Here is a 57,671-nt window from a genome sequence, read left to right on the forward strand (position 1 = left end):
TAAGCTGGGCGGGTCAATTTGATATGATCTGTGTCAGCGGTAGCTTACCGGCAGGCGTCGCATTAAATGACTTCACTCAATGGATGGAACGCCTACGCAACGAGTGCATGTGTGTTATTTTTGATAGCAGCCGCGACGCACTGGTTGCCGGCTTGAAAGCTTCACCATGGCTAGTTAAACCGAATCACCGTGAATTAGAAATTTGGGCAGGCAAACCTCTGCCAACCCTGAAAGATGTGGTTGCAGCGGCGAATCAACTGCGTAATCAAGGTATTGCGCACGTGGTTATCTCATTAGGTGAAAAAGGCGCAATGTGGGTTAACTCCTCCGGTGCATGGTTAGCCAAACCACCAAAATGTGAAGTAGTCAGCACTGTAGGTGCCGGCGACTCAATGGTGGGAGGATTGATTTACGGCTTGATGATGCGTCAAACCAGTGAACATACCTTACGTTTAGCCACCGCAGTTGCTGCGTTGGCCGTTTCACAACCGAATGTGGGTTTCTCTGATCGCGAACAGCTAGCCAAAATGATGGCGCGAGTTGATCTTCAACCTTTCAACGCAGAAGCCGAATAAGGAAAGGACCTATGAAAACATTTATTATCGCCAATAGCGCACAAGGCCCTGCTGCGGCCATGATGGCTAGTCAGGCATTAAAAAGTGTCGCCGCTGATAATGGGCTGGTAGTCGTCGATGATATTAATCAAGCCGAGTTAGTGATAGTTGCCGGTAATCATGCACCTAGTGGCATCGATTTAAACGGAAAAAATGTCTATTTTGCGGCTATCGAAGAGGCAATCCGTACCCCTGCGGCAATGATTGCCCATGCTAAAACGCAAGCTGCTGTTTATCACCCTGAAAATAATAGCACCAATGCTCAAGCGCCAGAAAACAGCGCAAATTCAGGCAAAATGTCGGTATTAGCGGTTACAGCTTGCCCAACAGGTGTTGCCCATACTTACATGTCTGCCGAGGCGTTAGAAGCCGAAGCCAAAAAACGCGGCTGGCAAATTAAAGTCGAAACCCGCGGCTCTGTCGGTGTAGGGAACGAAATCAGTGCCGAAGAAATTGCTCAGGCAGATTTGGTGATCGTGGCTGCCGATATTGAAGTTAATGTGGATAAATTTGCCGGCAAACGTATGTATCGTACGTCAACCAGTGCGGCATTGAAGAAAACCGCGCAAGAAATGGATAAAGCGCTGAAAGAGGCTCGTGTGTTCCAAGCCTCCGGTGGCTCCTCTTCTGAGGCATCGAGCAGCAAGGGAGAAAAACGCGGTGTTTATCGCCATCTGCTAACCGGGGTGTCTTATATGCTGCCGATGGTAGTTGCCGGTGGTCTGTGTATGGCACTGTCTTTTGCTTTCGGGCTAGATGCAGCCAATGTGGAGGGTTCATTAGCTTGGGCGTTGAAACTCATCGGTGGTGGCACAGCGCTAGCATTAATGGTGCCGGTACTCTCGGGGTATATTGCTTATTCGATTGCAGATCGTACCGGGATCACCCCGGGGTTAGTAGGCGGTGTGTTAGCCACAACCTTAGGTGCCGGTTTCCTCGGTGGTATTATTTCGGGTTTCTTAGCCGGTTACTGTGCGCACTTTGTCAGCACCAAGTTGAAACTGCCTCAAACCATGGAAGCCCTAAAACCTATCTTGATCGTACCATTGATTTCGACCTTGGTGACAGGTTTGGCGATGATTTATGTCATCGGTAGCCCAGTCGCATGGTTAATGGATTGGTTAACTCACTGGCTGAATACCATGGGAACCACCAATGCAGTCATTCTTGGCGCAGTATTGGGGGCGATGATGTGTACCGATATGGGTGGCCCATTAAATAAAGCCGCGTATGCTTTTGGTGTTGGTTTGCTGAGTTCACAAACCTATGCGCCTATGGCTGCAATTATGGCGGCCGGTATGGTTCCACCACTGGCGATGGGCGTTGCCACCTTAATAGCTCGCCATAAATTTGTGCCCGCAGAGCGCGAAGCCGGTAAAGCTTCTTTTGTTCTCGGTCTGTGCTTTATCTCTGAAGGGGCAATCCCGTTTGCCGCGAAAGATCCTATCCGTGTATTACCAAGTTGTATTATCGGTGGCGCGTTAACTGGCGCACTGTCTATGTACTTTGGTATTCAGTTAATGGCACCTCACGGTGGTCTGTTCGTGCTATTAATTCCGGGCGCTATCAACCACGTGTTGATGTATCTGCTAGCAATTATTGCGGGTACAGCGGTCAGCGGTATTCTGTATGCGGTTATTAAAAAACGCAGTTCTCAGGAAGCGCAAAAAGAAATGGCTAGCATGGCTTAATCTTTCTAACCGTTAACCTGTCAATATTAATCGACGGTATTTAATTCAATTTAAATGCCGTCGATTTTTTTCAATATTATATTTTTAGTTTTTGATACTGATCAGCTGCTGATTTTTTCTTTTAAGCAAAGAATAACCGTTGTTATGCCCCAAGCCATTCCCCTCTATTTTTAACTAACGCCATTAATGCTAGCGCTTTTTATCCATTCTTTTTCAGTGGTTTTCAGGGATATTCTCAGTTTTTTGCTTCGTTTTATTATACACTCTGGCCATTAACCCGAAGCCGTATTTACAGCATCCTTGGCGGCTTATCTTAGTGTCTGAATACAGTGTCTGAATACAGTGTCTAAATCGATAGATTAAGATAAATCGCCGTTAAAAATAAAGGTAACTCACCATGAGCACAATAACTGATAAAGATTTTGTTTGGCTAAACAGAATATTAACCAAATATGGTAATAAAGACTCTGTGCTAGATGTGTCTGAACTTGATGGCATGTTAACGGCGATTATTACCGGCCCGACAATTTTGCCCCCTAACGAATGGATGCCTGCAATCTGGGGCGGTAAAGAGCATACGCCGGATTGGCAATCTGATGCAGAATTAAAACGTTTTATCACCTTAATTCTCGAATTAGGCAATATTATTGAAGAAACGCTGATCGATTATCCTGACCAATTCGAACCCATGTTTAATTACCGCGAAGATCAAGAAAAAGAATATCTGATCGTTGAAGAGTGGTGTTTTGGCTTTATGCGCGGTGCCGCCTTACAAGATTGGTCAGGATTACCGAGTGAACGACAAGCTGATTTTGACGCCATCGCCCTGCACGGCCGGGAAGAAAACTTTCCTTTGCTGAGCGAAATGAACGAAGAACAACTGCTCGAAAGCATTCATGCCATCCAACCCGCCATTGTTAAATTGCACCAATTTTATCAACCACAGCGAGTTATAGCACACCAAGAGGCGCTCAATGTGCCGGTAGTCGTGGCTGAAAAAATAGGTCGTAATGACCCTTGCCCATGCGGCAGTGGCAAAAAATATAAGCAATGCTGCTTGAGTAAATAATTGGCCATCAGCCAAGCATTTAACCATAAAGCAGCCTAACTGCCCGATAAAATAAGCGTTTTAAAGCCAATCAAATAAAAAAGGGGGCAACAAAATAGCCCCCTTAAATCAAAAGAAATCCGCGAGTAAGGATTATTTACGGCGCCAAGTCGTACCTTGTGGCCCATCCTCTAGCACAATTCCCATGTCAGTTAATTGGTCACGGGCGGAATCAGCTAATGCCCACTGTTTATTGGCACGAGCATCGTTACGTTGTTTAATTAACCCTTCAATTTTAGCCACATCTTCATCACTTTCAGTCTGTGCACCACTTTGCAAGAATTGCTCAGGATCTTGTTCTAATAATCCTAAAACTCCCGCTAAAATACGTAATTCCGCGGCTAAACCATGAGCTAATGAGCTATCTTCTGTTTTTAAGCGATTGATTTCACGCGCCATATCGAACAGTACAGAATAGGCTTCTGGCGTATTAAAATCATCGTTCATCGCTTCAATAAAACGCGCTTTAAAGGCTTCGCCACCTTCAGGTTGCGCCGTTTTATCGGTGCCACGTAATGCGGTGTATAAACGCTCTAATGCCGTTCGTGCCTGTTTTAAATTATCTTCGGTATAATTCAATTGGCTACGATAATGGCCAGAAAGTAAGAAATAACGGATAGTCTCGGCGTCGTAATATTCCAAAACATCGCGAATAGTAAAGAAATTGTTCAATGATTTAGACATTTTTTCTTTATCAATCATCACCATGCCAGAGTGCATCCAGTAATTAACATAAGGACCGTCATGGGCACAGGTTGATTGCGCGATTTCATTTTCATGGTGTGGGAACATTAAATCTGAACCACCGCCATGAATATCAAAATGGTGACCAAGCTGTTTGCCATTCATTGCAGAACACTCGATATGCCATCCTGGACGACCTAATCCCCACGGGGATGGCCAACTTGGTTCGCCCGGCTTAGACATTTTCCATAACACAAAATCCATTGGGTTACGTTTTGCGTTAGCGATTTCAACTCGCGCACCTGCTTGTAATTGCTCTAAATCTTGGCGTGAAAGTACACCGTAATCCGCATCGGTACTGACTTCAAACATAACATCGCCATTATCGGCAACATAGGCATGGCCACGTTCGATCAATTGCTCGGTTAACTCGATAATTTCCGCGATATGCTCTGTAGCTTTAGGCTCATGGTCTGGGCGCAGAATGTTTAATGCATCAAAATCTTTGTGCATCTCTGCCAGCATACGGGTGGTTAATTCACTGACGGATTCATTATTTTCAGCGGCGCGTTTAATAATTTTATCGTCAATATCGGTTACATTGCGAATGTAGGTTAAATCATAACCTAAATAACGTAAATAGCGGCTGATGGCGTCGAATGCAACAAAGGTACGCCCATGCCCAATATGACATAAGTCGTAAATTGTAATACCACACACGTACATCCCTATTTTTCCCGGATGGATAGGTTTAAATTGTTCTTTTTGACGACTGAGTGTATTAAAAATTTGTAGCATCGACATTATTCCGTTTATTTAGCTGTACACATAATATATATGCCCAAAATAATTCGGTGGACAGGAAAGTAATAATTAAAGGTAGACAAACTCAGTTAACAATAACCGAAGTTGCCACCTGCCAACAACCTGAAGTATGACGGGTATTAAAATGAATTATAAGTTAAGTTGGCGTGGTTTAATACCGGCTTAGGTCTATCACGCTGGATTAAATGCTAACTCAGTGGGTATTGAAGCTTTATCTTATACAGATTGCAACGGGTGTTATTCTTATATAGATGCCTGCCTGAACACCGACCGCACTGCCGGTATTTGCTCCCGCGCTATCTGCATATGAGCCATGTCGCTCACAGTATCATCAATTAATGCCTCCCTTTTAAGCAATAAACTTAATCGCCAAACATATTCCGATGATCAAATGGATTGCGCATAAGCTGGCACTAAAAATAGACGGAATAAACATTGATAAATAATCGTTAATATCACAGCTATGTTTGCAGAATAGCTGACGCCAAGCTTCATCTATGATATAAACTTTGTGATCTTAATGCCCATTAAAGGGCAAATAAATAACAATTATTCAGGAATGCTATTATGGTTACTTTTCATACCAATCACGGTGATATCGTTATTAAAACTTTTGATGACAAAGCACCAGTGACTGTAGAGAACTTTTTAAACTACTGCCGTGAAGGCTTCTACAATAATACTATTTTCCACCGTGTTATTAACGGTTTCATGATCCAAGGCGGTGGTTTTGAACCAGGCATGAAACAAAAAGAAACCAAGGCTGAGATTAAAAATGAAGCCAATAATGGCTTAAAAAACAGCCGTGGTACGCTGGCAATGGCGCGTACTAACGATCCTCATTCTGCAACTGCTCAGTTTTTTATCAACGTGGTTGATAATGACTTCCTGAACTTCCGTTCAGAGCGCCCAGATGGTTGGGGCTACTGTGTATTTGCTGAAGTGGTTGAAGGCATGGATGTGGTAGATAAAATCAAATCTGTTTCAACCGGTCGCAGTGGTTTACACCAAGATGTGCCACGCGAAGACGTTATTATCACTAACGTAACTATCAGCGAATAATTCAGACAATTTATGTCGACACTGATTATTGCAGATTTGCACTTAAGTGAAGATGAACCGGCGATCACCGCCGGTTTTATTAATTTTATTTATCAGCAAGCGGTTCATGCTGAGCAGCTGTATATTCTGGGTGATTTCTTTAATTATTGGATTGGCGATGATGATCCCAATCCGTTGCATACCCAAATTGCTGAGGCGCTAAACTACCTTCAACAGCAAGGGGTTAAATGCTATTTTATGCACGGTAATCGTGATTTTTTGCTCGGCCAACGCTATGCCAAGCAATGCGGAATGACTATTTTAGCCCAATCGCATCTGATCGAATTGTACGGTCAAAAAATACTTTTACTGCATGGCGATACGCTATGTATTGATGATCAAGCCTACCAAAATTACCGCAAAAAAGTGCATACACCGTGGATCCAGCGTTTATTTTTGGCCTTACCACTGTTTATTCGCCGCCGTATCGCACAAAAAATGCGTCAAAATAGCCGACAAGCCAGCCGTATGAAAGCGGAGTCGATTATGGATGTTAATCCACAAGCGGTGATTGAGCAATTAGAGCACTATCACGCCGATTGGATGATCCACGGCCATACTCATCGCCCTGCAATTCATGAAATTATCCATCATGATCAACGTTATTTTCGCGGTGTACTCGGGGCATGGCACCACGAAGGCTCTGCATTTGTGATTAATTCACAAGGAATTACCTTAATTTCGTTTCCTTTTTAACTGCTAGGCGGCTGCTAATCCCCCCACCCTGTTCAGCGGTCAGCTTAACCATATCCCCAACGATATTTCCAAAACCTGTCCACAGTTTGACTGGCGATTCAGCAATGTATTTTTCATGCTGATTATCCAGTGCCGTGCTTGCCGTACTCGTAGCATAAAATGCTGGCGATAAAAGGTTTGGCATAAAATATTGAGCGGCAATAAACAATAAAAATTGGCATAATTTGGCTAAATCAGCCTCACGCAAACGTTTTCCTTACTGTTATACCGTGATATCATCGGCGTTATAAATTATTTGATTAAATATGCCAGAGATCAATAAAGGAGCCTCTCCCCAATGACCACCCACGCCGTACCCCCAGCAGCAAAAATTGCTATCGTCATGGGATCTAAAAGTGACTGGTCCACCATGCAACATGCCGCTGATATTCTGACCGAGTTAGATTTACCTTTTCATGTTGAAATCGTCTCGGCCCACCGGACGCCAGATAAACTATTTTCTTTTGCTGAACAGGCCAAACAACGAGGTTTTGAGGTTATTATTGCTGGGGCGGGGGGAGCCGCGCATTTACCCGGTATGATCGCTGCCAAAACATTGGTTCCGGTATTAGGCGTGCCGGTCCAAAGCGCTGCCTTAAGTGGCGTCGATAGCTTATATTCGATAGTTCAAATGCCTAAAGGGATCCCGGTCGGTACCTTGGCAATTGGTAAAGCTGGCGCGGGCAATGCCGCATTATTAGCCGCACAAATTCTCGCTATCCATGACGCTTCGCTATTTAGTCGTCTGTCGCTGTGGCGTGAAAAGCAAACTAACGATGTTCTCGATAATCCAGATCCGCGGGAGGCATAATGAAACCAGTCTGTGTCTTAGGTAATGGTCAATTAGGACGAATGCTGCGCCAAGCAGGTGAACCGCTGGGAATAGCCGTTTATCCGATTGGTATCGATGCCGAGCCGGAGTCAGTTCCTTATCAGCAAAGCGTGATTACGGCTGAAATTGAACGCTGGCCAGAAACCCCGTTAACTCGAGAGTTGGCGGGCCATAATGCGTTTATTAATCGCGATATTTTCCCACGGTTAGCCGACCGATTACCGCAAAAACAGTTATTAGATTCGCTATCGCTCGCGACTTCGCCTTGGGTCGCGCTTGAATCGCCAGATCAATGGCCTGAGCTGTTTGCCTCGCTAGGAAATTTTTTGATTGTTAAACGCAGAACTGGCGGTTATGACGGCCGCGGCCAGTGGCGGATTAAACCCGGTGATGAAGCCGCTTTACCTCCAGAGATCTACGGCCAAGCTATTGTCGAACAAGGGATCCCTTTCGATGGCGAGGTGTCGATTATTGGCGCTCGGAATGCCAGCGGAAAAACCGTGTTTTATCCGATGACTCATAATCTGCATCAAGACGGTATTTTACGCACCAGTGTCGCCTTCCCGAAACATCTCTCCCACCGTCAACAGCAAGCTGAATCTATGCTGACGGCGGTAATGAATAATTTAGACTATGTCGGCGTAATGGCGATGGAATGCTTTATTGTCGGTGATCAGTTACTGATTAATGAGTTAGCACCTCGGGTCCACAATAGCGGTCATTGGACCCAAAATGGCGCCACTATCAGTCAATTTGAACTGCATCTGCGGGCGATTTTAAATCTGCCTCTGCCGGAGCCCGAAGTCTATTGCCCGGCCGTTATGGTCAATTTAATCGGTACCGAGGTTAATCTGCAATGGCTTGATTTATCATTAGTTCATCTGCATTGGTATCAAAAAGAGGTGCGCCCAGCGCGTAAAGTTGGCCATCTTAATCTCTCGCATCCAGACAATGATACCCTCACCGCTACGTTGGATGTCTTGGTGACATTATTGCCGCCAGAGTATCAAAGCGGCATTGAGTGGGCAAAAATAAAATTAAGCTAGTAGTCTGCGCCATAAACAGCCAAAATAGCGCCATATCTTAATGGCCAATCCCCATTTTGAACCAACTTTGCCCGAGCTGCACTCTCGGGCATTAAGCTATTTTTTATCGTTATTCTATTCTTGAAGGGATCGCGTTTTCTTGGTCAATATTGCGGCCAACAATAAAGATTTCTGCGGCAATGAAAGATCTTAAGAACAGCATGACGAGTTTTACTCAACCTACCTTGAACTGCCGCGCTCCCGAGCCAGTGGCAACCAACGTATGATGAGTCACGTTTTGGAGCGTTAATGACATCACAACCGTCCCCGCACTTCAGTGCTCTCTATCAGTGGAGCATCCTGATTTTATTAGGCGCGATTTATTTTCTAGCTACTGCGACCACCTTTACCTCTCTGGGAGTGGTGCTGCCGGGTATGATAGATGAACTAAAATGGAGTTGGACAGAAGCCGGGTTTGGATTCACCTTACTGGGGCTGACCTGCGGATTATCCAGCTTTTTACCCTCTATTTTTATTCGCAATATCGGTGTGCGTCTGACTTTATTGTTTGGCACATTGGTCTTTATTGGCGGATTTTATAGCTTATATATTACCCAAAATATCAGCACCTATTTTTTAGGCACCGCCTTATTAGGCATTGGCTTTACTTTTTTAGCCACCGTGCCGGGGACTTACGTTATTTCACGCTTGTTTGAAAAACAATCGATGGCGTTTGGGTTGTATTTTACTATCGGTGGATTGGGCGGCGTGGCCGGGCCGTGGATTTACTTTTACGCCTCGAATCAAATGGGCTCGTGGCGAATGCATTGGATCCTGTGCGCGCTTTATCTTTCTGTGGTCACCTTTATCACTTTGTGTACTCTACGTGAGGGGGATAAAGAACGGGCTCATGCTAAAAACATTATGCAAAAACAAGCGGCGGAACCCCCTAAAGCGATTTATCGTACCAAAGATATTTGGACCGCTCGACGCGCGTTACGCACTTGGCAATTCTATTTAATTGCCGCCACCTATACCGCATTTTTATGGTGTGGGATCACCGTTAACAGCTTCGCAGTGGCACATATTGAAGATCGCGGCTTTAGCCTGACGATTGCGGTGTCATTATTAAGCACCATGGCTTTTGTTAACGCCTTTTCACGCTTACTGGGTGGCGCGGCGGGGGAATGGCTGGATCCTAAAAAGCTGTTAATTTGCAGCTTAGGGATAATCGTTATTGGCTTGATTTCATTGAGTATTGCTACGTCATGGTTTTGGCTGCTGATGTTTACACTGTGCGTCGGTATTGGCTACGGTATGACCTTTTTGGCCTCCAGTGTACTGCTCTCTAACTATTTTGGCCGAGGCCCTTATCTGGAGCTATTCTCGGTGGTCAATCTTATTTCTACCTTGGCCTGTTTAGCGCCTTTCTTTGCCGGGGCAATCAAAGATTATACTCACAGTTTTACGCCGGCCTTTCTGGTTATCGCCGCCCCTGTAGTGATTATCTTGATTTTCACTTTACTGATGCGCCCGCCAGTATTGAAATAATCCAGCGATTTAACTAGCAAAAACCGCTAAAAAAACAGCCCGAACCGTGTTATTGATTCGGGCTGTTTTATGCTCAGTTAACATCAATATACGCTATTTTTTAAAACGGTACGGCAATAACGATACTGTAATAACTGTGCCGTAATAGCTGTATCGCAATAACTACCCTGTAAAAGCTACGCTACAAAACTGTGCAGTAATAACTGTGCGGCAATAGCTATATTACTAATAACTATGCCGAATAGCGCCGATGCTGATTGTTATTATTCAATAACCTAATCCCTAGCCAACCGCCACACATTGACAGTAACAAAGCCGCACCCAGCGGTAATCCAATCCACATGCGCCATTCAGGTTGCCAAGGGAAATCAAAAACTTGGGTCTGTAATAACCATAAAGCGACCTCTGCCCCAAAAGCGGCTGCCAAACCGGCCATTAATCCCAACAGTGCAAACTCACACCACAGAGTACGACGCATCAGTTTTTTACTGGCCCCTAAGGTACGATAAACGACCAGCTCTAATTCACGCTGGCTCATTCCTACTTGAATTTGGGCTAATAACAGCAACAGTCCACAGAAAATAACCAGCACGACCATGACTTCTAATGCTTGGCTAACCTGTTGTAAAATTTGCTGAATTTGCGAAATCATGGCGCCGGTATCAAGCACGTTGATCGTCGGGAAAGCACGATTGATCTCAGTAAGTAACTTACCATCACCGTCATAATGGAAACTGCTCAACCAAGTGGTCGGCATGTTGGCTAAAGTCGATTCAGGGAAAATAAAGAAGAAGTTAGGTCGCAAACTTTCCCAATCAACAGTTCGAATACTGCTTACCGTGGCAGTAAACGGGTGAGTATCGGCATTGAATGTTAATTTATCCCCCAGTTTTAACTGTAATTCTTTGGCGACGGTTTGTTCAATAGAGACTTCACCGGCTTTAGGTGGCCAAACACCAACGTCCAGCACATTAGCCTCCGGCAGTGACTGCTGCCATGTTAGGTTAAGCTCACGCCGTACTGTATTACTATTAGGAGCAATTTCATCTGCCCATTGCAGCGCAGGGATTGCATTAATTTCAGTTAAACGTGCCAATATCACCGGATAAAATGCCGTGGGTTTAACTTGATGGCGCGCCAATAATTCGGTCACCGGGGGGATCTGCGGTTGGCTCATATTGATCAAGAAGTAATTCGGGCTGTCTGCCGGTAATTGTTGCTGCCAGCGGTCTAATAAATCGCCCCGAACTAAAATCAATAATGCTAATAGCATGAAGGATAAAGAGAAAGCACTCATCTGAGTAATAGTCTGTAGTGGCTGGCGTAAGAGTCGATTCACCGATAAACGCACACTCAATTGACGGAATTTACATTGGCGTAATAGCCATAAACCGAGCCAACCGAACAGGGCCAACAGCACAGCAACCATCACTATTCCGGCTAAAATAGACCATAACAGCGGCTTAACCCCGACCAACAACAATAAGCCGCCAATCACGATGGATCCCATGATGGGTAAATAGAACGATAAGCGCCAAACCGGCGCCGAAATATCATTACGCAGGACTCGCGATGGCTGAGTGGCCATTAACTGACGATACGGGCGTAATCCCACCAGCAAGGCAATGGCAAACAAAGTCCCTACGGCCCATCCCCATGGCCAATACCCCGGTGCCGGTAGCTCTTTGGGTAACATCGCGCCTAAAATATGGATTAAAATAGCTTCAAATCCTAGCCCCAACAATGAACCTACAGCAGTGGCGGCAACTAAAATCACTAACCATTGGCCAATAATCCATTGGCGTAAGGCGTTACGCCCTGCACCTAAAGTTTTAAGGACCGCAATCAACTGATGGCGACTGCGGCAATAATGTGCCATTGATATAGCAATCGCCGCAATGGCTAACAACAGAGTCAACAGCACCGATAGCAGTAAAAATTGCTGAGCACGTTGAAACGTTTTCGCGACCGCACCGCTGTCTTGATTCAGCGTATACCAACGCTGATCGCTTCTTAATTCGGGGTTATAACGTGCCTCGAAGGCATCAATTGAAGCCGTTGGGCCGGCAAACATATCGCGATAGGTCAAGCGACTGCCCGTCTGTATAGCCCCTGTAGCCAGCGCATCTTGCCAATCAATTAACACTTTTGGCGCAATTTGAAACGGGTTAAATCCACTGTCCGGCTCTTGCAATAACACCCCTGAAATAACCAACGCGCTATCACCCACATCAATGGTATCACCCACCTTAACCTCGAGCAGATCCAATAACCGAGGCGCAACCAGTACCTGGCCTTTTTGCGGCCGTAATCCCGGCGGATCGGTGATTAAATCGCCATACAGTGGATAAGCGTGATCGACAGCTTTGACTAACGCCAATTGGGGCACCGCATCCAGCGCCGATGATCCATAAGTCATGGTCGAAAAGCTCAACTGCCGACTGACGGTTAAACCGTCTTCTTTTGCCTGCTGTAGCCAGGTTTCATCGATTGGATGCGAAGATCGCAGCACCAGATCACCGGCTAATAATTCACGGCTCTGATAACTCATGCTGTTTTCTATTCGATCACTAATCCGCCCTAACGCCAGCACACAGGCTACCGCCAAAGTTAATGCTAACCACACTATCAATAGCGAAGGCGTTTTCCATTCACGCCAAAACCAACGCCAAATCATGCTTCCTCCCTCAATTTTCCATCTACCAATCGTAACCTACGCTGGCAGCGTGCGGCTAATTGGCTGTCATGGGTGACCAAAATCAGGGTGGTGCCGTGATCGCGATTGAGTGAAAATAACAGATCGGCGATTTTATCCCCGGTTTGTCTGTCCAGATTACCGGTCGGTTCATCGGCAAACAGTAAACGCGGACGCCCATTGAAAGCACGAGCTAAGGCAACGCGCTGCTGTTCGCCACCGGATAATTGCGCTGGCATATGTTTTAATCGTTGACCTAAGCCAAGTTCAGTTAACAATTCGACCGCTTGCTGAGTGCTAGCCGCTTCAGACTCGCCACGCAATAAAGCTGGGAGTTGCACGTTTTCAAGAGCGTTCAATGTGGGGATCAATAAAAAAGATTGAAACACAAAACCGATGCTTTCTGCCCGTAAACGCGCTCTCTGTTCTTCATCCATTTTTGTTAGGGAATGCCCGAGTAGCTTGACTTCACCGCTGCTACCATCATCTAAACCGGCGATAATTCCGAGCAAGGTCGATTTACCCGAACCCGATTCACCAATTAACGCCAGGGTCTGCCCGGGCTCGACAATAAGTTCAACACCCTGCAATATAGTCAGTTCATGTTCCCCTTGACCAACACGTTTAATGAGATGATGAACTTCAAGAATATTTTCTGCCGACATTTAGTGATCCTTTTATTAATGCTAACCGCCAGTAGCAACGTGCTGGCCGCGACGAAATTGATGATCCTCGGTGATAGCCTAAGTGCGGGCTACCGACTGCCTGCTGACAGTGCGTGGGCCAAGTTATTGGCGGATAAATGGCAACAATCGCCACAAAAAATCAGCGTAATCAATGCCAGTATCAGCGGTAATACTGCGGCCCAAGGCTTAGCACGTCTGCCCGCCTTACTTGAACAACATAAACCGGATTGGGTGCTGATTGAATTAGGCGCTAATGACGGCCTACAAGGGCTAGCCGTTCAGCAATTAAACCGCGATCTGCAACAGATTATCACCCTAATCAAGCAATCGGGAGCACAACCGCTATTAATGCAAATCCGCATTCCGCCTAACTATGGGCAGCGATATACTCGCAGCTTTGAACAGATTTATCCGGCGCTGGCCCATGAGGCAGAGATTCCTTTATTGCCTTTTTATATGGAACAGGTGGTAATAAAACCCGAATGGCTACAAGCCGATGGTATTCATCCAACTGAAGAAGCACAAGCCTTTATTGCGGATTATATGGACAGCGCATTGTCACCTTATGTTAAAAAATAAAGCCGCTCTCTAGCAGCCTTATAATGCTATCTTGGCAAAGACGCTGATTATTTGAGCGCACCGCCTTGCACGCCATGTGGTGCACAATGTGGTGCACAATCTAGTCCCGATTCGTCATTAATATAATCAGCAACCTAGGGCTAAGCGAGAATTGCTGCGTATAAATATGTTACATCATCTATCTATAGGTAAAGTTATGCAAAAATCGGTATTTATCACCGGGGCATCGAGTGGAATTGGTCTGTGCGCCGCAGAAAAATTACGCCAACGGGGATTTAGGGTTATCGCCAGTTGCCGTAAACAAGCTGATTTACAACACTTAACCTCACTTGGATTCGAAACCGTATTGCTCGATTTAGACGATAAACACAGCGTCGATAATGCCGCCGATCAAGTGATTGCCCTAACACAAGGCCGACTCTATGGCTTATTTAACAATGCCGGATTTGGCGTCTATGGTCCATTAAATACCATCAGTCGTGAAGAGATGGAGCATCAATTTTCCAGCAATTTTTTTGGGGTTCATCAATTAACGCTACGTTTACTGCCGGCTATTGTGCCCCACGGCGAAGGACGCATTATTCAAACCAGTTCGGTGATGGGGATTATCTCTACTCCCGGTCGCGGTGCTTATGCCGCCAGTAAATATGCTCTCGAGGCATGGTCTGATGCCTTACGGCTAGAGCTAAAAAGCAGCGGTGTGCGTGTTAGTTTGATTGAACCAGGGCCTATAAGCACTCGTTTTAGTGCGAATGTCACCCAAACAGAAAAAAATAAACCGGTGAAAAATCCCGGCATTGCTAAACGTTTTACGCTTACACCAGATGATGTGGTCGCCAAGGTTATTCACGCCTTAGAAAGCCCACGCCCACGGATCCGCTATGCGGTGACGCTACTTACTCATGGCGTAAAAATCCTGAAAAGACTATTACCCGATGGTTTAATCGACCGCGTTCTGGCAAAACAAGAGAAGCCGAGTTGAATTTTAAACATCAGCCCTCATATTTAAGTCAATCAACCTAATTAATTAAAGAGATTGTTTATGCTTGCTACCGCACAGATTTTCGATGTAAACGAAAGTAATTTATCCCAACTCGTTGAACAGTCAATGAATATCCCCGTGATATTTTATTTTTGGTCCGCACAAAGCCCTCATTGCCATGAACTAACTGGCACACTGGATAAACTGGCAAACGAATATGCTGGTTTGTTTGTTCTCGCTAAAGTCAATTGTGATGAACAACCCTCCGTGGCGGCTCAGTTTGGTTTACGCGCTATTCCTACGGTATATTTATTGCAAAATGGTCAACCTGTTGACGGTTTCCAAGGCCCGCAACCGGAAGAGTTCGTGCGTGATATGCTGTCTCGTGCCTTACCGAAACCTGAAGAAATTAGCGCCTCACAAGCCGCGGAATTAATGGCTGAAGGTAAAACCGCAGAGGCTCTGCCGCTGTTAAAAGAAGCCCTTCAACTAGCGCCGAAAAACAGTGATATTACCCTTTTATATGCTGAAGCATTAATTGCGCTCAATCAATTAGATGAAGCACAAACCTTGCTAGATAGCGTGCCACTGCAAGATAAAGACAGTCGTTATCAGGGCTTGGTATCGCAAATTGATTTACAACGCCAAGCGGCGGATACCCCTGAGATCCAGCAACTGCAACAATCGTTTGCTGCTGATCCTGAAAATACCGCGTTGGCTATTCAGTTAGCCCTCAAATTGCATGAAGTCAGCCGCAATGAAGAAGCTTTAGCCTTATTATTCAGCTTCTTAAAAACCGATCTCTCGGCGGCCGACGGAGCAATGAAAAAAACCATGATGGATATAATGTCTGCGATGGGTACCGGCGATGCATTAGCCAGCCAATATCGCCGTAAGATGTATTCATTGTTGTACTAGTTTTATTCGCAGCGGTACTTACAAGGAATATTGTTATGGATCTGTTCGCACTAAGCGCCATCCCAATTATTATTTTTATCGCCTTGGTGATTATTTTTACCTGCGTCAAAACCGTGCCACAAGGTTTCCAGTGGACGGTAGAGCGTTTTGGTCGATATACCCGTACTTTGCAGCCTGGATTACATATTCTGGTGCCATTTATGGATAGGATTGGGCGACGCATCAATATGATGGAGCAGGTTCTCGATATTCCTTCGCAAGAAATTATTTCGCGCGATAACGCCAATGTGACTATCGATGCGGTGTGTTTTATTCAGGTAGTCGACCCGGTACGTGCCGCGTATGAGGTCAGTAATCTTGAGCTTTCAGTTCTCAACTTGACGATGACCAATATTCGTACCGTTTTAGGCTCGATGGAGCTAGACGAAATGTTATCGCAACGGGATTCGATTAATACCCGTCTGCTGCATATCGTAGATGAAGCCACCAACCCATGGGGCGTGAAAATCACCCGTATCGAAATTCGTGATGTGCGACCACCGAAAGAGCTGATCAATGCGATGAACGCGCAAATGAAGGCTGAGCGTACAAAACGTGCTGATATTCTGGAAGCCGAAGGGATCCGCCAAGCGGCCATTTTAACTGCCGAAGGTGAAAAACAATCGCAGATCCTCAAAGCCGAAGGGCAACGACAATCAGCTTTTTTACAAGCTGAAGCCCGTGAACGTGAAGCAGAAGCGGAAGCCCGAGCAACCCAAATGGTATCTGAAGCGATAGCTAAAGGTGATATGCAGGCAATTAACTACTTTGTGGCGCAAAAATATACCGACGCACTGATCAGTATCGGCAGCGCCAATAATAGCAAGGTGATTATGATGCCGCTGGAAGCGAGTAATTTAATGGGGGCAATCGGCGGTATTAGCGAGCTGATTCAAAGCAGTAAGCAACATCATCCCGCTCCCGTGGATAAAGGCCAGTCATCATGATAGAACTGATCAGTACACAGCCCGCCTGGTTTTGGCTGTGTGTTGGCGGGCTATTACTTATCGCAGAATTATTAGGTACCGGCGGTTATTTGTTATGGTCAGGGATTGCCGGTATTGCCGTGGCTCTGATAGCCTGGCTTTTCCCGGGAGTAAATTGGCAATGGCAGGGAATTTTGTTCGCGGTATTTTCTCTGGCATCAGTGGTTATATGGCGCAAATGGCTCAGTCAACGCAGTGCAGAGCGGTTGGATAACGTAAATCAGAAAAGCCACCAGCTGATAGGCATTAAAGCTCGGCTACTAACCGATACCGATGAAGGCTATAGCCGTATTCGTCTCGCGGATGGCAGTTGGCGTGTCTATGCACAGCAGGCTTTACCTGCCGGCACCGAAGTAGTGGTGATCAGCGTTGATGGTATTACTCTCAAAGTTAGCGCGGTGTCTGATGACAACACCCCCCGGTTAAATGATCTATAATCGGACAATCTGCACTATCATCTCCCGGGCATGATTCAGCCAATTGAGTTAATTTATCGCGTATTTGTGCCAATTTTTGCATGGTTTGTTCAATCTCAGCGATCTTATTTAAGGTCGCTGATTTTACATCGGCACTGTGGCGTAATGGATTATGAAATAGCGACATTAGCTCACGACACTCTTCGACCGTAAAACCTACCTCTCGGGCTTGACGCAATAACGTTAGCTCATCGATATGTTTATCCTGATAATAGCGATAGCCATTATCTCCGCGTAATGGCGGAGTAATTAATCCTTTATCTTCATAAAATCGAATCGCTTTTGGTGTTAAACCGATTTTAGCGCCTATTTGACTAATATTCATCAATCTGACTTTCTCCCCCTTGACCTTCCCCTTGTGGGAGGGTTTAACCTCAAACAATAATATAATGCGTTAGATTATTATTAATACATATAGCACTCTGCAACACAATAACGCGTTAGCAATTTCACTGGTAAGATAAAATTAGCGCCCTCGGCCAGCAATAGCTCCTAGCGTACTGCAGACGATAAGTCAGCATAAATAAAAAGAGAACATAAACCGCGAGCATTCATACTAATAATAACGGTGACACACAGTAATAAATACTAAGGAAACCTGATGGCTAATAAAATAATACTCTCACTGCACGGGCTAAGTTGCATGCATTGTGTCAATACAGTGACAGACGCCCTAAAAGCGCGTCCCGATGTTTCCCAGGTTAATGTCACCCTTAATTATGCGGTGATTGACGGGGATGCCGAGGCAGAGGCACTGATTAAGACCATCGAAGATGCCGGATATCATGCTCAACTCGCCACCCAACCCGATCTTGTTTTAGTTTTATCTGGCTTACATTGCATGAAATGTGCGGCAAAAACCCAAACAGCTCTGTTAGCTGTTGAGGGGGTAATTTCTGCCGACGTCGATACCCACAGCGCCAAAGTTTATGGTTCAGCCACCGCCGAGACTCTGATAGCTGCCGTTGAACAGCTTGGGTATCAGGCTCAGGTTGTGGATAGCGAAACCACGCCGGCGGCAAGCGCTGCACCGATAGCAGAGGCGATGACTTTACAACATCAGGATAATCGCCAATCCAATACAGTCATTGAGCCACCAGCAGCTGTAGCTGATCGCGCTGAAACTCGCAATATAACGACGCAAGCCCCGGTTATCAACGATGACGGCAGCCTGCAATTGCTGCTCGATGGCATGACCTGCGCCAGCTGTGTTAACCGAGTACAAAAAGCCCTGATGAGCGTCGATGGCGTTGAAAATGCACGCGTTAATCTGGCTGAACGTAGCGCGTTAGTTACGGGGACTATGCAGCCAGAAGCCTTAATCAGCGCGGTACAAAATGCCGGTTATGGGGCTGAAATTATCCAAGATGAAACTAAACGCCGTGAACGTCAGCAGCAAGTTGCTGATCACAATATGCATCGTTTTCGCTGGCAGTCTGCCGTCGCCTTAGCCGTGGGTATTCCGGTCATGGTTTGGGGAATGATCGGCGACAATATGCACTTAACCTCGGCGAATCACAACATTTGGCTGACTATTGGACTGGTGACCTTGGGGGTTATGGTCTTCGCCGGCGGACATTTTTATCGCAATGCATGGCAGAGCTTGAAAAATGGCAGTGCCACTATGGATACATTGGTCGCGGTAGGAACAGGCGCAGCGTGGCTATATTCAATAACTGTCAATCTTTGGCCTGATATGTTTCCGCCACAAGCACGGCATCTGTATTATGAAGCCAGTGCGATGATTATCGGTTTAATCAATCTGGGGCATGCCTTGGAACAACGGGCACGTCAGCGCTCATCCAAAGCGTTAGAGCGTTTGTTAGATTTAACCCCGCCGACTGCCAGAGTCGTCGATGAGCAAGGCGAACACGATATTCCGTTATCTCAAGTGACCCAAGGTATGATTTTACGCTTAGCAACGGGCGATCGTGTACCGGTAGATGGTGAAATTATTGAAGGCGAAGTCTGGCTTGATGAAGCCATGCTCACCGGAGAACCTATCCCGCAACAAAAAACCGTGGGCGCTCAAGTTCATGCAGGCACGGTGGTTCAAGATGGCAGCGTGTTATTCCGCGCAGCTGCTGTCGGCAGCCAAACCACATTGGCTCGGATTATTCGCTTAGTGCGTCAAGCACAAAGCAGTAAGCCGCAGATAGGGCAATTAGCCGACCGGATCTCAGCAATATTCGTACCGGTCGTCGTGGCTATTGCGTTAATTTCTGGGGCTATTTGGTATTTTGTCGGCCCTGCACCACAAATTATGTACGCACTGGTGATCACCACCACGGTGCTGATTATCGCCTGCCCTTGTGCCCTAGGTTTAGCCACCCCGATGTCGATTATTTCTGGCGTTGGGCGTGCCGCCGAATACGGGGTATTGGTGCGTGACGCTGATGCACTACAGCAAGCGAGCCAACTTGATACTGTCGTGTTCGATAAAACCGGAACATTGACCGAAGGCATGCCTCAGGTGACTGAAATCCATGGTTTTAATAGCTATGCTGATCAGAATAGCCATCACGATATCTTGCGTTATGCCGCTGCATTAGAAATGGGTTCTAATCATCCCCTGGCTCGCGCTATCGTCAGTAAAGCCGAGCATCTAACCCTGCCGGCACCGCAACAATTTCGTACCTTAGCCGGATTAGGCGTCAGTGCCATAGTCGAAGGCAAAACGGTGTTGCTGGGTAATCAAAAACTGCTCGAACAGCATAAAATCGATATTCAGGCGGTTTCCGATACCGTGGCACAACAAGCAGCCAAAGGGATCACCCCGGTGCTATTGGCTATTGATGGACAGGTTGCCGGTTTATTATCGATTCGCGACCCCTTGAGAACCGATACCGTTAATGCATTAACACGTTTACATAACCAAGGCTATCGTTTGATTATGCTGACTGGGGATAATCCCATCACGGCAAATGCAATTGCAAAAGAAGCGGGGATCGACCAAGTGATTGCCGGTGTCATGCCCGAAGGCAAATCTGCCGCGATTGAACAACTGCAAGCTGCGGGGCACAAAGTGGCGATGGTCGGTGATGGTATTAATGATGCGCCCGCATTAGCACGCGCTGACGTTGGTATCGCCATGGGTGGCGGCAGTGATATCGCCATTGAAACGGCTTCAATAACGTTGATGCGCTCTAGCTTACATGGGGTGGCGGATGGATTGTCCATCGCCAAAGGCACGCTGCGCAATATGAAACAGAATCTGTTTGGCGCCTTTGTTTATAATGCTCTGGGCATTCCGATTGCGGCAGGTATTTTATATCCGTTCACGGGTACTTTACTAAATCCGGTTGTCGCGGGTGCAGCTATGGCGTTGTCGTCGATTACTGTGGTTAGCAATGCTAATCGTTTATTGCGCTTTAAACCTAAGCCATAAATTATCGTTCATCAAGACCAACGATAAACAGAAGTCATTAAAATTGAGGGATAAAATCAGCGCTAATAATCTGCCATAAGAATAATCCGTCATAAAAATAAAAAATAGTAGCTTACTGCCAAGTTATCGCCGTTTATTCGGCGAGCTTGGCTATTTTATTGTTAGGATAGCTCGAATCTTTGGCCTAAATTGTTTACTGTAACCCGACATAAGCGTGCAACGATAGGATATTTATGATGGCAAAACTGCTCGATGGGGTTAAACGTTGGTTTCGACAACAAGTAACTCCCCATTACCCCTATCCTGCGATGGATATCGATATCTCGACTGATTTAAGTCTACATTTAGTCGGCAGTATTCATATGGGCAGTGAAAATATGGCACCACTGCCACAACCATTGTTGGACAAACTCGCCGCCGCTGACGCGCTGATTGTTGAAGCCGATGTCACCGACAATCGCTCACCTTTTCGTCCTAATAGCGATATACAGTTTCCACCCATGCAACAACGTCTAAGCGCGGATGACTACGCACGCTTTATGGCCTGCTGTAAAGAACTGCAACAGCCTAGCGACTCCTTTGATCTGCTGCCGGCGTGGCAAATTGCCTTAATATTGCAAGCAACCCAAGCACAACGACTCGGTTTACTCCCCGAATATGGCATTGATTATCAATTGTTACGCGTCGCACATGGGCATGCAAAACCCGTCATTGAACTGGAAGGAATTGATTCACAAGTAGAATTATTATTACAAATGCCTGAGCATGGTATAGATTTATTGCGAGACACCTTACTGCACTGGCGAACTAATGCACGTTCGCTGCAATTAATGCTCAGCTGGTGGCTCAATTTTCGACCTCGGCAAGAAGATAAATTACCGATGACATTCAGCCAAGATATGTACGATATCCTAATGCGCCAACGTAATCTGCTGTGGCAGAAAAAACTCATGGCGCTGCCGGCGGGTAAATATGTCGTCGCGGTTGGCGCGCTGCATCTTTATGGTGAAGGAAACCTTGTCGAATTGCTACGGCACTGAATTGACTGCTCCCCTCCCTAAAGGAAGGGGATTCCCAATTCACAGAGTCTAACCTAGGCCGCGTGATGCGATTTAGGATTTACAAACTCTCCAAGGGCTAACACCGCTAGACCAGCGGCTTTGATGTTTTTTGCAGCGTTAATATCACGGTCATGCTCAGTATTGCACTCAGGGCATACCCAAGACCGTGTATTTAACGCCAGTTTAGACAGTGTATAACCGCAACAATGGCAACGCTTTGAAGATGGGAAGAACTGCTCTATAGCAACTAAGGAACGTCCAGACCATTCAGCCTTATATTCAAGTTGGCGCACAAATTCACTCCAACTAGCGTCTGCTATCGCTTTAGATAATTTAGGGTTGCGGATCATGTTTTTCACTTTCAGAGATTCAACGCAGACAACTTGGTTTTCGTTAATCAGTCTACGGGATAACTTGTGCAAGTTATCCATGCGGCAATCGGCTATTTTTGCGTGGAGTTTTGCAACTTTTAGTTTTGCTTTAGCGCGATTACTTGAGCCTTTTTTCTTTTTGCTCAATCGCCGCTGTAGCAAGGCTAAACGTTTTGCATATTTTGCAGTGTGGCGGGGATTGCCTGTTTTAAATCCAGTGTCAGTGACAAACAAATCTTTTAAACCTACATCAATGCCAACTGTTTTTGCTGAAATAGGCAGTGATTTAGGTTCAAACTCGCAAAGGCACGATGCAAAGTATCTCCCTGCCGAGTCTTTGGAAATAGTGATACTTGACGGCGTGGAGGGCAATTCACGACTCCAACGAATATCTAACGGCTCTTTGCTTTTAGCCATGTATAGCTTACTGTCGCGGTACTTGAAAGCCGTACTCATGAAGGTCGCTGATTGCCTATGGTGCTTACTTTTGAAGGTTGGGTATTTGGTGCGACCAGCAAAGAAGTTAGCAAAAGCTGATTGTTGGTGACGCAGAGCTTGTTGCAATGGAACCGAACTAACGTCATTAAGCCATGAAAAATCAGTATTTTCTTTCATTGCGGTGAGTTTTGAACTGGCTTGCGTATAGCCGATTTTTTCTTGACGGTCGTAGTAAGCATCGGTACGCCAGCGCAGGATTGAGTTATAGACGAAACGCACACAGCCGAACGTCTGAGCTAAAAGCTCAGCCTGTTCAGATGTTGGGTAAAACCGATATTTATATGCGCGCTTCATTCTTACATTCTCACAGCATATTGTGTAAAATACTGGCATTATTTACAGATAAAGTCAACTGCACGCCTTATATCCCCGACCTAAAAGGACGGGGTTTTACGGCGCTCACTGATAATGATCGGTTTTAGCCGATTAAAATTTACTAGGTAATCAGAATGACTCCCGCAATTAAGTTACTCGAAAAACAAAAAATTAATTTCACATTGCATCCGTATTCACATGATCCGAGCGTCAGTAATTTCGGTGATGAGGCGGTGACCAAACTGGGGCTGGATGCACGCCAAGTATTTAAAACGCTCTTGGTTGCGCTGAATGGCGACCAAAAAACCTTAGCGGTTGCCGTCACGCCCGTCTCTGGTCAATTGGATTTAAAACATGTGGCTAAAGTGTTTAAAGTGAAAAAAGTCGAAATGGCCGATCCGCAAATAGCGCAAAAAGTGACCGGGTATTTAGTCGGCGGCATCAGTCCACTGGGGCAAAAAAAACGCCTGCCAACCGTCATTGATAGCCAAGCTCAGGAATTTAGCTCAATGTTTATTTCGGGCGGTAAGCGCGGATTAGATATTGAACTCGCGCCTGAAGATTTAGCCCGCGTGTTACAAGCGACATTTGCCGAGATCAAAAAAGCTTAGTCACCCATGCCTGCCTCAGCAAAGACTCATATCACGGATATAACGTGTCTATCCGTGATATGAGCTATGGCGATATCTGGCGGTTATTGATTATTATAAATAATTTCGCCTTTAGGCTGATAATCTGCCACTTTTAATGGCGAATGAGCTTCAATATAGCCTTTCAAGACTTCGGCATCGACAAATCCAGTATTCACATATCCCGGATGGCTATCAATTTTTGGATAACCGTCGCCACCAATGGCATTAAAATTCAGTGTTGCCATACGGTAGGTTTTATCAGCCTCTAGTGGTTTACCCTCAATTTTAACTTGGCTAATGCTGCCGTCAGGATTAACCGTTAAGCTAACATTATAAAATTGTGCATAAGCTCCAGAATCTGGCTTCATATTGGCAACTGCCGTTAAATATTCAGCCACTTCTTGGCCTTTAAAATCGATATAGACTAATTCATTACCAAATGGCTGAACTTTTAATACATCTTTGTACGTGATATCCCCCGGTTCAATAGAATCACGTACCCCACCGCCACTCATGATAGCAAAATCCGCATTCGCTCGTTCTTTCTGAGCCGCCAATAATAAATGCGCCATATTGGTTTGCTCAAAGCGTACTTTATTACGATCGCCAACCAACTTACCATCGACAGATCCGACGTTAATATTTAATTGCTGATTGCCTTTCTCTTGATAAGGCGTCAGTAATTTCATCATGATAGGATCCTGCTCAATCTGCTGGGTATAATAAACCCGCTCAGAGGAGCCATCTTCTTTGGTGACTTTTTTATTTAAGTTAACCGGAATAAGCTGATAGTGTTTCAAGGTAAATTTGCCGTTTTTAAATTCAAAATCAGCACGCCCAACATATTTACCCCATTCATGTGCCTGTACAATCCAAGTACCATTTTGATGATCGGGTGCACACGGTGTCCCCGGAATATAATCAGCCTGCTTATAATTTTTATTCTCTGCCGACATACATACTGGGTCTTGTGAATGGCCACCAACAATCATATCCAAATAACCTGCGGGCAAGCTACGAGCCATTTCCACATCACCGGAGGCATTGGAGCCATGCTCTCCATTGTCATAATGTCCCATATGAGTGGCAGCAATAATAATATCCGGTTGCTCGTTAGCACGCAGTTCTTCAACCACTTTTTTAGCTTCCAGTGCCGGAACACGGAACTCTACGCCCGGAAAATTAGCCGGATTACCAATACGCACGGTATCGTCGGTGGTTAATCCCATTACTGCAATTTTAACCCCTTGTTTATCAAAAATTTGATAGGGTTTAAACAGACGTTTGCCACTTTGAGTATCATAGATATTAGCTGACAAGAACGGGAATTTAGCCCATTTTTCCTGCATACGCAGCACCTCTAGCGGGTTATCAAATTCATGATTACCCAGTGCCATGGCATCATAGCCGACCAAATTCATCCCTTTGAAATCGGGTTCGGCATCTTGTAAATCAGATTCAGGCACACCAGTGTTCACATCGCCCCCCGAGAGTAATAATACACTGCCACCTTGTTTTTCGACTTCATTGCGAATTTGATCTACCACGGTTTTTTGTGCCGCTAATCCATATTCCCCCTGATTGTTATGCCAGAAGCGTCCATGGTGGTCATTGGTGTGCAGGATAGTAATATTATAAGTTTGATCTTTTTGCCATGCATTCGCCATGCTAGCGGGGACCAATGCCAAAGAGACGGTTAATGCGCAAACCGATGCCTTAAATGTAAACTTCATGGTTTTTCTCCATCGGGGGGTTGTATAAGAAAGTTTTCTATCAGAAACTGAAATATTACTGCTTCATCGTATTTTTTTGTATTAAATCATGTTTTGTTTCATGGATTTGAGACATCTGTCAGGTTAAGCGTCCTATTTTGATATTTTAACCTGAGTAATTATCACGTATAAAATTTATTCATTTAAATCTAATTCAAATCATATATATTGAATGACAACTTCCTAATTTTATTCAATATGCACGGTCATTTACTATGATTGAACAAACAACACCCACGGATAAGGCGACTTCACCGCCGCCTGCTAACGTTAAAACCGGAAAAACCGTGTTCAGTATTCTGACCGCGATCAGTTTTTCGCATTTACTCAATGATATGATCCAGTCATTGATATTAGCCATTTATCCCTTGTTACAAGCTGATTTCTCGCTGAGCTTTGTACAAATAGGAATGATCACACTCACTTATCAAATCGCAGCGTCAATACTGCAACCGATTATTGGTTACTATACCGATAAATACCCCCAACCTTATTCACTGCCTATCGGAATGGGCTTTACGTTAACCGGTTTGCTGCTGTTAGCGATGGCTGAAAGCTTCCCGATGATATTAGTAGCCGCCGCTTTAGTCGGTACAGGATCGTCAGTATTTCATCCGGAATCATCACGCGTGGCACGTATGGCCTCCGGAGGACGTCATGGCTTGGCGCAATCCTTTTTCCAAGTCGGCGGAAACCTTGGTTCATCTTTAGGCCCACTATTAGCCGCCTTGATTATCGAGCCTTACGGCAAAGGTAACGTTGGTTGGTTCTCTTTCGCGGCACTGCTTGCCATTGTCGTCTTGCTGCAAGTCAGTCGCTGGTACAAACAGCAACATGTCAGCTTTAAAAAAAGCGCACAAGCCGAGGCAGTGGTAAAACGCTTGCCACGGAAAACGGTGATCGGCTCTCTGTCGGTATTGCTGATTTTAATTTTCTCTAAATATTTTTATCTCGCCAGCATCAGCAGCTACTATACCTTCTATCTGATCGACAAATTTGGCGTCTCAATACAAAACGCACAAATTCATTTGTTTATCTTCTTATTTGCCGTCGCTGCTGGCACCATGATTGGTGGGCCTATCGGCGATAAAATAGGCCGTAAATACGTTATTTGGTTCTCTATTTTAGGCGTTGCCCCCTTCACGCTAGCGCTACCGTACGTTTCATTGTATTGGACCAGTGTGCTGACCGTATTTATTGGCTTAATTTTAGCGTCGGCATTCTCGGCGATATTGGTGTATGCCCAAGAGCTGATCCCGGGGAAAACTGGAATGGTTTCAGGGTTATTCTTTGGCTTGGCTTTTGGTATGGGAGGGGTAGGTGCTGCGGTATTAGGCTATATCGCTGATCAAACCAGCATTGAGTTAGTTTATCAACTTTGTGCATTTTTGCCATTACTCGGCATATTTACCATTCTTCTGCCTAATATTGAAAGAAAATAACATTAAAAACCTTATTTTACCCATACTTACTATTATGTAAGTATGGGGATTCTTCATATTTTAACGTAAATTCATGCCCTATAATTAATATAAATAGCCTTAATTTAACTAGAGCTAGGCTTAAATCCATTTTTTTTTGCTATTTTGGTTATTTTTTCGCGCAATTTTTGTATAAAAAAGATAAAATATAATTATCCCGCACTTCTTACCATTCACTATCCCAATAACCGAGAGGAGATTAAATGGAGCATTCGACACCCTTAATTACTACAATTGTTGGCGGTCTTGTCCTAGCGTATCTGCTAGGCATGGTCGCTCAACGATTAAAAATTTCCCCTTTAGTCGGTTATTTGGCCGCTGGCGTACTCGCCGGTCCATTTACCCCCGGCTTCGTGGCAGATACTAACCTCGCCCCCGAATTGGCCGAGATTGGCGTTATCTTGCTGATGTTCGGTGTGGGTTTACATTTCTCACTGAAAGATTTATTGGCGGTTAAAGCCATTGCTATCCCCGGCGCTATCGTACAAATTGCAGCCGCTACCTTACTCGGATTTGGACTTTCGATGATCTTTGGCTGGAGCGTTTTCTCCGGCATTGTTTTTGGTCTATGTTTATCGACGGCCAGTACCGTCGTGCTACTCAGGGCACTGGAAGAACGGCAACTAATTGATAGTCAGCGCGGGCAAATTGCTATCGGCTGGCTGATTGTTGAAGATTTGGCGATGGTATTAGCACTGGTTCTATTACCTGCCGCGGCTGGTATTATGGGGAATAATGATGCCAGTATCAGCGAATTACTGTTAGAACTAGGCTTAACTATTGGTAAAGTTATCGCTTTCATTCTAATCATGATTATTATCGGTCGCCGTGTGATCCCTTGGATCTTATCGCGTACCGCGTCTACCGGTTCACGCGAACTATTTACCCTGTGTGTGCTGGTTTTAGCTCTCGGTATTGCTTACGCCGCAGTAGCTATTTTTGATGCCTCATTCGCATTAGGCGCCTTCTTCGCCGGAATGGTGTTAAATGAATCCGAGCTGAGCCATCGTGCCGCTCAAGATACCTTACCACTGCGCGATGCGTTTGCCGTGCTGTTCTTTGTGTCTGTAGGTATGTTGTTTGATCCTATTATTCTGATACAACAGCCACTTGCTGTTCTTGCCGTATTAGCGATTATCATTATTGGTAAATCTTTAGCCGCGCTAGGAATAGTAAAGTTATTTGGGCATTCTCGGCGTACCGCGTTAACAATTTCTGTTAGCTTGGCGCAAATTGGTGAGTTTGCCTTTATCCTCGCCGGCATGGGCATGACACTCGGGGTTCTGGATAAAGAAGCACAAAATTTAGTCCTCGCAGGGGCCATCGTTTCGATTATGCTTAATCCACTCTTATTCAGCTTGTTGGATAAATATCTGGAAAGAACCGAAACTATCGAAGAACAGCTGCTTGAAGAGACGCTAGAAGAGGAAACCCAAATCCCGGTCGATATCTGCGGTCACGCGGTGATTATCGGTTACGGTCGTGTGGGGGCCATGTTAGCGGATAAACTACGCCGCAAAAATATTCCGCTAGTGGTAGTTGAAGATACCCGAGCCAAATTTGAAGAGCTGGCAGAGAACGGTTTTAGTGCCATCCTCGGTAATGGGGCAAATAAAGAGATCGTTGCATTAGCGCGGGTTGAGTGCGCTAAAACACTGTTACTGACTATTCCGAATGGCTATGAAGCTGGGGAAATAGTGGCAAACGCCAAAGAGCTAAATCCGGGGCTGTCAGTGATTGTCCGGGCGCATTATGATGATGAAGTCAGCTATATCAAAGAGCGTGGCGCAGATCATATCATTATTGGCGAGCATGAAATCGCTAAAGCCATGGCCGCTATCATGAACGATGAAGTCGATGAGTTTGGCTGTGGTATTGAAAATGAAAATACTGCCGCTGTGCATCATAAAGATAACGGCATCAATTTAGATGAATATCTAAAGCCTTCAAATTAAACATTAATATCCAGACATAATGTCACATAGCGGCATTAAAAAAGGGAAGCTAAGGCTTCCCTTTTATTTGACTGCTATTTGTTTAAATAGACCCTAAAGCGGCAATCAGCCGAGGTTTAGCGTTCCCAATAAGACTCTTCTAAACTGTCTTCTTTCTCAGGTAGACCTCGGGTTAAACGTGGCGAATGTTGGGTTAATACCTGATAACTCACGCGGTTAGCATATTTACAGACTTGAGCTAACGATGAATAACACAAATACGAGCGCCCGTGTTTACTGGAATTAGGCACATTCATACGGTGATAGCTATTGGCAGTAATATCATGCAGCAAAGCAGATAATGCACCATCGCCCGCACCATTGGTGTTCATGATCTTTTCTGGCCCACCCATATAAGGCTCGATATGCGAATAAATACGCAGTGGATGCTCACAATCCTGTTTACGCATGGCGCGGCTAAATTCATACAGATTAAATTCGGCAATCGCCCCCGGTAATAAGGGGTGCTGAGTTTTACGTTTACCGTCTTCCTCGGTATACGCCGCCATATAAAGCCCTGCTGGTCCGGCGGTACACAGTACTAAATCCACCCAATTTAACGCCATATCTGCCGCTAAGAGGGGATCATTAAACCCGGTAAGTTCAAAGGCTTCATCTTCATTCATTGCGACGACTGAGACATAATTGGCCAAAAATTCACGCCAAAATTGAGGATCCTGTGCGATAACATATTTGGTACCTAGCGTCAGTACCACCGGCACATTGTGTTTTTTCGCATAGTGGATCGCTTGCATCGTCGCTTCAGGCATCGGTTCACCCGGCTTACAGCGCACCAAATATGCCGTTAAGACTAAGGCTGAAGCTTCGGCAATAATCTGTTCAGGGATGCTCTCAGGGCGCAATTGGTTCATATGACCGGGGCTGATAGCGAATGTACGTTCACCGTTTTCAGTAATCAAGGTAAAACAGCGCCCTATAGGGCCATCGACGCTCTGTAAATAATTGAGATCCATACGGCTCGAGGTATGGCAAAGATAGCGATAAGCGTAGCTACCAATTTGAATATTGTTACACATTGCGCCTAACAGCACCGAGCGGTCATCAGCCAATACCGAGTAATTATGCAGCGTATTGCCGATGGTTCCCCCTGCAAATTCATGGCTGATTAAGTTTTTTTCAGTCAGTTCACGGTATAGCGCTTCAGCGGCTTCATCTTCAATAACTAAAGAATGCCCTTTACTTAGTTGATAACGTTCAATAAATTCGTCATCTACTTTAGCTTCAATATCAACCAGCGTTTGATCAATACCGACGATATAAGCTCTATTATTTTCAGAATCCATCATTTCTTTGATGGGCTGTAATAATGGATCTCTATGACTGACAGGAAAATAATGTTTTGATTTTCGTTGACCGGGGAATTTCATAATTAATTGACTGATGTGTGGTTCAATTGTTCATTTTAGCATGATAAAAAAAAACCGACAGCTTAGCTGTCGGATATTGGCCATTCCAATGAGGAATATCAATCATATTTGACTAAAATATATCCGTCTACGCATATCGATTTTCTCAATCACCGTTGGCGGAATGATGATTGTTTATAAAGGGTGCCGCTAAAGCCGCAAAAAGTTTTATATGATCGTCGTTATCATTTAACGCTGGAATATAGTGGAATTGCTCTCCCCCATTTTCCAGAAAGAATTCTTTATTCTGTTCACTAATTTCTTCTAAAGTTTCTAAGCAATCAGCCGCAAAACCGGGGCAAATAACTTGCACATGTTTTACCCCTTCAGCAGGTAATTTTTCCATCGTTTTATCGGTATACGGCATCAACCAAGGCTCACGCCCAAAACGTGACTGATAAGTCATGATAATTTTTTCTGTCGGGAAATTTAACGCCTCTTTTAACCGCTGAGTGGTTGCTTCGCACTGTTGCGGATAAATATCCCCAGTATCAGCATAACGCTGAGGGATACCATGAAACGACAGCAATAATCGGTCGGGTTCACCATATTTAGCAAAACTGGCTTCAATGGAATTGACCAAGCTTTGAATATAATCGGGATGCTCGGCATAGCTGCGAATAAAATTCACGCTAGGAATAGTGCGATGGGTTGAAAATGCGTGGCTAATCCCCTCATAGACCGCAGCAGTGGTTGAGCATGAATATTGAGGATACAACGGTAAGATAATAAAATCAGTCACTTGCTTAGCTAATAAATTATTAACCGCGCTGGCAATCGAAGGCGAACCATAACTCATTCCCAATTCAACCGGCGTCTCTGGCAACAATGCGGCTAATTTCTGTTGCTGTCTTTGGCTATACACCAATAAAGGAGAGCCGTCTTCCATCCAGACGGATTGGTATAATTTAGCCACTTTTGGCGAACGAAAAGGCAAAATCGCGCCATACAGTATCGGTTTCCAAATCAACGGCGAGACATCAATCACTCGTGGATCGGTTAAAAACTCGGCCAGATAGCGTTTTACGGCTGCCGTAGTAGGCGCATCAGGCGTACCTAAATTGACTAATAAAATACCGTATTTCTTCACCGAGGTGTTGAGCGCCATGGTTGATTACTCCTTATTGATAATTATTCCCAACTATAACATAAATCAATAACAGCTCTACCTGTTCCTGTAATAACTTAACGGGTTGCTAGCATAAAAATAAGGCAGCTAAATAAGCTGCCTTAATCATAGAATACTTAATATGTTAGCCTAAGATTTTAGCTAATTCAGCACTCACTTCAGTCACTTTGCGTGTGCCATCCAGTTTGAAATATTTAGTATTTCCTGCTGCGGCATCTTGCTCATAATAAGCCACCAAAGGCGCTGTTAACGCATGATATTCGACTAAACGTTTACGGACAGTTTCTTCCTGATCATCTTTACGAATGGTCAGTTCTTCACCGGTAACGTCATCTTTATTCTCAACTTTAGGTGGATTATAGCTGATATGATAAACGCGGCCTGATGGTGCATGTACGCGACGACCAACGATACGATCAACGATAATATCGTCTGGTACATCAAACTCAAGAACGAAATCGACGTTAATGCCGGCTTCTTTCATTGCATCCGCTTGTGGAATTGTCCGCGGGAACCCATCCAACAAGAATCCATTACGGCAATCCTCTTGTTTGATGCGCTCTTTAACCAGTGCGATAACTAATTCGTCAGTCACCAGTTTTCCGTTATCCATCAATTCTTTAGCTTTTAATCCCAGTTCTGAACCGGATTTCACTGCGGCACGCAGCATGTCACCTGTTGAAATCTGAGGGATCCCAAATTTCTCCATGATAAATTGAGCTTGTGTGCCCTTACCAGCGCCCGGAGCGCCCAGAAGAATGATACGCATTGCGTAAACCCCTTGCTATTTGTTTTTTATAATTTGAAAGAAATCGCGCTACCTTACCATTATGCCAGCATATTACTCAAGAACGTAGGTAACCGTTTCAGTATTTATCTTTTTTCGTAAAAGAAAAAAACCACGCTTAAAAATACATTAAAGCGTGGTTTTTGTTTAAAAACGAACATTCATTAGTTTAATTATTTTACTAATAACTGATTCATTTTACGTATAAATTGGTTCGGATCTTCTAAGGTTCCGCGTTCAGCCAATAAGGCTTGATCAAACAAAACATCAATCCAATCCGCAAATTGAGCGTCATCTTCAACTTCAGAGGCCAATTTGACTAATGGATGCGCTGGGTTGATTTCAAAGTTATATTTAACTTCAGGTACCGGTTGCCCTGCCGCCGCAAATAATTTGGCCATTTGGGTGCTCATTTCATCTGCACTTGTGGTCACAATCGCTGGCGTGTCGGTTAAACGATGAGTTAATTTCACTTCTTTAACGCGTTCACCTAAAAGTTTTTTAACCCGTTCAACAAAGGGTTCTAACTGTTTTTCGGCTTCTTGCTGCTCTGGTTGATTTTCATCAGCCAGTTTATCCAATGATTCGTCGGCTTTGCTAACCGATTGGAAAGCTTTACCCTCGAACTCAGAAAGATAATTCATCATCCATTCATCGATGCGATCGGATAACAACAGCACTTCTATGCCTTTTTTACGGAACAGCTCTAAATGTGGGCTATTTTTAGCCGCTGCGTAGCTATCTGCGGTGATGTAATAGATTTTATCCTGACCTTCAATCATGCGGCTAACATAGTCTTCCAGCGAGACATTCTGTAAATCGCTGTCATTATGCGTGCTAGCAAAACGCAATAACTTAGCAATGGTTTCGCTGTTGCCCATATCTTCGGCTGGGCCTTCTTTCATCACCAAACCAAATTGCTGCCAGAAAGTTTGGTATTTTTCAGGCTCATTTTTAGCCATTTTTTCCAGCATTTGCAGAACACGTTTGGTCAGTGCGCTGCGCAGATTACGGGTCAATGAACTGTCTTGCAAAATTTCACGCGACACGTTTAATGGCAGATCGTTGGAATCCAACAAACCGCGCACGAAACGCAGATAATTCGGCATAAATTGTTCAGCGTCATCCATAATAAATACACGTTGAACATATAATTTTAACCCGTGGCTTTGGTCACGATTCCATAAATCAAATGGAGCTTTCGACGGAATATACAACAAGCTGGTATATTCTTGTTTACCTTCGACGCGGTTATGGCTCCATGCTAATGGGTCAGCAAAGTCATGCGAAATGTGTTTATAAAATTCAACATATTCTTCGTCGCTAATGTCTGATTTGCTGCGAGTCCATAACGCTTTGGCTTTATTGATTTTTTCCCATGTTACTGTGCCGTCTTCTTCATTTTTAGTTTCAATTTCAACGGGCAAAGCAATATGGTCTGAATATTTACTAATGATTGAACGTAAACGCCAGTCATCTAAAAACTCGGTTTCATCTTCGCGTAAATGCAGAGTAATTTCAGTCCCGCGATCGGCTTTTTCAATCTCCGCGATGGTATATTCACCTTCACCGGCAGATTCCCAATATACCCCTTGGTCTGCGGCTTGTCCTGCTGCGCGGCTGCGTACGGTGACTTTATCTGCCACGATAAATGCAGAATAGAAACCCACACCAAACTGACCAATTAATTGGCTGTCTTTGGCGTTATCGGTACCTAATGATTCTAAGAAAGCTTTGGTGCCTGATTTTGCGATAGTCCCTAAATTGTCTATCACTTCGTCGCGGCTCATACCAATACCGTTATCACTAATGGTCAGGGTGCGATTATCTTTATCTGTCGAAATACGTACGCGTAACTCGCCATCATTCTCATACAGCTCTGGCTTAGAAAGTGCGCGAAAACGCAGTTTATCAGCAGCATCTGACGCATTTGAAATAAGCTCGCGAAGGAAAATTTCTTTATTCGAGTAAAGTGAGTGGATCATCAACTGAAGCAGTTGTTTAACTTCTGATTGGAATCCACGTGTTTCCTGTCCTTTCATACTCATTAATGACCTCTATTCAAATCCAATAAGGAAAATTTTTTGTTTCGATGAACAATATTTGGGGGTTAAAAGCAAAATTTCAAGCGACGATCAATAAATAAATCTAACTAGAAAGGGAAATAAATACACTGAAGAGGGAAGACTGGCAGTAAAATGGCAGCATCTGTAGAGGAAAAGACTATCGCCGATAATAATATCGGCGATAGAACGTAAACGGATTAATTAATAATGCATTCTCTGACGCCCCGCCAGAGAATGAGACAAGGTAGTGCCATCCACCATTTCTAACTCGCCACCCACAGGCACACCGTGGGCAATACGGCTGGCCATCACATTGTATTGGCCACACATTTCGGCGATATAGTTGGCGGTAGCTTCGCCTTCAACGGTTGGATTAGTCGCTAGAATAACTTCTGTTATCGATTCACTCGATAAACGTTCTTCCAGTCTGTCTAAACCAATATCCATCGGGCCGATACCGTCTAGAGGCGATAGATGCCCCATTAAGACAAAATAACGACCAGCAAATTGCCCTGTCTGCTCAATAGCATGAATATCCGCAGGGCTTTCGACAATGCAAATTTGTCCATTCTGCTGACGGCGAGGATTAGCACAAATGTTGCACTGATTTTGCTCGGTAAATGTCCGGCAATCCTGACAATGGCCAATTTCAGACATTGCACGCGTCAGTGCTTGAGCTAAGCGCATTCCGCCACTGCGATCACGCTGTAGTAACTGAAAAGCCATACGCTGAGCTGATTTAGGACCGACCCCCGGCAAACAGCGCAGTGCCTCCATCAGCGACTCCAGAAGTGGACTGGTCTGCATTAGAATGGCATCTTAAAGCCCGGAGGCAGTTGCATTCCGTTAGAAACACTGGCCATTTTTTCTTTTTGGGTTTCATCGATACGACGAGCGGCGTCATTAAATGCTGCCGCAATCAAATCTTCCAGCATTTCTTTATCGTCTTCCATCAAGCTTGGGTCGATTTCGACACGACGGCAATTATGTGAACCGTTGATAGTCACTTTAACCAGACCTGCGCCTGATTCACCCGTTGCTTCTAGGCTAGCAATTTCTTCCTGAACCTTTTGCATTTTATCCTGCATTTGCTGGGCTTGCTTCATCAGATTACCCAAACCACTTTTACCAAACATATTAATCTCTCATAGCAATGGCTACAGCGCCCTGTAGCAGTTAAACGGGACGAATACTTTCTTCGTCAAGCTGCGCATCAAACAAACTAAGCAACTTAACAATAGTTTTATCCGCAATAATTGACTGGCGCGCTTGTGCCAGTTTTTCTTCATAAATGATTTGTCGCCATTCCAACGGCGTTTTTTGTGCGGGATTATCATCCTGAATAATATTCAGTTCAATCAACCGACCACAATGTTCACTCAACGCATCTTGTAATGTTTTATGGGCAGAAGCAAGATTCAAATGACGCTGAGTCGAACGCAAATGAAGATTAATTTGCGTATCACTTATCTGTTCTATATATGAATTCAAAGCCAATTGTTCAACCAGCTTAGGAATTTTTAATTGAAAAATTTGTGCTGACCACGGATCACGCTCTCGAGCTTGTTGTGCGATTTTTGCTGCCAGCTCCGGGGTTTTTTCATATTCCAGCGCTTGTTTTATTTCTGCAGTCGTGGTGACTTGTGGCTCAGCAATCTGTTTATTTTGCGAACGCCACTGATAAGGTACAGGTTTTTCTGGCTTATTTTGTGGCTGTTCAGTATTTTTTTTCTGGGCATTCTGCTGACGCTGTGTAGACACCGCTGCCAGTCGCTCTAGCGCTGACATTGCCGGCTTAGCCTGTGGCTTAGCCGGTTTATCCTTTTTTGACGCAGAGCCCTCATCAGGAGGCATCTGTAAGGATTGCCGAGCTTTCAACAATTGCAACGTCGGGCTATTTTCTAGCGCCGGAGAACTCTCTTGTGACAACTGCCCTGTTGGCATCGCTGACTGCGCAGAATGCTGACGCGCCACAGTATTCATTGGTGAACCGCCCGACGACGGTGCTGCAGCCATTTGAGGCGCAATTAGCGGCGCCGCAGGTGGCTGTTCAATAATACTTTTCGGATGAAAAGCCAGTGCTCTCAACAAAGTCATTTCAACCCCCATGCGCAATTCAGGCGCATAGGCTAACTCTTTGCGTCCCACCAGCAAAATCTGGTAATACAGCTGCAAATCTGCCGGAGAAATAGCGCGCGCCAACAGACGTAAGCGCCCATCTATCGATGAGGGATCTGATCCTTGGGCGGCAGGTAATAATTGGATCATCGCAATACGGTGCAATAACGCCAGCATTTCAACCAGTAGATTTTCCCAATCCGCACCACGGGTCGCTGCATTATCAACTAATGACATCACGGCCGGACCATCAGCTCGGTTTAGTGCTTCGATAATAGCTAAAGGCTGTTCATCGTCCAATGTCCCGAGCATCTGGCTAACGATGTCGCCAGTCACTTTACCTTGGCCCATGGCGATAGCTTGGTCCGCTAAACTCAACGCATCGCGCATACTGCCATCGGCTGCACGGGATAAGAGTTGCCTTGCCCGATTGTCGCTTTCGATATGTTCTTCGTTAAGCACATGCTCGAGCTGCTGGCTAATTTGACCAATATCGAGGGCTTTAAGATGGAACTGCAAGCAGCGGGACAATATTGTCACCGGTAATTTTTGCGGATCAGTCGTTGCCAGCAAGAATTTCACATGTTCAGGCGGCTCTTCTAAGGTTTTAAGCAACGCGTTAAAACTGTGACGAGAAAGCATATGCACTTCGTCAATAAGATAAACTTTAAACCGACCGCGCGCAGGGGCGTATTGCACGTTATCTAGCAATTCGCGGGTATCTTCAACTTTTGTACGTGAAGCTGCATCGATTTCAATCAGATCGACAAATCTGCCCTGTTCTATTTCAAGGCAATTTACGCATTTTCCGCACGGGGTAGCCGTTATTCCTTGTTCGCAATTAAGGCCTTTAGCGAATAAACGGGCGATAGTGGTTTTTCCGACACCACGAGTGCCAGAAAACAAATAAGCGTGATGCAGCCGCTGGTGTTCAAGACCGTTAGCTAATGCTGTCAGCACATGTTGCTGACCCACGACATCTGAAAATTTTTGGGGGCGCCACTTACGGGCAAGTACCTGATAGCTCATGAATTCCGCAGCGATTAAACATGATAATAATGACCATGCTACCACAGCCTCACACATTACGGCGAGGCTATGATTAAAAATGTCAGGTAGAGGCTAATTAGTGACCAGGGAACTCAATCAGGCTAAAGGTATGAATACCTTCTTTTTCTAAACGTTCCTGTCCACCTAAATCAGGCAGAGAAATAATAAATGCGGCCTCAACAATGTTACCACCGAGCTGTTCGATCATTTTCACTGTCGCTTCGATAGTACCACCGGTTGCGAGCAGATCATCGATAACCAGTACGTTATCTCCTGGCTTAATGCTATCTTTATGAATTTCCAACGTATCGGTACCATATTCAAGATCGTATGTCATACTCAATACTTCGCGCGGCAATTTACCTTTTTTACGCACAGGCACAAAACCTACACCTAAAGTTAATGCCACGGGCGCACCAAATAAAAATCCACGGGCTTCTGTACCGACAATTTTAGTGACGCCTTTATCACGGTAGCGTTCAGCTAACAGGCGAATAGTGGCCTGATACGCCGTCGGATTATCTAATAGCGTGGTAATATCTCTAAATAGAATGCCTTCCTTCGGATAATCAACGATGGTGGCGATACTGTCTTTAATTAATTGCAGTTCTTGCTCTTTTGCAGTCATAATCGGTGCCAATTTAATAAACACTAAACGATAGAATCTATGCAAAGTCCCATAAAAATGCAACATAAAGCCGTATCTTTGGCATGATTTTTATCAATAATCCACTATTTAACCGGTTAACTCAGGTTTAAAATGAAAATATCAACACTGTTGGCCGCACTAAAAGCGCAAATTGATAATCTTGAAACTCAAGTTGCGCCGCTGTCAGAGCACATTTTTAGTCAAGCGCGCTTCGATAAAAATTTATTTAATCGGAAAAGCCAAAAATTAGGCGACTGTTTGGCCGAACTCAACCACTATTATGCCCAGCTATGCCATTCGGTTTCTCTCGGACATGAGCAGCAAGTGGGCTTTTTAACCGAAAAAATTGTGTGTCAAATCCAAGCACTAGCACGCGAGGTGTCGACCCAATCATTGCGCAAAAAAGAAGATAATTATAGCCAGAAAAAAGAGCAAGTAGATTTATATGCGCGGCTATCTCAACATCAAGATTTTGAACGCCGATTGGTCGCCATGATAAACGATCGTGAATTGGTGTTAGATAAGCAAACTAATCACGCGGCACGTCACAAGTTACAACAAGAATTAGCCGCTTTAGCTGGCCGACTTTATCGCTGCCGGCAAGCATTATTACGAATTGATAAATCTATCGAGCAGCAAGAAAATCTATTTCGTGAATAGCTATCTATTTTCGATGGGTAACTTTCTATTTTTAGTGAATAATAAGCATGGACTGTATAAATGAGTCATAATATTGATAATGCCCCCGCAGAAATAAAACTGGCGGTAGATTTAATTTATTTATTAGAAAGCCATCATATTGATAATGATGTTGTTTTGAAGGCATTAGATATCGTTAAAATGGATTATCAACGCAAAAAAAGCCAACAACAAACAGGGGGAAAGCCTAGTATTGACTCTTCCCCTATCGGCTAATCTATAAAAATAATCAACGTGTTAGCTTAATTCTCTGTTGGCTTATCTGGTGAGTTATCAGAATTTGGTTTCAGCGTTTTAATTTCTTCAATTTGATCGCCTTTCTCATTATGCAGATGAACCTCAAGCTGGTTAAACGCAATATTAATGTCGTTTTCTCGGCACAATTTATCAATAGTACGATTCACTTCATCGGTAGTCACGCCACGGTCACCAATTTGACGCACATAAAAACGTAATTCGTGATCTAACGTACTGGCTCCAAAGCCAGTAAAATAGGCCCCTGGCGCAGGATCGGTCATCACTTTGCTATTACTGGTCGCCGCTTGTAATAACACCTGTTTTACTTTGTCTAAATCTGAACCATAAGCTACGCCTAATGCGATAGTGATCCGCGTAACGGTATCTGATAACGACCAGTTAATCAGTCGTTCGGTAACAAAAGCTTTATTGGGAATAATCACTTCTTTGCGATCAAAATCAATGATAGTGGTCGCACGAATACGAATTTTGCTCACCGTGCCCGAGAAATTACCGATAGTCACGGTATCACCAATACGGATCGGGCGTTCAAACAACAAAATAATCCCCGAAACAAAGTTGGCAAAAATTTCTTGTAAACCAAAACCTAAACCAAAAGTTAATGCCGCCGCTAACCATTGTAGCTGGTTCCATGTCACCCCTAAGGTTCCGAGAGAAGCAATGGTGCCGATACCAATAATAATGTAGGTCAATAACGTAGTGATAGCGTAAGTTGACCCTTGGCGCAGTTTGAGCCGAGACAATACCAGGACTTCTAATAATCCGGGCAAGTTACGGGTCATGACCCAAGCAACGACCATAATAATTAATGCTAAGAATAAATCAGCTAACGTGACGGCTTGTAATGCATTTTCACCCGCGATAGTAGGTACGGTGGTGTGCCACAAGGTCACGCTGTCGAGAAACGAAAAAATTGTAATAAAATCAGACCAAATGGTATAAAACGCCAGCACAAAGATAAAAAATAACGCCATGGTGGTTAAACGTAATGATTGCTGGCTGATTAAATCAATCGACATCGGTGGCTCTTTGACCGGATCACCTTCTGGATCTTCTGGCTGGCCTAGGCTTTTTCGCCGCTCAATCGCACGTTTATACGCTAATTTTCGCGCTGCTAAAGTCAATGCACGGAGACAGGTGTTATACACGATATACCAGAGTAACAGCAGATACAGGCTATCAATCCAGCGGTTTGCCAGCCTCAGCGTGGTATAATAATACCCCGCCATCATCAGCCCAATGAGAATTAATGGCGAGAAAGTTAACAGCGTTACCACTATCGAACGGGTTAAATGACTGCCATTTTCTTTCCAAACGTGGCGGCAGAATGGTAAAGTAAACAAAAATACCATCAGCAACGAAATCAATACCACCAACTGACCAATTACGTCATTAGCAAGCCGTAAAGGATAGTTAACCCCGTAAGTTGACCAATAAATAAGTGGCAGTAACGGTAAAGATAAATTAGCAATCTGACGGCGTGTGCGTGCAATCACTGCTTTATCAATACCAAAATGTTGCTCGGCGATACCTTCCGGCTTTAACAAGCGATAACAGAATTCGAACAGTACCCAGAATAGCGCAAATTGTTGAAAAATAGCCCAAATAAATTCGCCTTGTGCATTACCCGTTTTTAAAAACCAATAACCGCAAGCAATGGCTATCATCGATGCTGGTAAAGTTTGCGACAAGGTAAGTAACAATGCCAACGGTGTATTAAATTGGCTATCTTGGGACAATCGATTCACTTGGGTACTGATTTGCTGCAAGCGTCTCGTTACTTTTTTAGAAAGCCACAGAAAGGCTATCGCCAATATCCACAATGGCAGACTTATTGGTAATGCGGTGACTAAACCTTTCTGCAAACTACTCCACGACAAGCTAAAATCCAATGATTTCAGTTCATTCTTAGCCGCCTCAGGGAAACTTTGCAGCCAAGTTAAATCCATCGGTTTATTACTATTTACCCAAAAAATTTGCTGAGCTAAGGTGTTTTCTAACGAACTAATCACACTCAACAGCTGTTTTTGTTCAAGTTGCAAATTAATCGCTTGAGATATCTGCCCGCCTAACTGGATATTAAGCTGATCGAGCAAATCACGCCGTACCTCGAGTAACTCGGATAGTGAATTTTTTAACTCCGGGGTAATCACATTTTTTTCAGCTTCATCCAGATTATTTTCATACTGTTTAGCCACCAGCTCATTAATGTAATCTGAGGTTAAATATAAGGCGTCGCGCTGTTTATTAATATCAAACTGTTCGAGGCGCAGGTCGGCAATCGTATTGGGTAAATTCTTAGTTAAGATATCGGGGGGAAGATTAACCTGCTCTTGAAACAAGATGCGCGATAATAGCAAACTTCCGCGCAGCACATTAATTTGCTCTTTTAAATTGCGTTCAGTTTGTGTCACCCTTTCCAGCCACGATTGCACTTTGATGCCCTTTTGCACCATGAGATTATTTTCTTGGGTGACCGAGATCAAGCGCTCGCTCAACTGTTTATTAATCGCAATCTCTTTTTGCACTAACGGATTATTACTGGCGTTCAAATTGGCCGAGGGAGAGCTTTGCACTTCACGCGCAGTTTCTTCGGAGTTATCTAGCCGTTTGTCACTAATAGTGGCTTGAACTTGCTGGATCTGCTCATTTAATACTTCAATAAATTCAGCGCTGTAATCTCGCTGTTTTTGCAATACATCTTGTAACTGGGTATTGGCTTGCAATACCTTTTTTTGGAAATCATTTTGTTGCTGTAAGTAATATTGTTCTATTTGTAATAATTCAGTCTGTGTCGGGCGCAAATTGGCCGGTCGATTTAAGGTACCATTTAGCTCATCGCGGATTTCTTGTAAGCGACGTGCATTTTCCATCATAATTGATTGTGCACGTTCGGGCTGAGTCTGTAACCCAACCAACTGGGCACTAAAACTGGCTAAATCAGCTTGTTCCGTTTGCAGTTTAGCTAATAAGCTATTTAACTCGGCTTCTAATTGCGCTAATGACAATGTTTTTAAATGGGCGATAAACTCCGCCTGAACTTGAGTGCCTTGGGATTTAATCCGTTTTAAATTATTAATCGCTTGTTTGGATTCTGAATCTGCTAGATTGATTTTTTTTTGCAGATCGTCCGAGGTCTTATTTAACTTTTCAATACCATCATAAAAAACTAACGCTTTTTCTATATCGTTAACCGATAGTTTCTCTTCTTCGGTCAAATTACTTCGTTTGCTTAATAAGCTAAGTTCATTCTGTATATCATCACGAGAAGGAATTGTGCTGGTAGTTAAGGCCCTTGCCTCTGCGGCAATAAAAAAAACTAAGAAGAATAAAATAATAGGAAAAGTAAATGATGAGCGACGCAGTTTATAATTATCAATTGATGTGTGCATGGTAAATATATCCGAATTATACTGGTCAGATTATGTATTAGTATTGCGCCAGTCAAATCAACCGACGCAATAAAAATACGTGTCTGATAGCGTTAGAATGTCAGTACTTTGTCTGCCGCCAAGGTCCATTCAGCTAATTCGACTAATGTACCCACTGATACGCCTTCGGCTAAAGTTAACCCACTGATACCTCGGGCGTCGGTACAGGTTTTACACAACTTAACCGGCACCTGTTGAGCTGTTAGAATTTCTAGCATTTGCTGTAAATTATAGCCTTCTTTGGGGTGTTGAGCGGCTAATCCTGCCGTGACAGCATCTGACATCAAAAAAACTTTCAACTCGGTTTGAGGATGATTTTCTTTTAAGGTAATCGCTAAACGCAGTGAATTAAATAAGGTCTCGCTACCGTATGGCGCGCCATTTGCTATGATTAATATCGAACTCATAATGATCTCCGTTATTCCGATGGTGCAGGTTGTCGCCTTATCGAAGGAGATGATCGCATCATTTCAATCAGGCTATCGACTAAGGTAACAGTATGTTGATAGATATTAAAACTCTCGGGTTGGAATAACCAGTTTTCTAAGATGCCAGAAATCATCGAATGCACCATAATTGAAGCGCATTCGACATTAAGATTAGCGGGGAGTTGTCCTGCGTCGATACATAATTGAAGTTGATCTACAATCCGGCTGTGGCTTGCCATATAGTTTTCTCTTTTAAAGTCCACTACCGCCGCCATTTCGCCTACCATTTCACACTTATGGAAGAATATTTCCATCAATGCACGGTTTTTAGGATTATCAATAAATTCGGTTAAAATATATATTAACAATTCTCTTAGGCTTGAGAGTGGATCATTGATATATTTTAATCGATAATTTCTTTCGGCGAGGAGAATTTGGCTATCACTGAATTCACAAGCTTGATAAAACAAATCCGCTTTATTTTTAAAGTGCCAATAAATAGCGCCACGAGTGACTCCCGCGGCTTTGGCTATATCAGCTAAAGATGTGGTAGATACACCCCGCTCTGAAAACGTCTTTATTGCGGCATCTATTATTTCTTGGCGGGTTATCTCGGCTTGTTGTTTAGTTTTTCGTGCCATTGCTCTTTGTTTTTGTCGAAAGCTGATTTACATACATTCGTGTATGTTTGTACTATAGCACGTGATAAATTTTATTCTGTCATAATTTTCTTAATAGTTACCTAAAATAACTTGAGCGCAGATAGTCTGCAAAGTAACGAGCCTGTTCTTCAGATAAAAATAACGGAGCAGGATATCGATACGAGGCAGGATAATTATCGCTCAATGCATCGTGGGTATAGTCATATTGATTAATTGAGGTTGACTTATGCGAACTAACAGAGGGGTATTACCTCTGGCTATATTGGTACTTTCAGGTAGCTTAGCTTTATCAGGATGTAACGATGACACTCAAGGTGGCGGCGAGCGTCCGGCGCCTGAAGTCGGTATCGTAACGCTGAAAGCAGAACCTCTGACGGTTAAGACTGAATTACCAGGCCGAACTTCCGCCTATCGGATTGCCGAAGTACGCCCACAAGTGGGTGGAATTATTTTAACCAGAAACTATAAAGAAGGCAGCGATATCGACGCTGGAACTTCTTTATATCAAATCGATCCAGCACCTTTCAAGGCTGCTTATAATAGTGCACAAGCTGATTTAGCCAAAGCCAGAGCAAATGCCAATATGGCCCGTTTAACGGTCAATCGCTATAAAACGCTACTGGGTACTAACTATATCAGTAAACAAGAATACGATACGGCGACCTCAACCTATGCGCAGGCCGTTGCTGCGGTTAAGGCGGCTGAATCTGCGGTTGAAACAGCGCGTATTAATCTAAATTATACCAAAGTGACTGCGCCAATCTCAGGCCGTACCGGTAAATCAAGCGTGACGGAAGGAGCTTTAGTCGCTACTGGCCAAACAACGCCATTGACTGTCATTCAACAATTAGACCCAATCTATGTGGATGTCACTCAATCCAGTGATGACTTTATTCGTCTGAAAAATGAAATTGCTCAAGGTTCATTGCAAAAAGAACCCGGTAAAGCGCCAGTTAGTTTGGTTATGAATGGCGGTAAAGTTTATGGTCAAGAGGGTTACTTAGAGTTCTCCGATGTGACTGTCGATGAAACTACCGGTTCAATCACCATGCGCGCTGTTTTTCCTAATCCTGAAAAAGAGTTATTGCCGGGAATGTTTGTCCGCGCAATTCTTGAAGATGGAGTGATTGAAAACGCCATTCTGGTACCACAACAAGGGGTAACTCGTACACCTCGTGGCCAAGCACAAGTTATGGTGGTGAATAAAGATAGTCAGGTTGAAGCACGCCAAGTTACCGCTTCTCAAGCTATTGGTAACCAATGGCTAATCACCGACGGCTTACAGCCGGGCGATCAAGTTGTGGTTATCGGCCTGCAAAAAATCAAACCGGGCGCTAAAGTCGTAGCCAAAGAAGCTAATTTGGAAACGCAATCCATAGACAATCAGGCAACCCCTGAGAAAAAGTCTTAACAAGGAGTGGGTGATTAATGCCTAAGTTTTTTATAGATAGACCAATATTTGCATGGGTAATAGCGATTATTACTATGCTTGCTGGTCTGCTGGCAATTATCAAGTTACCTGTATCTCAATACCCGACCATTGCACCGCCGGCGATTTCTATCTCCGCTAGCTATCCAGGTGCTGATGCCACAACGGTACAAAATACAGTAACTCAGGTTATCGAACAGAACATGAATGGTATCGATAACTTGGTGTATATGTCATCGACCAGTGACTCTTCCGGTAACATGAATATCTCGCTGACTTTTGATGCGGATACTGATGCCGATATTGCACAAGTACAGGTACAGAACAAACTGCAATTAGCGATGCCGTTGCTGCCACAAGAAGTACAGCAGCAAGGGATTAGCGTAGATAAATCCACCAGCTCCTTCTTGATGGTTGCTGGGTTTATCTCCAATGATGGTTCTATGGACCAGGATGATATCGCCGACTATGTGGGATCGAGTATTAAGGATCCCCTCAGCCGTGTAACCGGTGTCGGTGAGACGCAGTTATTTGGTTCACAGTATGCCATGCGCATCTGGCTCGATCCGGATAAATTAGTCAAATACAATATGAGTACTTTGGATGTTATCAATGCGATAAAAGTCCAAAATAATCAGGTTGCTGCTGGGCAAATTGGTGGTGCTCCATCGGTAGCTAATCAACGATTGAATGTGTCTATCATTGCGCAGACCCGTCTGAATAATGCGGATGAGTTTTCTAATATTTTACTGCGGGTTAATCAAGACGGCTCTCAAGTTCGCCTGAAAGATGTGGCCGTTGTCGAACTGGGTGCAGAAAACTACAACATCTTAGCTCGCTATAATGGTAAACCTTCTGCCGGTATCGGGATCAAGCTAGCCACTGGGGCTAACGCACTGGATACAGCGAAAGCTGTGCGTACAACGCTGTCAGATATGGAACCGTTCTTCCCGCAAGGGCTGGAAGTGGTTTATCCGTACGATACTACCCCATTCGTTAAAATTTCAATTAACGAAGTGGTAAAAACGCTGGTTGAAGCCATCATGTTGGTGGTCGTGGTCATGTATCTGTTCTTACAGAATATCCGTGCCACACTTATCCCAACAATTGCCGTGCCTGTGGTGCTATTAGGGACTTTCGCCATACTGGCGATGCTCGGTTATTCCATCAATACCTTGACGATGTTCGCCATGGTGCTCGCCATCGGTCTTCTGGTGGATGATGCCATCGTGGTGGTTGAAAACGTTGAGCGTGTGATGCAAGAAGAAGGGTTGCCCCCGAAAGAGGCAACCAAAAAATCCATGGAACAAATCCAAGGAGCCTTGGTGGGGATTGCGCTGGTGCTATCAGCCGTATTCATCCCAATGGCCTTCTTCGGAGGTTCTACCGGTGCTATTTATCGTCAATTCTCGGTAACTATCGTTGCTGCAATGGTACTTTCGGTTCTGGTAGCCATGATTTTGACACCAGCATTGTGCGCAACCATGCTGAAACCGATCAAAAAAGGCGATCATGGTCAAACTAAAGGCTTCTTTGGCTGGTTTAACCGTACTTTTGAAAAACAAGCGCATCATTATACCGACAGCGTAGCTCGCATGCTGAATGGTACCGGCCGCTACCTATTGATTTATGTAGTATTGGTCGCGGGAATGGCGTTTATGTTCTTACGTTTACCGTCATCTTTCTTACCCGAGGAAGATCAGGGGGTATTCTTAGCCATGGTGCAGTTACCTTCAGGCTCAACACAAGAACAAACTCAAGAAGTACTGTCCGAAGTCAGCGATTACTTTAGAACTGATGAAGAGCGCAACGTACAATCTGTATTTACCGTTAATGGCTTTGGCTTCGCCGGTCAAGGACAAAATATGGGTCTCGCGTTCGTGGTTCTGAAAAACTGGAGTGAGCGTCAAGGGGATGAAAACCACGTTACTGCAATTGTTCAACGCGCCAATATTGCGTTGTCTCAAAAGCAAGAAGCGATTATTTTCGCCTTTAACATTCCAGCGATTGTTGAGTTAGGTACAGCCAGTGGCTTTGACTTTGAATTGGTTGACCGTGGTGGTTTAGGCCATGAACAACTAGCGGAAGCACGTAATCAGTTACTTGGGCTAGCAGCTCAGCATCCTGAATTATTGCAAAATGTCCGCCCTAATGGTCAGAATGATACATCGCAGTACCGTTTACGGATTGATCAACAAAAAGCCGAAGCGCTAGGTGTTTCAATCAGTGATATCAACAGCACGCTGAGTACTATGTTTGGTGGTAATTACGTCAATGACTTTATTGACCGTGGTCGCGTGAAGAAAGTGTATATTCAAGGTCAGGCAAATAGCCGTATGTTACCTTCGGATATTTCTACGCTGTACGTTCGTAATAACCAAGCACAAATGGTGCCGTTCTCGGCCTTTGTTGATACATCACAAGATCCTTGGACTTTCGGTTCACCACGTTTAGAACGTTATAACGGTGTGCCTTCAATGGAGATCCAAGGGGATGCTGCACCGGGTAAAAGTACTGGTGAGGCTATGCTGCTGATGGAAAAACTCACCGCAGAGCTGCCAGCAGGTATTGGCTACGAATGGACGGGAATGTCATATCAAGAACGTCTGTCTGGTAACCAAGCACCGGCGTTATACGCTATCTCACTGATTGTCGTCTTCTTATGCTTGGCGGCATTGTATGAGAGCTGGTCAATTCCATTCTCAGTTATGTTAGTTGTTCCGCTCGGGATCATTGGGGCATTGCTGTTTACCTCAATCCGTGGCTTAGACAACGACGTTTACTTTAAGGTGGGCCTACTCACCACCATTGGGTTGTCGGCGAAAAACGCCATCCTAATTGTTGAGTTTGCCAAAGACCTAATGGATAAAGAAGGAAAAGGCTTAGTCGAAGCGACACTTGATGCCGTGAAGATGCGTCTCAGACCAATTCTAATGACCTCACTGGCCTTTATGCTTGGGGTATTACCATTAGTTATCAGTAATGGCGCAGGCTCTGGCGCACAGAACTCTGTCGGTACAGGGGTTCTTGGCGGTATGATAGCAGCGACCTCACTGGCTATCTTCTTTGTTCCAGTGTTCTTTGTGGTTATCCGTCGCCGCTTCAGTAAGAAAACTGAAGATATCGAACATAACCATCCAGTACAATAAGTTGTATCTGTAAACGCTAAAGGGCCACATTATGTGGCCCTTTTTTTGGCATGCTGAATATTAAATTATTGTCTAATGTGCATTTGAACCGATAGAAAAGTATCGCGCCCTGATATATCACTACAACTCATAGCACTTTAATTAAAGCTTTAGTTAAATAGACTGTGTCATCGACAGTTAAATCATTAGATAAAACCATTTGAATATAACGAGAGGAACGGTGGCGAAACTTGTTAGACCAGAGATAGGCGGCAAAGAATGGCCCTGATATATAAAAATAACGGCTCCAATCGAAGCCGTTATTTAAACAATTAAGAGTTAAACTCTATCGCTATGATTACATCCAGAAGAACCAAGCAAATAGCGAGATAACCAAAATACAGGCTAAGTTTAATACGCCGCCAACGCGCACCATCTCAATTTGGCGAATATAACCGGAGCCAAATACAATGGCATTTGGCGGTGTCGCCACCGGGAGCATAAAGGCACAAGAAGCGCCAATACCGATAATCATGGTCAGCACCATAACTGGCATGCCTAACGCTTCTGCGACAGTAGCAAAAATAGGCACTAACAAAGCCGCACTGGCAGTATTACTGGTAAATTCGGTCAAAATAATGATGAACGTAGTCACTGCAAGAATAATAATAAACCAATGGCTTTGCCCAAAAGTATCCTTCATCCAGTCAGCCATAATGCCGCTCGCACCAGAAGTTTGTAAAATCGCGCTCAGTGTTAACCCCCCACCAAACAGCATTAATACGCCCCACTCGGTATTTTTTTGAATTTGTGCCCAGTTCGCAACGCCGGTAACACAAATCAGAATAGCCGCACTGATAGCAATAATAGTATCTAGATCTTTAACGCCACCAAAAGCCGAACTAATGAATGTGCTAGTGATCCAACAACCTACCGCTAATAAGAAAATAATCATCGCGGTAATACGATGCCCAGTCCATTTAATATGTTCCAGTTCTAGCTCAAAGCGGTGTTTTAAATTTGGACGCAACATCATATACATCAATGCAAACATCATCGGCAGTAATACCACCACCATTGGAATACCGTATTTCATCCACGTTAAGAAATCTAACTGCAACGCCGCAGCGGCAATCGCATTCGGTGGGCTACCAACAATGGTTCCTAAACCACCAATACTGGCGCTGTATGCAACGCCCAATAAGACGAAAACAAAGGTATTACGTTCGTGGCGAATATCAAGATTAGATAAAATACCTAGCACTAGAGGCAACATCATCGCCGCCGTTGCCGTGTTACTAATCCACATTGAAAGCAGTGCGGTTACGCCAAATAATAAAATTACCGCAACAGATAATCGACCACGCGCAATCATTAATAAGCGGTTAGCGATCAACCTATCAATACCTTGAATATGCAAGGCTGTCGCCAATGCAAAGCCCCCGAAGAACAAGAAAATAATCGGATTGGCAAAAGATTTGAGCGCATCCCCGGTATTCATTAACCCTAGCAATACCGCCAGAATAGGAATACATAACGCAGTAATGGTTACGTGAATAGCTTCCGTCAACCACAGCACGCCGATAAACACCATTAACGCCAGCCCTGCATTGGCTTTATCGTCAAATGGTAGATAGTTTAATAGTAAAAACAACACCAAAATATCAACAGCTAAAATAACCCAACCTCGTTTATTTGACGGAGCAGGCCCAACTGCGGGTGTTAGAGTTTCAGAAGCGTCCATGATGACTCCATTAACTTAGGTTAATCATTACAAGTAACTATCACCCAAGTGTTTTATGTTAATTAAAATTATTCCAGTCGAAATATAGAGTTAAATCTATGAAAATTAAATGTACAAAAATGAAAAATGCGATCTATACCTCTAGATTTAGCTTATTTAATGTTTAAAACACAAAAGATAACCAGTTTTATTGGATTCACATCACATAAAAGAGCCATCAACTTGAAAGAATAAACCATCAACACAGAAATAAGCCATCAATGCAGAAATAGGCTATCAGCGCAGTAATAAGCAACCAACGCAGAAATAAGTCATCAATGCAGAAATAGGCTATCAATTAAGAACCAAGAAAATAACAAAATAACAACATTTATTAATGAGAGTGGAGGAAAATAATTCGAGAGAATCTTAAATAACGAGGAATTTAGTTAAGCAAAAATTAACTATTAAACATAAAAAAACGGGAAGATAATATACCTTCCCGTTCAATCAATTATTCAGCATTTAAAGCATCAGCGATTATGCTTGGCCTTTAACTTCTTTCAGGCCATTGAATGGAGCACGTTCACCCAGAGCTTCTTCAATGCGGATCAGTTGGTTATATTTAGCCACGCGGTCAGAACGGCTCATAGAACCCGTTTTGATTTGGCCTGCTGCTGTACCTACTGCCAGATCCGCGATAGTTGCGTCTTCTGTTTCACCAGAGCGGTGAGAGATAACCGCAGTATAACCTGCATCTTTAGCCATTTTGATCGCTGCCAGAGTTTCTGTCAGTGTACCAATTTGGTTAAATTTAATCAGGATAGAGTTAGCGATACCTTTATCGATACCTTCTTTCAGAATTTTGGTATTAGTTACGAACAGATCGTCACCCACCAATTGGATTTTATCACCCAGAATTTTAGTCTGGTAAGCAAAGCCATCCCAATCTGATTCATTCAGGCCATCTTCGATAGAAACGATAGGATACTGAGTGGTCAGGTCTGCTAAGTATTCTGAGAATTCGTGAGAAGTGAATGTACGGCCTTCACCTTTCAGCTCATAGTTACCTGTTTCTTTGTTATAGAACTCAGAAGCTGCACAGTCCATAGCTAAAGTGATGTCTTTACCTAAAACATAACCCGCTTTTTCTACTGCAGTTTTGATAACACTTAACGCTTCTGCGTTAGAGGCTAAGTTTGGTGCATAACCGCCTTCGTCGCCTACTGCAGTGCTCATGCCTTTCGCTTTCAGTTCTTTAGCTAAGTAATGGAAAACTTCAGAACCCATACGAACAGCTTCTTTCAGTGATTTAGCACCGACTGGCTGGATCATGAACTCTTGGATATCGACGTTATTATCCGCGTGCTCACCACCGTTCAGGATGTTCATCATTGGCAGAGGCATAGAGTATTTGCCGTGTGTACCGTTCAGGTCAGAGATATGCTCATACAGAGGCATACCTTTCGCTGCTGCCGCTGCTTTTGCGTTAGCAAGAGAAACTGCCAGAATCGCGTTAGCACCGAATTTTGCTTTGTTTTCAGTACCATCTAACTCGATCATGATTTTATCGATGTTAGCTTGATCTTTAGCATCCTGACCAATCAGCGCTTCAGCGATTGGGCCGTTAACCGCGCCAACTGCTTTCAGTACGCCTTTGCCCAGAAAACGTGATTTATCACCATCACGCAATTCTAACGCTTCACGAGAACCTGTTGATGCGCCTGATGGAGCAGCCGCTAAACCAACAAAACCACCTTCCAGATGAACTTCTGCTTCAACTGTTGGGTTACCACGAGAGTCAATAATTTCGCGACCGATCACTTTTACGATTTTGGACATTAGGTTTTCCTCAGTACAAGTTAAATTTCGGAAGGTTAGCAACCGTTGCTAGCCCTCCCATATCTTATTTCAACTGGCCTTTCTGGTAGTTACCAGCGGCTTTTACAAAACCTGCAAACAATGGATGCCCATCTCTTGGTGTCGAGGTAAATTCAGGGTGGAATTGACATGCCACAAACCATGGGTGATTCGGGTTCTCAATAATTTCCACCAGTTTGTTATCAACTGAACGACCAGCGACTTTTAGACCAGCATCTTCGATGCGTTTTAGCATCATGTTATTCACTTCATAACGATGGCGATGACGTTCAATAATCGTGCTATTGCCATACATTTCGCGTACTAGGCTGTCATTGACGAGATGGCATGGTTGACCACCCACACGCATAGTGCCACCCAGATCGCTTTCTTCACTGCGAACTTCAATATTCCCTTCTTCATCACGCCATTCAGTAATCAGCGCAACGACAGGGAATTTACAGTTTGGATCAAATTCAGTCGAATTAGCGCCTTCCATACCGGCAACATTTCGCGCATATTCAATCAGGGCTACCTGCATACCTAAACAAATTCCTAAATATGGAATGTTGTTTTCACGCGCATACTTGGCAGTCATAATTTTGCCTTCGATACCGCGTTGACCGAAGCCGCCCGGAACCAGAATCGCATCTAATCCTTTTAATAATTCTACACCACGGGTTTCGATATCCTGAGAATCAATCAGCTTAATATTGACTGTCAGGCGATTTTTCAACCCACCGTGTTTTAATGCTTCGATAACTGATTTGTAGGCATCTGGTAACTCAACATATTTACCGACCATACCGATAGTTACTTCACCTGATGGATTAGCTTCTTCGTAAATAACTTGTTCCCATTCAGACAAATTAGCTTCACGGCAATCTAAGTTAAATCGTTTACAAATATACTCATCTAAGCCTTGTGATTTCAATAGGCCTGGAATTTTATAAATAGAATCAACATCTTTGAGTGAAATAACTGCTTTTTCTGGCACATTACAGAACAAAGCAATTTTTGCACGTTCATTCGCCGGAATAACCCTATCTGAACGACAAATCAATACATCAGGCTGAATACCAATAGACAATAATTCTTTAACTGAATGCTGAGTAGGTTTAGTTTTTACTTCACCTGCCGCAGCCAAATAAGGAACTAAAGTCAAATGCATATATAAAGTATGCTCACGACCCACTTCTGCCGCCATTTGGCGAATCGCTTCGAGGAATGGCAGTGATTCGATATCACCTACCGTACCACCAATCTCAACCAATACTACATCATGGCCTTCACCACCGCGAATAATGCGGTCTTTAATTTCATTGGTGATATGAGGAATAACTTGGATAGTGGCGCCCAGATAATCGCCGCGACGTTCTTTACGCAGAACTTCAGAATAAACACGCCCAGTCGTGAAGTTATTACGACGTGTCATTTTAGTACGGATAAAACGCTCATAATGACCTAAATCAAGATCAGTTTCAGCGCCGTCTTCTGTAACGAAAACTTCCCCGTGTTGGGTTGGACTCATGGTACCCGGATCGACGTTAATATACGGATCCAGTTTCATGATAGTGACATTGAGTCCACGGGCTTCGAGTATAGCCGCCAAAGAGGCTGCGGCAATGCCTTTACCCAGAGAGGATACGACCCCGCCGGTCACAAAAATATAATTAGTTTTCATGCTGAACCTGAAAGTTTAGGTTTAAAAGATGATGGATATAACAGGACGGGAAAACAGTATACCCGAACCTTAAATTCGCTACAAATGATCTGAGCACAATAAGGTTTAGTTTCATCAATACCCTAATAATATCAAAAAGTTATACGTAAAAATATTTACGCCGGTTAATTAGCTCATTTATTATCTATTTTTAGATTAACACACTTTAACCCGTATTTTAATACTCTTAGCTAAATCCTTTCAGCCTTATGTTTCACTGGCGTTCTTGCTGTTTTATTTGCTGCCAGCAATCTTCCATATCTTCTAGTGTAGCAGTTTCTAGCGTTTGTCCTTTGTCAGAGATCATAGTTTCGATTTTTCTAAAGCGTCGTTCGAATTTATCGCAGGCTTTTTGCAGCGCCATTTCAGGTTTATGCCCTAAATGGCGTGATAAATTAACAGTCGCAAATAATAAATCACCGATTTCCTCTTCCAGATGTTGCTGATCGACCACCGCTTGCTGCGCTTCATCCATCACTTCGTCTATTTCTTCGTACACTTTATCCAGCACTGGACCAAGCGTATCCCAATCGAACCCTACAGATGCGCAGCGTTTTTGAATTTTATAGGCTTTCATCAATGCTGGTAGCGTGTTAGGAATATCGTCTAATACTGAAAATTGCGCTTTCAATGCGCGTTCTTGTCCTTTACGTTGCTCCCAGCCAGCTAATATTTGTGCTTCATCTAATTCAGCCGCTGAAAACACATGTGGATGACGATGCTCTAATTTATCGCTAACCGCTTGGCAAATATCATTAAAATCAAATAAATTTTGCTCTTGAGCCATTTGAGCATAAAACACCACTTGGAATAACAAGTCCCCTAACTCACCTTTTAAGTCACTGAAATCTTTGCGTTCAATCGCATCTAAAACTTCATATGTCTCTTCCAAGGTATATGGGGCGATGGTGTCAAACGTTTGTTGTTTATCCCACGGGCATCCTGATTCTGGATCACGCAGTTGCGCCATAATTTGCAATAATCGAGTTAACTGTGTTTCAGATTTTGTCATAATTTTTGCTCTTAATTTTCAGCTCTGTATGTATTTTCTATTTATAAGCCATAAAAATAATAAATCCTGAGTATCGCCGCCTTAAATTAAGCTGCTTGGCCTTCTGCCCCCTGATCAGTTTCGATCATCAGGGCAAGAGTTATGGCCTTATAGCAACCCACAATATGGTGGTTATAGCTCAGGATTAAATTCAATATGTTAGGTTCAATTACTGGGAATAACGTTTGGCTTCAATAACATCAGGTAATTGATTCAGTTTAGCTAATACTCTGCCAAGTACCTGTAAGTTATAAATTTCAATCGTCATATCAATAGTCGCCAACTGCTGCTTAACATCGCTCCGGCTGCTGACTCCCAGCACATTGACTTTTTCATTGGCTAATATCGTGGTGATATCACGCAATAATCCGCTGCGATCGTTGGCCTGTACACGCACCACTAATGAATAGCCACTGGAATAATTTTCACCCCAAACGGCATCAATAACCCGCTCAGGGGCATGGCTTTGAAGCTCGGCCAACTGCTCACAATCCAGTTGATGTATAGAAATGCCCCGACCTTTAGTAATGAAGCCGGCAATATCATCGCCCGGAATTGGCTGGCAGCATTTAGCGATATGATGCATTAAATTACCAACGCCTTCGACCACGATTCGACCACTGTCTTTCGGTGGTTGACGCACGGCACTGGTTTTATTTTCTAGGCTTTTTAATGCCTCACGGTCAGCTTCTTCTGCGGTGGTTTTATTAAATTTGCTCTGTAAGAAATTAACCAATTGATTAATACGAATATCGCCGCCACCAATTCCTGCCAATACTTCGTCTAGCGAATGTACATTATAACGCGCGATCAACAGTTTCTCGGCTTCTTTCAAGCTAATGTCTAAATGCACAATCTCATTGTCGAGAATTTGACGCCCGGCCAAAATATTTTTATCTCGGTCTTGCTTACGGAACCAGTTATGTACTTTGGCACGTCCACGGCTAGTAGTAATGTATCCCAGATTTGGATTTAACCAGTCACGGCTTGGGTTTGGGTGTTTCTGGGTGATAATTTCAATTTGATCCCCCATTTGAAGTTGATAGCTAAACGGAACAATACGGCCCCCAATTTTCGCGCCGATGCAACGATGGCCGACATCACTGTGAATATGGTAGGCAAAATCCAGAGGCGTCGAACCGGCTGGCAAATCAACCACATCGCCTTTCGGGGTAAACACATATACTCGATCATCAAAAACTTGGCTACGCACTTCATCCAACATCTCGCCGGAATCTGACATCTCTTCTTGCCAAGCAATTAATTTACGCAGCCATGCAATTCGATTTTCATAGCTATTGCCACGGCCTGCTACCGCAGCTGCACCTTCTTTATATTTCCAGTGCGCTGCTACTCCCAGTTCCGAATCTTCATGCATTTGGCGGGTACGGATCTGGATTTCAATCGTTTTACCGCCGGGGCCTAATACCACGGTATGAATAGACTGATAACCGTTCGGTTTTGGGTTAGCCACATAATCATCAAATTCATCAGGCATATGGCGATAATGAGTATGTACAATACCAAGAGCCGCATAGCAATCTTGCAAGCGTTCAACCACAATCCTGACGGCGCGAACATCAAATAATTCATCAAAAGCCAAGGATTTTTTCTGCATTTTGCGCCAAATACTGTAAATATGTTTTGGTCGCCCATACACATCTGCCTGAATATTTTCTTTCTGCATATATTTACGCACGGTGCTGACGAAAGTATCAATATATCCTTCACGATCAATACGCCGTTCATGCAGTAATTTAGCGATTTTTTTATATTCTTCGGGGTGTAGATAGCGGAAACAAAAATCCTCAAGTTCCCATTTTAGCTGACCAATACCGAGGCGATTAGCCAGTGGAGCGTAAATATTTGAACATTCTTTAGCGGCTAAAACGCGTTCATCTTCTGTCGCGTCTTTAACTTCACGCAAATGAGCAATACGCTCTGCTAGCTTGATCACCACACAGCGAAAATCTTCTACCATGGATAACAACATGCGCCGAACGTTATCCACTTGAATCGAGCTGGTTTCTGTCGATTGAGTGGCTTTTAATTGGCGTATTGCGTCCATTTCCAATACGCCTTTGACCAAGTCATAAATAGGCTGACCAAAATCTTCAGTCACCGTAGGCGCTGTAAGGTGTTTTTCTTCCACCAGAGGAAATAACATCGCGGCTTGTAGGCTACCGATATCCATACTTAAAGTGGATAAAATCTCCACCATTTCGATACCACGCCATAACAGCAGCTCACCATTTTCCTGCGTTTGCGTTTTATCGCGACAATATTGCCAGGTATGGATAAGTTTTTCTTCTGATTGAGAATTATTTAACCCTAGACTGCTTACCCACTTCTCTGGAGCAAACTCACCCGCGGGGGTTAAATGCGCACTTCTTACAGCAACCATAATATCTCCCTACCTGTTAAATCGTCGGAGTACGGACAAATAATGCCATTGATTCTAAATGACCGGTCTGCGGAAACATATCCAGCATCCGTAAATTTACTAAATTGTAGCCGGCATCCAATAAAATTTTACTATCACGTGCCAATGTTGTCGGGTTACACGAGACATAGACTACTTTTTCCGGTAACAGCTTAGCGATATGCGCCATAACCCCCGCAGCTCCTGCGCGTGCGGGATCTAGCAGAACCTTATTAAAACCTTGTTGCGCCCAAGGTTGAGATTGAATATCGGCCTCAAGATTTTCATGAAAAAATGTGGCGTTATGGCATTCATTAAGCCGCGCATTATGTTGAGCATTCAACACCAATGTTTCAACCCCCTCAACGCCCACCACTTCACCGGCATAACGCGCCAGAGGCAAAGTAAAATTCCCCATTCCACAGAACAGATCTAAAACTCGATCATCACGTTGTGGCGCTAACCATTCAATCGCTTGAGCCACCATCTGCTGATTAATTTGGCTGTTAACCTGAATAAAATTCAGCGGATTGAAGGTCAGCAGGGCATCCGCAACCTGATACATTGGCGTAATATTTTCTGCGCTATCTAA

General features: G+C 44.1%; 46 protein-coding genes (2 of these 46 only partly in view). 22 read left to right on the forward strand and 24 right to left on the reverse strand.

Annotated elements, in window-relative coordinates:
- The 3 genes from fruK to MNY66_RS12210 all read left to right on the forward strand — a co-directional run.
- A protein-coding gene (gene fruK, locus MNY66_RS12200) for a 1-phosphofructokinase (RefSeq protein ID WP_047256387.1) crosses the window boundary here: on the forward strand, positions 1-575 show its 3' portion. It extends 376 nt beyond the left edge of the window; the window shows 575 of its 951 coding nt (coding positions 377-951); its start codon lies beyond the left edge, outside the window; its stop codon occupies positions 573-575.
- A gap of 11 nt (positions 576-586) precedes the next feature.
- Positions 587-2,305: a PTS fructose transporter subunit IIBC gene (fruA, locus tag MNY66_RS12205; RefSeq protein WP_241500986.1), complete on the forward strand. Its 1,719-nt coding sequence runs from the start codon at positions 587-589 to the stop codon at positions 2,303-2,305.
- 397 nt (positions 2,306-2,702) lie between these two features.
- A complete protein-coding gene (locus MNY66_RS12210; protein ID WP_053907782.1) occupies positions 2,703-3,374 on the forward strand; it encodes a YecA/YgfB family protein in 672 nt (223 codons plus the stop codon).
- Positions 3,375-3,506: 132 nt separating this feature from the next.
- Here the strand turns inward: MNY66_RS12210 and cysS are convergent, their stop codons facing one another.
- Positions 3,507-4,895, reverse strand: coding sequence for a cysteine--tRNA ligase (cysS, locus tag MNY66_RS12215; protein ID WP_047256382.1), 1,389 nt, complete (start codon positions 4,893-4,895; stop codon positions 3,507-3,509).
- 594 nt (positions 4,896-5,489) lie between these two features.
- On the opposite strand from cysS, the gene ppiB reads away from it, so the two are divergent.
- A complete protein-coding gene (gene ppiB, locus MNY66_RS12220; protein ID WP_047256381.1) occupies positions 5,490-5,984 on the forward strand; it encodes a peptidylprolyl isomerase B in 495 nt (164 codons plus the stop codon).
- Positions 5,985-5,996: 12 nt separating this feature from the next.
- Positions 5,997-6,719, forward strand: coding sequence for a UDP-2,3-diacylglucosamine diphosphatase (locus tag MNY66_RS12225; RefSeq protein ID WP_241500987.1), 723 nt, complete (start codon positions 5,997-5,999; stop codon positions 6,717-6,719).
- Here MNY66_RS12225 and MNY66_RS12230 read toward each other — a convergent pair.
- Positions 6,694-6,966, reverse strand: coding sequence for a hypothetical protein (locus tag MNY66_RS12230; protein ID WP_241500988.1), 273 nt, complete (start codon positions 6,964-6,966; stop codon positions 6,694-6,696). The genes MNY66_RS12225 and MNY66_RS12230 overlap by 26 nt on opposite strands.
- Positions 6,967-7,056: 90 nt before the next feature.
- Here MNY66_RS12230 and purE point away from each other — a divergent pair, with 90 nt between their 5' ends.
- The 3 genes from purE (at position 7,057) to MNY66_RS12245 (ending at position 10,166) form a co-directional block, all read left to right on the forward strand.
- Positions 7,057-7,569 (forward strand): 5-(carboxyamino)imidazole ribonucleotide mutase, encoded by a 513-nt coding sequence (gene purE / locus MNY66_RS12235; RefSeq protein WP_047256378.1) that lies wholly within the window; start codon positions 7,057-7,059, stop codon positions 7,567-7,569.
- The gene (gene purK / locus MNY66_RS12240) at positions 7,569-8,636 is read left to right on the forward strand and encodes a 5-(carboxyamino)imidazole ribonucleotide synthase (protein ID WP_047256377.1); all 1,068 of its coding nucleotides are present in this window, start codon (positions 7,569-7,571) and stop codon (positions 8,634-8,636) included. The genes purE and purK overlap by 1 nt, the downstream gene beginning before the upstream one ends.
- A gap of 288 nt (positions 8,637-8,924) precedes the next feature.
- On the forward strand, positions 8,925-10,166 hold the full coding sequence (locus tag MNY66_RS12245) for an MFS transporter (protein ID WP_241500989.1): 1,242 nt from the start codon (positions 8,925-8,927) through the stop codon (positions 10,164-10,166).
- A gap of 232 nt (positions 10,167-10,398) precedes the next feature.
- On the opposite strand, the gene ybbP is transcribed toward MNY66_RS12245, so the two are convergent.
- A complete protein-coding gene (gene ybbP, locus MNY66_RS12250) occupies positions 10,399-12,843 on the reverse strand; it encodes a putative ABC transporter permease subunit YbbP (protein WP_053907778.1) in 2,445 nt (814 codons plus the stop codon).
- On the reverse strand, positions 12,840-13,526 hold the full coding sequence (ybbA, locus tag MNY66_RS12255) for a putative ABC transporter ATP-binding protein YbbA (protein WP_241500990.1): 687 nt from the start codon (positions 13,524-13,526) through the stop codon (positions 12,840-12,842). Before ybbA ends, ybbP begins: the two co-directional genes overlap by 4 nt.
- Here ybbA and tesA point away from each other — a divergent pair.
- The 5 genes from tesA to MNY66_RS12280 all read left to right on the forward strand — a co-directional run bounded on the left by tesA (position 13,494) and on the right by MNY66_RS12280 (position 17,488).
- The gene (gene tesA / locus MNY66_RS12260; RefSeq protein WP_241500991.1) at positions 13,494-14,126 is read left to right on the forward strand and encodes a multifunctional acyl-CoA thioesterase I/protease I/lysophospholipase L1; all 633 of its coding nucleotides are present in this window, start codon (positions 13,494-13,496) and stop codon (positions 14,124-14,126) included. The two genes, ybbA and tesA, sit on opposite strands and share 33 nt — an antisense overlap.
- Before the next feature lie 196 nt (positions 14,127-14,322).
- Positions 14,323-15,108, forward strand: a complete 786-nt coding sequence (locus MNY66_RS12265) for an SDR family oxidoreductase (protein ID WP_047256372.1) — start codon at positions 14,323-14,325, stop codon at positions 15,106-15,108.
- 60 nt (positions 15,109-15,168) lie between these two features.
- A complete protein-coding gene (locus MNY66_RS12270; RefSeq protein ID WP_241500992.1) occupies positions 15,169-16,026 on the forward strand; it encodes a co-chaperone YbbN in 858 nt (285 codons plus the stop codon).
- 35 nt (positions 16,027-16,061) lie between these two features.
- Positions 16,062-17,012: an SPFH domain-containing protein gene (locus MNY66_RS12275; protein WP_047256370.1), complete on the forward strand. Its 951-nt coding sequence runs from the start codon at positions 16,062-16,064 to the stop codon at positions 17,010-17,012.
- On the forward strand, positions 17,009-17,488 hold the full coding sequence (locus tag MNY66_RS12280) for an NfeD family protein (protein WP_047256369.1): 480 nt from the start codon (positions 17,009-17,011) through the stop codon (positions 17,486-17,488). The genes MNY66_RS12275 and MNY66_RS12280 overlap by 4 nt, the downstream gene beginning before the upstream one ends.
- On the opposite strand, the gene cueR is transcribed toward MNY66_RS12280, so the two are convergent.
- On the reverse strand, positions 17,442-17,852 hold the full coding sequence (gene cueR, locus MNY66_RS12285; RefSeq protein ID WP_047256368.1) for a Cu(I)-responsive transcriptional regulator: 411 nt from the start codon (positions 17,850-17,852) through the stop codon (positions 17,442-17,444). The genes MNY66_RS12280 and cueR overlap by 47 nt on opposite strands.
- A gap of 276 nt (positions 17,853-18,128) precedes the next feature.
- Here cueR and copA point away from each other — a divergent pair, with 276 nt between their 5' ends.
- Positions 18,129-20,915, forward strand: a complete 2,787-nt coding sequence (gene copA / locus MNY66_RS12290) for a copper-exporting P-type ATPase CopA (protein ID WP_241500993.1) — start codon at positions 18,129-18,131, stop codon at positions 20,913-20,915.
- 236 nt (positions 20,916-21,151) lie between these two features.
- Positions 21,152-21,955 carry a TraB/GumN family protein gene (locus MNY66_RS12295; protein WP_047256367.1) on the forward strand — a complete coding sequence of 268 codons (804 nt, stop codon included), beginning with the start codon at positions 21,152-21,154 and terminating at the stop codon, positions 21,953-21,955.
- Positions 21,956-22,008: 53 nt separating this feature from the next.
- Here the strand turns inward: MNY66_RS12295 and MNY66_RS12300 are convergent, their stop codons facing one another.
- A complete protein-coding gene (locus tag MNY66_RS12300; protein WP_241500994.1) occupies positions 22,009-23,139 on the reverse strand; it encodes an RNA-guided endonuclease InsQ/TnpB family protein in 1,131 nt (376 codons plus the stop codon).
- Between the two features lie 155 nt (positions 23,140-23,294).
- On the opposite strand from MNY66_RS12300, the gene ybaK reads away from it, so the two are divergent.
- The gene (gene ybaK, locus MNY66_RS12305) at positions 23,295-23,771 is read left to right on the forward strand and encodes a Cys-tRNA(Pro)/Cys-tRNA(Cys) deacylase YbaK (RefSeq protein ID WP_047256859.1); all 477 of its coding nucleotides are present in this window, start codon (positions 23,295-23,297) and stop codon (positions 23,769-23,771) included.
- A gap of 83 nt (positions 23,772-23,854) precedes the next feature.
- Here ybaK and ushA read toward each other — a convergent pair whose 3' ends face one another.
- Positions 23,855-25,525, reverse strand: a complete 1,671-nt coding sequence (ushA, locus tag MNY66_RS12310; protein WP_241500995.1) for a bifunctional UDP-sugar hydrolase/5'-nucleotidase UshA — start codon at positions 25,523-25,525, stop codon at positions 23,855-23,857.
- 254 nt (positions 25,526-25,779) lie between these two features.
- Between ushA and MNY66_RS12315 the strand changes: the two genes are divergently transcribed.
- Both MNY66_RS12315 and ybaL read left to right on the forward strand, forming a co-directional pair.
- Complete coding sequence (locus MNY66_RS12315; RefSeq protein ID WP_047256861.1) at positions 25,780-27,006, forward strand: MFS transporter; 1,227 nt, start codon at positions 25,780-25,782, stop codon at positions 27,004-27,006.
- 242 nt (positions 27,007-27,248) lie between these two features.
- A complete protein-coding gene (gene ybaL, locus MNY66_RS12320; protein ID WP_047256862.1) occupies positions 27,249-29,000 on the forward strand; it encodes a YbaL family putative K(+) efflux transporter in 1,752 nt (583 codons plus the stop codon).
- 116 nt (positions 29,001-29,116) lie between these two features.
- On the opposite strand, the gene MNY66_RS12325 is transcribed toward ybaL, so the two are convergent.
- The 8 genes from MNY66_RS12325 to apt all read right to left on the reverse strand — a co-directional run bounded on the left by MNY66_RS12325 (position 29,117) and on the right by apt (position 38,244).
- Complete coding sequence (locus tag MNY66_RS12325) at positions 29,117-30,427, reverse strand: inosine/guanosine kinase (protein ID WP_047256863.1); 1,311 nt, start codon at positions 30,425-30,427, stop codon at positions 29,117-29,119.
- A 145-nt stretch (positions 30,428-30,572) separates the two neighbouring features.
- Complete coding sequence (hemH, locus tag MNY66_RS12330) at positions 30,573-31,574, reverse strand: ferrochelatase (RefSeq protein ID WP_241500996.1); 1,002 nt, start codon at positions 31,572-31,574, stop codon at positions 30,573-30,575.
- Positions 31,575-31,719: 145 nt separating this feature from the next.
- Positions 31,720-32,364 carry an adenylate kinase gene (adk, locus tag MNY66_RS12335; RefSeq protein ID WP_047256865.1) on the reverse strand — a complete coding sequence of 215 codons (645 nt, stop codon included), beginning with the start codon at positions 32,362-32,364 and terminating at the stop codon, positions 31,720-31,722.
- Positions 32,365-32,555: 191 nt separating this feature from the next.
- Positions 32,556-34,430, reverse strand: coding sequence for a molecular chaperone HtpG (htpG, locus tag MNY66_RS12340; RefSeq protein WP_241500997.1), 1,875 nt, complete (start codon positions 34,428-34,430; stop codon positions 32,556-32,558).
- A 219-nt stretch (positions 34,431-34,649) separates the two neighbouring features.
- Positions 34,650-35,255 carry a recombination mediator RecR gene (recR, locus tag MNY66_RS12345; RefSeq protein WP_241500998.1) on the reverse strand — a complete coding sequence of 202 codons (606 nt, stop codon included), beginning with the start codon at positions 35,253-35,255 and terminating at the stop codon, positions 34,650-34,652.
- Positions 35,255-35,584 (reverse strand): YbaB/EbfC family nucleoid-associated protein, encoded by a 330-nt coding sequence (locus tag MNY66_RS12350; RefSeq protein WP_047256868.1) that lies wholly within the window; start codon positions 35,582-35,584, stop codon positions 35,255-35,257. Before MNY66_RS12350 ends, recR begins: the two co-directional genes overlap by 1 nt.
- Positions 35,585-35,624: 40 nt before the next feature.
- Positions 35,625-37,595, reverse strand: coding sequence for a DNA polymerase III subunit gamma/tau (gene dnaX, locus MNY66_RS12355; protein ID WP_047256913.1), 1,971 nt, complete (start codon positions 37,593-37,595; stop codon positions 35,625-35,627).
- 97 nt (positions 37,596-37,692) lie between these two features.
- The gene (gene apt / locus MNY66_RS12360) at positions 37,693-38,244 is read right to left on the reverse strand and encodes an adenine phosphoribosyltransferase (protein ID WP_047256914.1); all 552 of its coding nucleotides are present in this window, start codon (positions 38,242-38,244) and stop codon (positions 37,693-37,695) included.
- Positions 38,245-38,376: 132 nt separating this feature from the next.
- On the opposite strand from apt, the gene priC reads away from it, so the two are divergent.
- A complete protein-coding gene (priC, locus tag MNY66_RS12365) occupies positions 38,377-38,925 on the forward strand; it encodes a primosomal replication protein PriC (RefSeq protein ID WP_047256869.1) in 549 nt (182 codons plus the stop codon).
- Positions 38,926-38,985: 60 nt separating this feature from the next.
- Positions 38,986-39,180 carry a pleiotropic regulatory protein RsmS gene (rsmS, locus tag MNY66_RS12370; RefSeq protein WP_053907763.1) on the forward strand — a complete coding sequence of 65 codons (195 nt, stop codon included), beginning with the start codon at positions 38,986-38,988 and terminating at the stop codon, positions 39,178-39,180.
- 26 nt (positions 39,181-39,206) lie between these two features.
- Here rsmS and mscK read toward each other — a convergent pair whose 3' ends face one another.
- From mscK to acrR, 3 genes are all read right to left on the reverse strand, one after another.
- The gene (mscK, locus tag MNY66_RS12375) at positions 39,207-42,614 is read right to left on the reverse strand and encodes a mechanosensitive channel MscK (protein ID WP_241500999.1); all 3,408 of its coding nucleotides are present in this window, start codon (positions 42,612-42,614) and stop codon (positions 39,207-39,209) included.
- 92 nt (positions 42,615-42,706) lie between these two features.
- Positions 42,707-43,060 carry a DsrE/DsrF/TusD sulfur relay family protein gene (locus MNY66_RS12380; RefSeq protein ID WP_047256872.1) on the reverse strand — a complete coding sequence of 118 codons (354 nt, stop codon included), beginning with the start codon at positions 43,058-43,060 and terminating at the stop codon, positions 42,707-42,709.
- An 11-nt stretch (positions 43,061-43,071) separates the two neighbouring features.
- Positions 43,072-43,722 (reverse strand): multidrug efflux transporter transcriptional repressor AcrR, encoded by a 651-nt coding sequence (gene acrR, locus MNY66_RS12385; protein ID WP_047256873.1) that lies wholly within the window; start codon positions 43,720-43,722, stop codon positions 43,072-43,074.
- 247 nt (positions 43,723-43,969) lie between these two features.
- On the opposite strand from acrR, the gene MNY66_RS12390 reads away from it, so the two are divergent.
- Together MNY66_RS12390 and MNY66_RS12395 are read left to right on the forward strand one after the other, a co-directional pair.
- A complete protein-coding gene (locus MNY66_RS12390) occupies positions 43,970-45,154 on the forward strand; it encodes an efflux RND transporter periplasmic adaptor subunit (protein ID WP_047256874.1) in 1,185 nt (394 codons plus the stop codon).
- A 17-nt stretch (positions 45,155-45,171) separates the two neighbouring features.
- A complete protein-coding gene (locus MNY66_RS12395) occupies positions 45,172-48,321 on the forward strand; it encodes an efflux RND transporter permease subunit (RefSeq protein WP_047256875.1) in 3,150 nt (1,049 codons plus the stop codon).
- Between the two features lie 337 nt (positions 48,322-48,658).
- On the opposite strand, the gene MNY66_RS12400 is transcribed toward MNY66_RS12395, so the two are convergent.
- The 6 genes from MNY66_RS12400 to rlmD form a co-directional block, all read right to left on the reverse strand.
- The gene (locus MNY66_RS12400) at positions 48,659-50,044 is read right to left on the reverse strand and encodes an SLC13 family permease (protein WP_241501000.1); all 1,386 of its coding nucleotides are present in this window, start codon (positions 50,042-50,044) and stop codon (positions 48,659-48,661) included.
- A gap of 519 nt (positions 50,045-50,563) precedes the next feature.
- The gene (eno, locus tag MNY66_RS12405; protein ID WP_047256877.1) at positions 50,564-51,865 is read right to left on the reverse strand and encodes a phosphopyruvate hydratase; all 1,302 of its coding nucleotides are present in this window, start codon (positions 51,863-51,865) and stop codon (positions 50,564-50,566) included.
- A 64-nt stretch (positions 51,866-51,929) separates the two neighbouring features.
- Entirely contained in the window at positions 51,930-53,567 is a 1,638-nt protein-coding gene (gene pyrG, locus MNY66_RS12410) for a glutamine hydrolyzing CTP synthase (protein ID WP_047256878.1), read from the reverse strand.
- A gap of 253 nt (positions 53,568-53,820) precedes the next feature.
- On the reverse strand, positions 53,821-54,618 hold the full coding sequence (gene mazG / locus MNY66_RS12415) for a nucleoside triphosphate pyrophosphohydrolase (protein ID WP_241501001.1): 798 nt from the start codon (positions 54,616-54,618) through the stop codon (positions 53,821-53,823).
- A gap of 208 nt (positions 54,619-54,826) precedes the next feature.
- Positions 54,827-57,061, reverse strand: a complete 2,235-nt coding sequence (gene relA, locus MNY66_RS12420; RefSeq protein WP_047256880.1) for a GTP diphosphokinase — start codon at positions 57,059-57,061, stop codon at positions 54,827-54,829.
- Positions 57,062-57,077: 16 nt separating this feature from the next.
- Positions 57,078-57,671 carry the end of a 23S rRNA (uracil(1939)-C(5))-methyltransferase RlmD gene (rlmD, locus tag MNY66_RS12425; RefSeq protein WP_047256881.1) on the reverse strand. Its footprint extends 741 nt past the window's final position, so the window shows 594 of its 1,335 coding nt (coding positions 742-1,335); its start codon lies beyond the right edge, outside the window; the stop codon is at positions 57,078-57,080.

It is taken from the genome of Moellerella wisconsensis (assembly GCF_022592395.1).
In the GTDB taxonomy this organism is placed as follows: Bacteria; Pseudomonadota; Gammaproteobacteria; order Enterobacterales; family Enterobacteriaceae; genus Moellerella; species Moellerella wisconsensis.

What these genes read in the sequence shown, in the direction of transcription:
- MNY66_RS12400 (WP_241501000.1), bottom strand. Translation starts at nt 50,044, where the DNA reads ATGGACGCTTCTGAAACTCTAACACCCGCAGTTGGGCCTGCTCCGTCA.
- ybaK (WP_047256859.1), top strand. Translation starts at nt 23,295, where the DNA reads ATGACTCCCGCAATTAAGTTACTCGAAAAACAAAAAATTAATTTCACA.
- MNY66_RS12210 (WP_053907782.1), top strand. Translation starts at nt 2,703, where the DNA reads ATGAGCACAATAACTGATAAAGATTTTGTTTGGCTAAACAGAATATTA.
- MNY66_RS12300 (WP_241500994.1), bottom strand. Translation starts at nt 23,139, where the DNA reads ATGAAGCGCGCATATAAATATCGGTTTTACCCAACATCTGAACAGGCT.
- pyrG (WP_047256878.1), bottom strand. Translation starts at nt 53,567, where the DNA reads ATGAAAACTAATTATATTTTTGTGACCGGCGGGGTCGTATCCTCTCTG.
- mscK (WP_241500999.1), bottom strand. Translation starts at nt 42,614, where the DNA reads ATGCACACATCAATTGATAATTATAAACTGCGTCGCTCATCATTTACT.
- MNY66_RS12275 (WP_047256370.1), top strand. Translation starts at nt 16,062, where the DNA reads ATGGATCTGTTCGCACTAAGCGCCATCCCAATTATTATTTTTATCGCC.
- cueR (WP_047256368.1), bottom strand. Translation starts at nt 17,852, where the DNA reads ATGAATATTAGTCAAATAGGCGCTAAAATCGGTTTAACACCAAAAGCG.
- mazG (WP_241501001.1), bottom strand. Translation starts at nt 54,618, where the DNA reads ATGACAAAATCTGAAACACAGTTAACTCGATTATTGCAAATTATGGCG.
- copA (WP_241500993.1), top strand. Translation starts at nt 18,129, where the DNA reads ATGGCTAATAAAATAATACTCTCACTGCACGGGCTAAGTTGCATGCAT.
- MNY66_RS12315 (WP_047256861.1), top strand. Translation starts at nt 25,780, where the DNA reads ATGATTGAACAAACAACACCCACGGATAAGGCGACTTCACCGCCGCCT.
- purE (WP_047256378.1), top strand. Translation starts at nt 7,057, where the DNA reads ATGACCACCCACGCCGTACCCCCAGCAGCAAAAATTGCTATCGTCATG.
- htpG (WP_241500997.1), bottom strand. Translation starts at nt 34,430, where the DNA reads ATGAGTATGAAAGGACAGGAAACACGTGGATTCCAATCAGAAGTTAAA.
- adk (WP_047256865.1), bottom strand. Translation starts at nt 32,364, where the DNA reads ATGCGTATCATTCTTCTGGGCGCTCCGGGCGCTGGTAAGGGCACACAA.
- MNY66_RS12390 (WP_047256874.1), top strand. Translation starts at nt 43,970, where the DNA reads ATGCGAACTAACAGAGGGGTATTACCTCTGGCTATATTGGTACTTTCA.
- MNY66_RS12325 (WP_047256863.1), bottom strand. Translation starts at nt 30,427, where the DNA reads ATGAAATTCCCCGGTCAACGAAAATCAAAACATTATTTTCCTGTCAGT.
- relA (WP_047256880.1), bottom strand. Translation starts at nt 57,061, where the DNA reads ATGGTTGCTGTAAGAAGTGCGCATTTAACCCCCGCGGGTGAGTTTGCT.
- dnaX (WP_047256913.1), bottom strand. Translation starts at nt 37,595, where the DNA reads ATGAGCTATCAGGTACTTGCCCGTAAGTGGCGCCCCCAAAAATTTTCA.
- ushA (WP_241500995.1), bottom strand. Translation starts at nt 25,525, where the DNA reads ATGAAGTTTACATTTAAGGCATCGGTTTGCGCATTAACCGTCTCTTTG.
- priC (WP_047256869.1), top strand. Translation starts at nt 38,377, where the DNA reads ATGAAAATATCAACACTGTTGGCCGCACTAAAAGCGCAAATTGATAAT.
- ybaL (WP_047256862.1), top strand. Translation starts at nt 27,249, where the DNA reads ATGGAGCATTCGACACCCTTAATTACTACAATTGTTGGCGGTCTTGTC.
- MNY66_RS12395 (WP_047256875.1), top strand. Translation starts at nt 45,172, where the DNA reads ATGCCTAAGTTTTTTATAGATAGACCAATATTTGCATGGGTAATAGCG.
- MNY66_RS12295 (WP_047256367.1), top strand. Translation starts at nt 21,152, where the DNA reads ATGGCAAAACTGCTCGATGGGGTTAAACGTTGGTTTCGACAACAAGTA.
- MNY66_RS12280 (WP_047256369.1), top strand. Translation starts at nt 17,009, where the DNA reads ATGATAGAACTGATCAGTACACAGCCCGCCTGGTTTTGGCTGTGTGTT.
- rsmS (WP_053907763.1), top strand. Translation starts at nt 38,986, where the DNA reads ATGAGTCATAATATTGATAATGCCCCCGCAGAAATAAAACTGGCGGTA.
- fruA (WP_241500986.1), top strand. Translation starts at nt 587, where the DNA reads ATGAAAACATTTATTATCGCCAATAGCGCACAAGGCCCTGCTGCGGCC.
- recR (WP_241500998.1), bottom strand. Translation starts at nt 35,255, where the DNA reads ATGCAGACCAGTCCACTTCTGGAGTCGCTGATGGAGGCACTGCGCTGT.
- MNY66_RS12265 (WP_047256372.1), top strand. Translation starts at nt 14,323, where the DNA reads ATGCAAAAATCGGTATTTATCACCGGGGCATCGAGTGGAATTGGTCTG.
- ybbA (WP_241500990.1), bottom strand. Translation starts at nt 13,526, where the DNA reads ATGTCGGCAGAAAATATTCTTGAAGTTCATCATCTCATTAAACGTGTT.
- cysS (WP_047256382.1), bottom strand. Translation starts at nt 4,895, where the DNA reads ATGCTACAAATTTTTAATACACTCAGTCGTCAAAAAGAACAATTTAAA.
- MNY66_RS12270 (WP_241500992.1), top strand. Translation starts at nt 15,169, where the DNA reads ATGCTTGCTACCGCACAGATTTTCGATGTAAACGAAAGTAATTTATCC.
- ppiB (WP_047256381.1), top strand. Translation starts at nt 5,490, where the DNA reads ATGGTTACTTTTCATACCAATCACGGTGATATCGTTATTAAAACTTTT.
- ybbP (WP_053907778.1), bottom strand. Translation starts at nt 12,843, where the DNA reads ATGATTTGGCGTTGGTTTTGGCGTGAATGGAAAACGCCTTCGCTATTG.
- purK (WP_047256377.1), top strand. Translation starts at nt 7,569, where the DNA reads ATGAAACCAGTCTGTGTCTTAGGTAATGGTCAATTAGGACGAATGCTG.
- MNY66_RS12380 (WP_047256872.1), bottom strand. Translation starts at nt 43,060, where the DNA reads ATGAGTTCGATATTAATCATAGCAAATGGCGCGCCATACGGTAGCGAG.
- apt (WP_047256914.1), bottom strand. Translation starts at nt 38,244, where the DNA reads ATGACTGCAAAAGAGCAAGAACTGCAATTAATTAAAGACAGTATCGCC.
- MNY66_RS12225 (WP_241500987.1), top strand. Translation starts at nt 5,997, where the DNA reads ATGTCGACACTGATTATTGCAGATTTGCACTTAAGTGAAGATGAACCG.
- eno (WP_047256877.1), bottom strand. Translation starts at nt 51,865, where the DNA reads ATGTCCAAAATCGTAAAAGTGATCGGTCGCGAAATTATTGACTCTCGT.
- tesA (WP_241500991.1), top strand. Translation starts at nt 13,494, where the DNA reads ATGATGAACTTCAAGAATATTTTCTGCCGACATTTAGTGATCCTTTTA.
- hemH (WP_241500996.1), bottom strand. Translation starts at nt 31,574, where the DNA reads ATGGCGCTCAACACCTCGGTGAAGAAATACGGTATTTTATTAGTCAAT.
- MNY66_RS12245 (WP_241500989.1), top strand. Translation starts at nt 8,925, where the DNA reads ATGACATCACAACCGTCCCCGCACTTCAGTGCTCTCTATCAGTGGAGC.
- acrR (WP_047256873.1), bottom strand. Translation starts at nt 43,722, where the DNA reads ATGGCACGAAAAACTAAACAACAAGCCGAGATAACCCGCCAAGAAATA.
- MNY66_RS12350 (WP_047256868.1), bottom strand. Translation starts at nt 35,584, where the DNA reads ATGTTTGGTAAAAGTGGTTTGGGTAATCTGATGAAGCAAGCCCAGCAA.